Genomic DNA, 57,671 nt, shown 5'->3' on the forward strand with positions numbered 1-57,671 from the left:
TTAATTGACAGTTCGCCTGCGGCGGACCAACACACAGGCACACGGGCTGGTGACCAGACGGGCTGGTGCCCGGACCGGCCGACAATCGCACCGGCTGGCGACTGCACCGGCTGGCGACCGGACGGGCTGGCGACCGGACGGGCTGGCAATCGGACGGGCTGGAGAGTGGACGGGCTGGCGACCGGACGGGCTGGAGAGTGGACGGGCTCGGATAGAGCGGCCTGGTGACGGCATTGGGGTTCGCCTTCGGCGGGCCGAGGCATCGGCATTTCGTGGGAGGCGCTGGTTGGGCACCAGCATTCTTGGGGGGCGGCTGGGCGGCGGTTGGACTGCTGGGTCATGCAGTGCTGGTGGGGTCTGGCTAGCTATTGGGCGCGTGTAATCCGATGACGGCCAGGCGGACTCGGTTTGTTGCTCCGGTTTTGGCCATCAGGTTCGTCACGTGGGTTTTCACCGTGGTGAGGCCGATGTGCAGGCGCTGGGCGATTTCCGCGTTGGACAAGCCGTCCGCGACCAGCGCGAGGACTTCGGACTCGCGGTCGGTCAGGCGCAATTCTGTTGTGGGCGTGCTGGGTTCGGGGGTATTGCTAGTGCGGGCGGCGACGGCTGAACCTACTACGCGGTGCAGGACGTCGCCGGAGAAGGAGCGTTCGCCGGTGGCGGCGCGGCGGATGGCGTCGATGAGCTGGGCGGGGGCGGTGTCTTTGACGAGGAAGCCGAAGGCGCCGGCGGCGAGGGCGGGGTAGAGGTGATCGTCGTCGTCGAATGTGGTCAGGGCGAGAACCTTGGTGGACGGGTGGGTGGCGAGAATGGCTGCGGTGGCACGGATTCCGTCCATGCCGGGCATGCGCAGGTCCATGAGCACCACGTCGGGGCGGAGGTCGGTGGCGAGGCGGACGGCGTCGCTGCCGGTCGCGGCCTCGGCCACCACCTCGAGGTCGGCGGCCGTCTGGCAGAGCATGCGCAGGCCCGCGCGCACCAGTTGCTGGTCGTCCACGATCAGGATTCGTACTGTCACAGCGACTCCCGTGGTTCGACGGGCAAATGTGCGGCCAGCCGCCAGCCGACGTCCTGGGAGGCGGCGGTCAGCGTCCCGCCGAGCAGCGCGACTCGCTCCCTGAGGCCGATCAGCCCGAGCCCGGTCGATCCGGCGCGCTTGGATCCGCGTGAGTTGGTGCGGGGGTTGCCGCCGCGATCGCGGAGCTCGAAGCTCACGCCGTCGGTTCCGGCCGTGATTCCCAGCCGCGCGTTGGCGTCCACTCCGGCGTGCTTGGCGATATTCGCGAGTCCTTCCTGGGTGAGTCGGAGCAGCGTGAGGGCGGTCATGGCGTCGACGGCGGTGATCTCGCCATCGATATTGGTTTCGACGCGCAAGCCGAGGACGCGGGCGCGTTCCACGGCCGCGTGCAGGGCCTCTGGCAGATCGGTTGGGGCAATGAAGGATTCGCCGGTGGCTTGGGGATCGCGCAGGATGGTCACCAGCTTGCGGAGATCGGCGAGGGTCTGGACACCGCTGGTGTGCACGTCGTCGAGCACCTCGCGGACTTCCAGTGGCGCATCGGGCAGGGCGAGCTGGGCGACGCCGACGCGCAGCACGGTGGAGGACACGTGGTGGGCGATCAGGTCGTGCAGTTCCCGGGCGATGGCGGTGCGCTCCCAGGCCCGCGCGGCGGCCACCTCCGCGTGGCGGCGCTGGGTGATCTCGGCGGCCTCCCGGCGTGCCGTGTGCACGGCCTCTCGCGCGGTGCGCAGCAGCCAGCCCAGCACGAGCGGTACGCCCGCCATCACAATCGCTCGATAGCCGGTCGCGGCCGCGCTCCCGGTCGAGTGGAACAGGTACGCGCCGCCGAGCGCCGCCGCGCCGACCAGCGGTTGCGCGCCACCGCGGCGGGCCGCGAGCTCGGTGAGCGCGATACCTGCGGCGACCTTCGGGACCAGCGGACCGGCATCGCCGAATTCGAAACCGATCAGCAGCAGGGCGGTCGTGACCAGCGCGGTGACCAGCGGCCAGCGGACTCCGCCTGCGGTCGCCGCGATCGAGGCGAGTGCGATCGCCCAGTCGGCACCGCTGGGTGAGTCCACGAGCAGCAGTTGGCAACCGACCGCGAGCACGGTCAGCACGATCATGCGCACCGGGAGCGACCGCGCGTCGAGCAGCCAATCGACACCTCGGGTCATACCGGTCGAATCCACGTCGTCATCATGCCTTTTCTGCGCGGTGCGCATCTCCTACCCAGGGAGGAGGCGGCTCATCCCACTGGTCGGAATCCGGGCCGCCGGGTGGATCTGCCGGATGCTGCCGCGCTCGACAGTGGAAGCCATGAGCGACGACAAGATCACCACTGCGGCGGACTCCGATGAGCAGGCGGCGAAACCCAGCCGCCGGAAACTGCTGGGCGCCATGGCCGCGTCCGGCGTGGTCGCGGGTGCGGCCGGGCTCGCCGCCGGGGTCGCCCTGGGCGCCGACTCCAATCCGCCGGCCCTGAAGCCGAATGGCCTGCGGCGCTTCGAGAACAAGGTCGTTCTCATTACCGGAGCCACCTCCGGCATCGGCGCGGCAGCAGCCGGACTCTTCGCCGCCGAAGGCGCGAAGGTGGCGTTCTGCGGCCGTCGCGTCGACCGTGGGCAGGCCGTGGAACGCGCGATTCGCGAGGCGGGCGGCGAGGCCACCTACCTGCGCGCGGATGTGCTGGTGGAAGCGGAAGTCCGGGACTTCGTCGATACGGCCGTCACCAAGTACGGCGGCCTGCACGTGGCATTCAACAACGCGGGCATCACCATTCAGAAAAAGCTGCACGAGTACAGCGCCGACGACTTCGACCGGGTCGTCCACACCAATCTGCGCGGCACCTTCCTCGCCATGAAATACCAGGTCCCCCACATGATTCGAGGCGGCGGCGGCACCATTGTCGTCACCTCCTCCAGCAATGCCCTCGCCACCGACGGCGGCCGCGCCGCCTACACCGCCGCCAAACGCGGCCTGGTCGGCCTGGTCCAGTCGGCCGCCCTCGACTACGCCGGCGACAATATCCGCGTGAACGCCCTGGTGCCGGGCACCACCGACACCGAACTGGTCCGCCGCGCAGCGGGAATGGAAGCCGTCCCCGACGACGCCTACCAGGTCTTCATGCGCCAATGGGCCCGCCTGAACATCCCCGGCCTCGCCCGCCTCGCGACCCCCGCCGAAATCGCCGCCTTCGCCCTCACCCTCGCCTCCTCCGAGCACTCCTACCTCACCGGCGCGCAACTGGTCATCGACGGCGGCAAGACCGCCCACGCCTGAGCTACGACCGGTGTCGGACCGGGCGCACACGGTTTCGGACGCGTCGGATCGTCGCCCGGTCTACGCTGCTGCCGACAGAGCTCCATGCCCCGCACGCGAGGAAAATCGTCATGTTCGACGACATAGTTCCCTTCCGGGTCGAGATCTCGCCTGCGCAATGGCGGGAGCTGCGGCAGCGGTTGAGTGAGACACGGTGGCCCGCACAGATTCCGGGGGTGGGGTGGGATCGCGGGGTGCCGGTGGACTATCTGCGGGAGCTGGCGGGGCACTGGGCGAGGCGATTCGATTGGCACGCTTGGGAAAAGCGGCTCAATGCGTATCCGCAGTACACGACCGTCATCGATGGGGCGCGAATCCATTTCCTGCACATCAGGTCCCATCGATCCGATGCGACGCCGCTGATCATGCTGCACGGGTGGCCGAGTTCGGTGCTGGAGTATCTCGATGTCATCGAACCGCTCACCGATCCCGAGGACGGCGGGCCGGCGTTCCATCTGATCATTCCGTCGCATCCGAACTTCGGGTTCTCGGGTCCGGCTCCGGATACCGGTTGGGACAGTTACCGGATCGCGGGGGCGTACGCCGAACTCATGCGCCGCCTGGGGTATCCGCGCTACGGCGTGCAGGGCGGGGACTTCGGCTCCTTCATCGGGCCGAATATCGGCCGCCTCGACGCCGATCGGGTGATCGGCGTGCACGTCAATGCCGCCGGGTTCGGGTTCATTCCGTTCGGCGGGATGACCGATGAGGTCGCCGCCACCTTGAGCGATCGCGAGCGGGCGAAGCTCACGCTGGTCGGCAGACTGCTCTCCGACGGCGGGCATTTCCAGATCCAGGGCACCCGCCCGCACACCCTCGGCTTCGCCCTGGCCGATTCCCCGGCGGGACAGCTGGCCTGGATCGTGGAGAAGTTCCACTCCTGGACCGGAACCGAAGGCGCGCTGGAGGATCGCGTCGATCGCGACCATCTGCTCGCCACCGTCTCGGTGTACTGGTTCACCAATACCGGCAGCTCCTCGGCCCAGCTGTACTACGAGACGCTGCACGCCCAGCGCCAGCCCACCCGCTCCACCGTCCCGACCGCGGTGGCCAATTTCGCGACCGATCCGGCCATCCGCCGCTTCGCCGAACAGCTCAATACCATTGCCCGCTGGACCGAATTCGACACCGGCGGCCACTTCGCCGCCATGCAGACCCCGGATCTGCTGGTCGCCGACATTCGCGCCTTCTTCACCGAACTGACCGGCGCACAATGAAACCATGGCGCTCGAATCGTTCATGACCCCGATCGGCACGCCCGCCCCCGACTTCACCCTGCCCGCCGTGGACGGCGAGAAGGTCTGGCTCGGCGGTTTCGACACCGACCCGGCCCTGCTGGTCATCTTCCTGTCCAATCACTGCCCCTACGTCCGCCGCATCGAGATCGCGCTCGGCGAACTCACGGCCGAGCTGCGCACGCGCGGCCTGGCCACGGTCGCCATCTGCAGCAACGACACCGAGCGCTATCCCGACGACAATGCCGAGCGGCTGCGCGAGCAGGTGCTGCGCGCGGGCTTCGTCTTCCCCTACCTGATCGACGAGTCCCAGGAGGTCGCCCGCAAGTTCCGCGCGGCCTGCACCCCCGACCTGTTCCTCTACGACGCCGACCGCCGCCTGGCCTACCGCGGCCAATTCGATCCGGCCCGGCCCGGCAATCTGGTGCCCTCCGACGGCTCCACCCTGCGCACCGCCGTCGACCTCGTGCTCGCGGGCAAACCCGTCCCCGAACCGCACATCCCCAGCATCGGCTGCGGCATCAAGTGGAAGCCCGGCAACGAGCCGAAGTGACGAAGAACCGAAGGTAACGAGCCGTCGTCGTTCCGGTGACGACCGGCGCGCAGGCAATTTGCCCATCGGCAACTAAACTGGACTCGGATATCCGGGAATCCGTGTGATCACTGCCAGGCCGTCGAGGCGGTGACGCGTGTCCCGACAGCGAGCGAGGAGGTGGGGCCCATGTCGAGTACCGAGCAGCGACGGCTCGAGGTCCTGCGTGCGATCGTGGCGGACTACATCTCGACCAAGGAGCCGATCGGGTCCAAGACCCTGGTGGAACGGCACAATCTGGGCGTCTCCAGCGCCACGGTCCGCAACGATATGGCCGTGCTGGAGGCCGAGGGCTACATCACCCAGCCGCACACCAGCTCCGGGCGCATCCCCACCGACAAGGGCTACCGGCAGTTCGTCGATCACATCTCCGAGGTCAAGCCGCTGTCGAATGCCGAGCGGCGGGCCATTATGGAATTCCTGGAAAGCGGCGTCGACCTCGACGACGTACTGCGCCGCGGGGTGCGGCTGCTGGCGCAGCTGACCCGCCAGGTCGCCATGGTGCAGTACCCGACCGTGTCGGCCTCCACCGTCCGGCACATCGAGGTGGTGGCGCTCAATCCGGCGCGGCTGCTGCTCGTGGTGATCACCGACACCGGCCGCGTGGATCAGCGCCTGGTCGATCTGGGCAATGTGGTCGGAGAGGACGATCTGGCCGCACTGCGCGGCATGCTCGGCAAGGCCATGGAGGGCAAACGTCTCGCCATCGCCTCCGCATCGGTCGCCGAACTTCCCGAGCACGCGCCCGCCCGGTTGCGCGATGTGCTCGTGCGGGTGTCGACGGTGCTGGTGGAGACCCTCGTGGAACATCCCGAAGAGCGGCTTGTGCTGGGCGGCACCGCCAATCTCACCCGCAATGCCTCCGATTTCGCGGGCAATGGCTTCCCCGGTTCGCTGCGTTCGGTGCTGGAGGCGCTCGAGGAGCAGGTCATCGTGCTGAAGCTGCTGGCAGCCGCCCAGCATCCGGGTACGGTTACCGTGCAGATCGGCGAGGAAACCAAAGTCGAGCAGATGCGTGGCACGGCCGTGGTGTCCACCGGATACGGGATGCCCGGTACCGTTCTAGGCGGTATGGGGGTTTTGGGCCCGACCCGCATGGACTATCCGGGGACCATCGCATCGGTCGCGGCTGTCGCACGGTATATCGGTGAGGTGCTCTCCGAAAGGTGAGCACGCTGAGAGAGACGAAACAGGACTAGAGAGCTCAAGTGGCACGGGACTATTACGCACTGCTCGGCGTCGCACGGAATGCGACCGACCAGGAGATCAAGCGCGCCTACCGCAAGCTGGCGCGTGAACTGCATCCCGACGTCAACCCGGATCCGGAGGCGCAGGAACGGTTCCGGGAGGTGTCGACCGCCTACGAGGTGCTGACCGACGCCGAGAAGCGCCGCATCGTCGATCTGGGCGGGGATCCGCTCGAGAACGGCGGCGGCATGGGCGGCGGGTTCTCCGGCGCCGGCTTCGGCGGCCTCGGCGACGTCTTCGAGGCGTTCTTCGGCGGCATGAGCGGCTCGGGTCCGCGCAAGCCGCGCGGGCGCGTGCAGCCCGGCGCGGATTCGCTGCTGCGCACCCGGCTGTCGCTGCAGGAGTGCGCGGTCGGCGTCACCAAGCATCTGACCGTCGACACCGCCATCCTGTGCGATCTGTGCCAGGGCGCGGGCACCAATGGCAACTCCAAGCCGGTGCGCTGCGAAACCTGCGGCGGCGCGGGCGAAGTGCAGAGCGTGCAGCGGTCCTTCCTGGGCCAGGTCATGACCTCGCGGCCGTGCCCCACCTGCCGCGGCGCGGGCGAGACCATTCCCGATCCCTGCCGCAAGTGCGGCGGCGACGGCCGGGTGCGCTCGCGCCGCGAGATCGCCGCGCCGATCCCGGCCGGTGTGGCCGCCGGTATGCGCGTGCGCCTGGCCGCGCAGGGCGAGGTCGGCCCCGGCGGCGGTCCCGCCGGCGACCTCTACGTGGAGATCGTGGAGCAGCCGCACGACACCTTCGTGCGCGACGGCGACGACCTGCACTGCACCATCCGCGTGCCCATGGTGGACGCCGCCCTCGGCGCCACCGTCGTCATCGACACCATCCTCGACGGCCCGGTGGAACTGACCATCCCCGCCGGCACCCAGCCCGGCGAGGCGTCGGTGCTGCGCGGCCACGGCATGCCCAAACTGCGCGCCCAGACCCGCGGCGACCTCATCGCCCACCTGGACATCGTGGTGCCGACCAAGATGGACTCCAAGCAGACCGAACTGCTGCGCAAGTACAAGGGCCTGCGCGCCAACGAGCGCACCGAGGTGCTCTCCACGCAGTCCGAGCACAACAGCGGCCTGTTCGCCCGCCTGCGCGCCTCCTTCAGCGGACGCTGACCCGGTGGCCGCCACCGTCTTCTACCTAGACGACATCCCCGCGCCGGGTGCGACGGCGGTCCTGGACGGCCCCGAAGGCCGCCACGCCGCCACCGTCCGCCGCACCCGGGTCGGAGAGCCCATCACTCTCTCCGACGGGCACGGTGTGGTCGCCGAATCGGAAGTGGTTGCGGCCCAAAAGGACCGTCTCGAACTGAAGGTCCTGAACCGCCGCCTCGCCGACCCGGTGACCCCGCAGGTCACGGTGGTGCAGGCGCTCCCGAAGAACGACCGCTCCGAACTCGCCGTCGAACTGATGACCGAAGCGGGCGCGGACGCCATCGTCCCCTGGCAGGCCGCCCGCTGCGTCGCCAACTGGGAAGCCAAGGCCCACAAGGCCGTCGAGAAATGGCGCGCCGCCGCCAAACAGGCCGCCCGCCAATCCCGCCGCCCCTATATCCCGGACGTGGCCGACCTGCACCGCACCTCGGACGTCGTGGACTTGGTCCGTACCGCCAAAGCGGCAGGCGCGGTGGTAGCGGCCCTGCACGAATCTGGCGAGGGCCGCTTCACCGAACTCCCGTTCACCGACGCCCCGGAAGTCATCCTGATCGTCGGCCCCGAAGGCGGCCTGGACGATTCGGAACTGTCCGCCCTCGCCGCAGCGGGCGCGGACATCGTCCTGCTCGGCCCGACGGTCCTGCGCACCTCGACCGCCGCCGCGGTCGCCCTGGGCGCGCTCGGCGCGCTGACCCCGCGCTGGTAGCGGGGTCGAGGACGACAGTTCGTCCGCCTCGCATCGGAACCGGCGCGGGCGATGCGAACATGCCCGTCCGCTCCGCCTGCGCCACAATGAGGGCACGGCCGCAACGTGATCGGCTGCGGCGCAGGCGCTAGCTGCGCGCGACCTGCGCTCTGACAGCATCGGCCCGGCGGGCGTTGAGCTTGCCCCGCTGTTCTGCGTCAGCGGAGAAACGCTGCCGCGTCGACAGTCGAGCGGCTGCGCGCCGTGATGTGCAGCCAGGTCGCCAGTGCGGCGGCGAGGAAGACGAGGGTCGAGACGTACATCGCTACGCCGGGCCAGCCGTGGTGTCCGTAGGCGAGGCCGGCGCCTCCGCCGATTACCGAATTGCCTGCGTAGTAGGCGAAGACGTAGAGGGAGGAGGCGGCCGCGCGGTTGCCCTGTGCGGCTGCGCCGACCCAGCCGCTGGCCACGGCGTGCGCGGCGAAGAAGCCTGCGGTGCAGAGCAATACGCCGAGCAAGATGGCGGGGAGGCGGTCGGGGAGGGTCAGGGCCAGTCCGGCGGCCATGGTGGCGATGGCCGCGCCCACCACCCGGGAGCGGCCGAGGCGGTCGGCCAGGCGTCCGGCAACGGTGGCCGCGATCGTGCCCGCGAGGTACATGATGAAGACCGAACCCGCGGCGGCTTCGGACAATTCGAATGGTGTCCGGGTCAGGCGGTAGCCGAGGAAGTTGTAGACCGCGGTGAATCCGCCCGCGAGCACGAAGGCCAGCGCGAACAGCGGGAGCAGCGTGCGGTGGCGCAGGTGGCCTGCCAGATCCGTGGCGAGCCCGCGGATTCCGAGCGGCCGGGGGCTGAAACCACGCGATTCCGGTAGTGCCCTCAGGAACCAGAGCGTGCACACCGCCGCTGCGGCTGCTACGGCTGCGGCGGCCCACCGCCAGGAGGCCGCTTCCAGTGTCACCGCCGGAATCAGCCGTCCTGCAAGGCCGCCCACGCTCGTTCCGGCCACGTACACGCCCATGGCAGCGCCCAGACCGGAGGCGCCGATCTCCTCGGCCAGGTAGGTCATGGCCACCGCGGGTACCCCGGCCACGGCGACGCCCTGTATCGCTCGTCCCACGAGCAGGCTTTCCAGTGTCGGCGCGAAAGGCAGCAGCAGGCCGATGGCGGCGGTGGTCACGGCGGAGACCTGCATGACGCGGGTGCGGCCGAAGCGGTCTGAGAGCGTGCTCACCGGGATGATCGCGACCGCGAGCAGGCCGGTGGTGAGGGAGACCGCGAGGGCCGCGTGGGCGGGGGTGGCGCCGAAGGCTGCGGACAGGCTGGGGAGCAGGGCCTGGGCGCTGTACATGGAGGCGAAGGTGGTCAGGCCCGCGGCGAACAGTGCGAGGGTGATCCGGCGATCGTGCTGGACGGCGGCGACGGGCGCATCGGCGGCTGCGGTGGTCATTTTCTGAGCATGGGTAACCAGCTCTTCGAAAGGAAATGCATAATAATCACCGAGTTCATGCGCTGACGGCATAAGCGGTGGTCTTCGCAAAACCCGCTGTCACGGACGTGACGTGCTGCACGGGAGGTCGATATGCCCGGTGACGAGCTGTACTGGTTCACCACCCTCGCCGAACTTGAGCGCGTCGGCGCGGCGGCCGAGCGCCTGCACCTGGCGCAGCCCACCGTGTCGCGCATGCTCGCCCGCCTGGAGCGCCGCCTCGGCGTCCAGCTCTTCGACCGTCATGGAAAACGCCTGACCCTCAACGACTTCGGCCGCGTCTACTACGAGCACGCCCGCCGCGCCCAGGCGGAGATGGATGCCGCGGCAATGGAACTCGCCGATCTCGCGAATCCGGCCAAGGGTGTGGTCCGGCTGGCCTTCCAGCATTCACTCGGCGCACGCGTGGTGCCCGAACTCATCGCGGGCTTCCGCCGCACCTCCGGCCGCGTGACCTTCACTCTCGCCCAGGACGCGGCCGACAGCGTCACCGAACTCGTGCTCGCGGGCACCGCCGACCTGGGCCTGGTGTCCCCGAAACCCATTGCGCCGCGGGTGGGCTGGCGTCCGCTGCTGCGCCAGCGCCTGGGGCTCGCCGTCCCGGCCGACCATCGCCTGGCCACCCGCCGCCACGTCCACCTCTCCGATGCCGCCGAATCGGACTTCATTGCCATGCATCCGGGTTTCGGTATGCGACATGTCCTCGACGACCTCTGTGCCGCAGCGGATTTCCGTCCGCACATCAGCTTCGAATGCAGCAATCTCACCACCATCGCCGGGCTGATCGCGGTCGGCCTGGGCGTCTCGATCCTGCCGCTCGACGATGCTCCGATGAACACCCCGCATCCCGGCCTCGTCCTGCTCCCGCTGGCGGATTCGATCGCCGTGCGCGAGGTCGGCATGGTCTGGTCGCCGTCCGCCGCGCCGTCGGATGCGGTCCGCCGCTTCCGCGACTTCACCTTCGACTGGGCCGCCCAGCGAGACCGATGAGCGGCGGCCGTTCCGGTCACCGGCACGGCTCGAGCCCATGACGGTTGGACGTCTTCGCAGCTGGTAGCCCTATATTCACTGGGCGGTGTCGGTGGTCGGCGCTAAACTTTCATCAACGAAGCAAAGGCTCGAGACCGGAAAGCAGGCTATAGCCACTTTTGAGAACACCAGGCGAAATCGGCGACCAGAACACCCCCATTGCCGGCATCGGGGCCGGCGGCAACGGGTCCGGACCGGCGGGGCGGACCGTTCGTTCCAGCATCGAATTGGCACCGGAGTCGGTGTTCGGATTCCTGGGTTCGGCTGACGAGAACCTGCGTGAACTCGAGCGGCTTCTCGATGCCGACATCCATGTGCGCGGCAATTCCGTCACCCTCACCGGCAAGCCGGCCGATGTGGCGCTGGCCGAGCGGGTGGTGGCGCAGCTGGTGGCATTGACCGCCCGCAATCGCGTCGTCTCCCCGGAGGCCGTCCGGCACACCTACTCCATGCTCACCGAGGGCTCCTCCGACTCCCCGGCCGAGGTGCTGAGCCTGGACATCCTGTCCCGGCGCGGCAAGACCATCCGGCCGAAGACGCTGAACCAGAAGCGCTATGTCGACGCCATCGACGCGCACACCATCGTGTTCGGCGTCGGCCCGGCCGGTACCGGCAAGACGTATCTGGCCATGGCCAAGGCCGTGCAGGCGCTGCAGACCAAGGCGGTCAACCGCATCATCCTGACCCGGCCGGCGGTCGAGGCGGGGGAGCGGCTGGGCTTCCTGCCGGGCACCCTCAACGAGAAGATCGACCCGTATCTGCGCCCGCTCTACGATGCCCTGCACGACATGATGGATCCCGAGGCCATTCCCAAGCTCATGGCCGCGGGCGTCATCGAGGTCGCGCCGCTGGCGTACATGCGCGGTCGCACGCTGAATGATTCGTTCATCATTCTCGACGAGGCGCAGAACACCACCGCCGAGCAGATGAAGATGTTCCTCACTCGCCTGGGCTTCGGGTCCAAGATCGTGGTGACCGGCGATGTGACCCAGGTCGACCTGCCGAACGGGTCGCGCTCGGGCCTGCGGGCGGCGACGGAGATCCTCACCGATATCGACGACATCCACATTTCCGAGCTCACCAGCGCGGATGTGGTGCGGCACCGGCTGGTCGGAGCCATTGTCGATGCCTATGACCGGTACGAGTCGGAGTCCCGGCCGCCCGCGGCCGTGCACTATCCGGGAAATCGGGCGCAGCGACGTGCCGCGAGCCGCGCGGAGCGACGCTGAACTCGGCCGATACGCTTAGCGCGTGAGTATCGAGATCGCCAATGAATCGGGTATCGAGGTATCCGAAGAAGAGCTGGTCAGCGTCGCGCGGTTCGTGATCGGTCAGATGGATGTGCATCCGGCGGCCGAGCTGTCGATGGTGCTGGTCGATCTCGACACCATGGCGGATCTGCACATGCGCTGGATGGACCTGCCGGGTCCGACCGATGTCATGTCCTTCCCGATGGACGAGCTGGAGCCGGGCGGGCGGCCCGATGCCGCCGAGCCCGGCCCCTCCATGCTCGGCGATATCGTGCTCTGCCCGGAGTTCGCGGCCCAGCAGGCCGAGAAGGCCGGCCACTCCATGGACCACGAGCTCGCCCTGCTGACCGTGCACGGCGTCCTGCACCTCCTCGGCTACGACCATGCCGAGCCGGAGGAGGAGAAGGAGATGTTCGCGCTGCAGGCCTCGCTGCTGGAGGGCTGGTACGAGAGCCTGCGCGAGGCGCAGGTGCGGGCGGAGCTGGCCGAGCGGGATCGGCGGCTGCTGGGCAAGACCGGATTCACCGATGCCGGTGATCCGCTGGACCCGGCGTGAATTCATTCGTTCTGCTGGTGCTGGCCATTGTGCTGGTGCCCGCGGGTGGCATTTTCGCGGCGCTGGATTCGGCGCTGAACACCATTTCCGCCGCCCGCGTGGACGATATGGTGCGGGCCGAGCGCACCGGCGCGGCGCGCTTGCAGCGCATCATCGCCGATCGGCCGCGCTATGTGAATCTCATGGTGCTGCTGCGCATTCTGTGCGAGATCAGCGCCACGGTGCTGCTGGCGGCGGTGCTGCTGGACTGGATGGGCGAGGTCAAGGCGCTGCTGGTGACCGCGACGGTCATGGTGCTGGTCGACTATCTGGTGATCGGCGTCGGGCCGCGCACCCTGGGCCGCCAGCACGCGTATTCGCTGGCGCTGGGCGCCTCGCTGCCCTTGCAGGCCATCGGGACCATGCTGGGCCCGGTGAGCCGGCTGCTCATCCTGATCGGTAACGCCATCACCCCCGGTAAGGGATTCCGCAACGGCCCCTTCGCTTCCGAGATCGAGCTGCGCGAGGTCGTGGACCTGGCCGGTGAGCGCGGCGTGGTGGACGACGAGGAACGCCGGATGATCCAGTCGGTGTTCGAGCTCGGCGAGACCGCCGCCCGCGCGGTCATGGTGCCGCGCACCGAGATGGTGTGGATCGAGGCCGACAAGACCGCCTCGCAGGCCATGAATCTGGCTGTGCGGTCCGGGCATTCGCGGATTCCGGTGATCGGCGAGAACGCCGACGACATTCTCGGTGTCGTGTATCTGAAAGACCTTGTGCCGTACGCGGATCGGAGCAAGAAGGTGCGGGTGCGCGAGGTCATGCGCCCGGCCGTGTTCATTCCGGACTCCAAACCCCTGGACGCCCTGCTCGACGAGATGCAGCGCCGCCGCAACCATATGGCGCTGCTGGTGGACGAATACGGCGGTATCGCCGGCCTGGTCACCATCGAGGATGTGCTGGAGGAGATCGTCGGCGAGATCATCGACGAGTACGACACCGACGAGATCAACCCGGTCGAGGACATCGGCCACGGCAAATACCGTGTCTCCGCGCGGCTTCCGGTGGAGGATCTGGGCGAGCTGTTCGATATGGAGATCGACGACGAGGATGTCGACACCGTCGGCGGCCTGCTCGCGCATGCCCTGGGCCGCGTACCGCTGCCGGGTTCCAAGGCCGTGATCCACGGCCTGCAATTGCGCGGCGAGGGCGGCGCCGACGCGCGCGGCCGGGTGCGGGTGCACACGGTCGTGGTGCGCCGCGCCGCGGACAAAGCCAGAACCGAACCGGCCGAACACAAGCCGGGTGCGGGCGCACACGAGGATGGAGAAGGCGATGATTGAACTGGATGCCGAGGACAACAAGCTGCTGATCCTCGCTCGTGGCGCGATGGGGCGTACCGGCGGCAGCGGCGGCGCGGCGGTGCGCGATCTCGACGGGCGCACCTACGCGGCCGGTGAGGTGGGCCTGGCGGCGCTGCGGCTGACCGCCCTGCAGGCCGCGGTGGCGGCCGCCGTCTCCAGCGGCGCCGAGGGCTTCGAGTGCGCGGTCGTGGTCGCGGGCAAGTTCTCCGATCCGGGTGTGGCCGCGGTGCGCGAGGTATCGCCTTCGGCGCGAATCATTTTCACCGACGCCAAGGGCGCGGTGTTCGAAATGCTGGAGGGCCCCGTCGAGGGCGATCCGGCGACCCGGCCCGGCATTCCCGAGGGCTTCGATCTGGAAACCGAGTCGGAGGTATTCGAGTGAGCAATTCCAAGGACGAATTCCGTTCGGGCTTCGTGTGTTTCGTGGGCCGGCCGAACACCGGCAAGTCCACGCTGACCAATGCGCTGGTGGGGCAGAAGATCGCCATCACCTCCTCGCGCCCGCAGACCACCCGGCACACCATCCGCGGCATCGTGCATCGCGAGCACGCCCAGCTCATCCTGGTCGACACCCCCGGTCTGCACCGGCCGCGCACCCTGCTCGGGCAGCGGCTCAACGACCTGGTGCGCGATACCTATTCCGAGGTCGACGTCATCGCCATCTGCATTCCGGCGGACGAGAAGATCGGGCCCGGCGATCGCTGGATCGTGGAGCAGGTCAAGATGATGGCGCCCAAGACCACCCTGCTCGGCGTGGTCACCAAGATCGACAAGGTGAGCCGCGACCAGGTCGCCCACCAGCTCATGGCCGTCTCCCAGCTGCTCGGTCCCGAGGCCGATGTGGTGCCGGTGTCGGCGGTCAAGGGCGAGCAGGTCGAGGTGCTCATCGATGTCATCGCCTCGAAGATGCCCGAGGGCCCGGCGTTCTACCCGGACGGCGAGCTCACCGACGAGCCCGAGGAAACCCTCATGGCCGAGCTCATTCGCGAGGCCGCCCTGGAGGGTGTGCGCGATGAGCTGCCGCATTCGCTCGCGGTGGTCATCGAGGAGGTGCTCGAGCGCGAGGAGAACGAGGACGAGTCCGAGGGCAAGCGCTCCGCCCCCGGCATGCTCGACGTCCACGCCCTGCTCTACGTCGAACGCCCCAGTCAGAAGGCCATCATCATCGGCAAGGGCGGGGCCCGGCTCAAAGAGGTCGGCACCAATGCCCGCAAGCAGATCGAGCACATCCTCGGCGTCCGCATCTACCTGCATCTGCACGTGAAGGTCGCCAAGGACTGGCAGCGCGATCCGAAGCAGCTCGGCAAGCTCGGCTTCTAAGCGTGTGGACAGAAGTCCCACTCGTCATCCCGGCGTGCTTTTGGCCGGGATCCACCACGCCGTGCGAGATTCCGGCCAAAGCACGCCGGAATGACGGGGAGAACTTCGAGCAGGCGCTTGGCCGACCGGGAGCGCTGTTCCAGCGGTCGTGCGCGCCTCCTGCGCGGTGACCGTGTGCTTCGGCAGGGGCGTCACCGCAAGGGATTGCGGCCACGGGATCCGGTGCGGGTCAGTGGATACGGGTCACGCGGCGGGCCGGCTCCACCAGTCCGTGGGGCGCTGTTCGTACCACTTCAGCTCGGATTCCAGTTGGGCGGCAACGGAAACCAGCAGCGGCTCGGAGTCGGCGGGACCCATGAGCTGTGCGCCGACCGGCAGGCCGCTCGCGGTGAAGCCCGCGGGGACGTTCACCGCGGGCCAGCCCAGCACATTCCACGGCCAGGTGTAAGGGCACGCGGCGGTGATGAGCGCGTCCGTGGCCCAGTTGCCGATGCCGTCGATCTCGTGCACGCCCGGGGGAGGGGTGGCCGTGGTCGGGGTCAGGGCGATGTCGTAATCGTTGAAGAAGCGGCCGATTCGCATGCGCAGCAAGGGTTCCGCCCGGCGCGCGGCGAACAGCAGCGGTTCCAGGATGCGGCCGGTGAGCGCATTGGACTTGGTGCGCGGGTCCACGACCGCGCCGGGCAGGCGGTTCAGGGCCTCCCGGATGCCGACCATGGAGCGCGGCAGGAAGGTCGCGCCCATGAGGACGCCGTAGTCCAGGTCCGCGATGGTCACCTCGTGGCCCAGGCGGCGCAGTGTGTTCGCCGTCGCGTGCACGCGCGCTTCCACCTCGCGATCGAGCGCGGTCTTGGTGGCGGTGAACGGGATTCGCAGCGAGAGCGCGATACGTAGCCGACCCGGATCGCGCCCGACGGCGTCGGAGACGCGCAGCGCGCGCGGCGTGTGCTTGTCACCGGGATGCGGTCCGGCGGCGGCGTCGAGCAGCAGCGCGGCGTCGGCGACCGTCCGGGCGAGCGGCCCGTTCACGGTGAGCCCGTGGAACGCTTCGGGCAGCGGCCAGGTGGAGATGCGCCCGCGCTGCGGCTTGATGCCCACCAGGTTGTTCCACGCCGACGGGATGCGCACCGACCCGGCGCCGTCGGAACCCAGTGCGGCGGGGACCAATCCGGCCGCCACCGCCGCCGCGGATCCGCCGGAGGAGCCGCCCGGGGTATGTCCAGCGCTCCATGGATTCCGGGTGTGCCCGAACGCGTCACCGCTGGTGAACGGCAGCTGCCCGAGCTCGCAGGTATTGGTCTTGCCGACGATCACGGCTCCGGCCGCCCGCAGCCGCCGAACCGATTCGGCGTCTTCGGTTTTCACGGGGAACTCGCCGCCGCATCCGAAGGCCGTCGGCGTCCCGGCGAGATCGGTGTCGTCCTTGATGGCGATCGGCACGCCGAGCAGCGGAGCCCGTTCCCCCGCGGCGAGTCTCCGATCCGCCTCGGCCGCCTCGGCCAGCGCCGCGTCCCGCCGCACGATCCGGAAGGCATTGAGCGTGCCCTGACTGGCCTCGATCCGGTCGAGGGCCGCGCCGGTCGCCTCCACCGCCGTGACCTCGCCCTTGACCAGCGCCGCCGCCAGCTCCGCCAGTCCGAATTCGCCAACCGGCGCCATCGTCATGTGAACCCCGTCTCCCTGCCGTACCGGGGAAACGTAGCGCGATTCTGGTCACACGTCCAATGCCTGTCACCCGACTGGTACAGGAGTGCGAGCCCGCCGAGACGCGCGTCAGGCGAGGTCTTTGGCGAGGATGTACTCGACGGCGCCCGGCGGAAAATCGGGCACCTCGCCGACGATCCGGAAGCCGTGGCCGAGATAGAACTTCGGCGACTGGAAATCCCAGGTCTCGGTCCGAGCGCGCGTGCAGCCCCGCTCCTCGGCGATCTCCTCCGCGGCGGCGAGCAGCCGGCCGCCCAGCCCGGCCCCGCGATGGTCCTCGTGCACCCAGAACATATCGATGACCAGCCAGTCCGCCCAGGTTCTCCCGGTGAGCCCGCCGATCATCCGCCCCTCTTGGACCAGATAGACCTGTACCGGCTCATCCCCTTGCTCGGGCAGCTGATTCAGCCGTTGCAACACCGGCGAATGCCGGCTGTTGTACTCGTCGAGCCGCTCCTCCAGCAATGCCAGCCGCTCCTCGCTGACCTCTGCTTCCAGCACTACCGCGGACACCGTTTCCGAATTGGTCACCGCCCCATCATGATCGCCCCTGCCGCTCGGCAGCCAGCCATTTACCGGGCCTGCGCCCGCAGCGCTGAGCGGTATAACGGCCCACGGCCGCGGCGGAATTCGCGCCCACGGGAGGTCAGTGTGGGGTAAGGCATTACCGAAGCCGTGCGTGGCGCCGTCCGGTACACGCCCCGCGACACTGTGCGCCCCGGTCGGTGGTCCGTGCGAGACTGTTGCGGTGCGGTTGTATCGGGATCATGCGGTGGTGTTGCGCCAGCACAAGCTGGGCGAGGCCGACCGTATCGTCACCCTCCTGACCCGCCAGCACGGCCTGGTCCGCGCGGTCGCCAAGGGGGTCCGGCGGACTCGCTCCAAATTCGGCGCGCGCCTGGAGCCCTTCGCCTATATCGACGTGCAACTCCACCCCGGCCGCAACCTCGACGTGGTCACCCAGGTCCACACCGTCGAATCCTTCGCCGCCGACATCGTCGCCGACTACGGCCGCTACACCACCGCCTGCGCCGTCCTCGAAACCGCCGAACGCCTGGCCGGTGAAGAGCGCGCTCCCGCGCCCCGCCTGCACACCCTCACCGCCGGAGCCTTGCGCGCCATCGCCCTCGGCCAGCGCCCCCACGAGTTGATCCTCGACGCATTCCTCCTACGCGCCATGGGTTTCGCCGGCTGGGCCCCCGCCCTCGACGACTGCGCCCGCTGCGCCACCCCCGGCCCCCACCGCGCCTTCCACGTAGCCGCGGGTGGCGCGGTCTGCGTCCACTGCCGCCCGCCGGGCGCCGCCACCCCCATGATCGGCGTCCTCGACCACATGAGCGCCCTGCACCGCGGCGACTGGTCCGGCGTCACCTCGATCCCCGACCACATGCGCCGCCAAGCCAGCGGCCTCATCGCCGCCCACTTGCAATGGCACCTGGAACGCCAACTCCGCACCCTGCCCCTCATCGAGCGCACCCGCCCGCACGAGGCGGCCGAACAGGTCGAACCCGCCGCCGCAATCGGCTGATCACCTGCGGGGTCCCCTCCGATGTGGGGAGTTCGTGGAGTTCGCGTGTGAATCCCGTGGTCGAAGTCGGGCGTGTTCCGGCGTCGGGCAGGATGGTGGGCGTGATCGGTAACCGTAAGCCCTCCACAGCACTGCGCACTGTGCGTCCGCCGTCGCCGCATCCGTCGGGGGCCACGCCGCCCGCTATTCCGGCCGAGTTCGTGCCCAAGCACGTGGCGCTGGTGATGGACGGGAACGGGCGGTGGGCGCAGGATCGGGGGCTGCCGCGGACCGCCGGGCACGAGCGGGGGGAAGCGGTGTTGATGGACACCGTGGAGGGGTGCATCGAGATCGGGGTGAAGTGGCTTTCGGCGTACGCGTTCTCCACCGAGAACTGGAAGCGGAGCCCGGACGAGGTGCGGTTCCTCATGGGGTTCAATCGCGATGTGATCCGGCGGCGGCGCGACGAGATGCACGAGATGGGGGTGCGCGTGCGGTGGGCGGGGCGGCGACCGCGGTTGTGGCGCAGCGTGATCAAGGAATTGGAGATCGCGGAGGAGCTCACGCAGGACAATACGGTGATGACGCTCACCATGTGCGTGAACTACGGCGGGCGGGCCGAGATCGCCGATGCCGCACGGGAAATCGCGCGGCGGGTGGCGGCGGGGGAGCTGGATCCGGAGAAGGTGAACGAGGCCACCGTCGCGCGCTATCTGGATGAACCGGATATGCCGGATGTGGATCTGTTCCTGCGGCCCTCGGGTGAGCTGCGGTCCTCGAACTTCCTGATCTGGCAGTCGGCGTACGCCGAATTCGTGTTCCAGCACACGCTTTTCCCGGATTTCGATCGGCGCAACCTGTGGGAGGCGTGCCTGGAGTACGCCAAGCGCGATCGCCGGTTCGGCGGCGTGAAGTGAGCGACGAGCTGACCACTGCCGAGGAGCTGCAGGCGCGGGCGGGGGCCTGCCTGCTGCGGTACGACGTCGATGTGCGCGTCGAGGACGGCGGTCTCGGATTCGAATTCGACGGCGCGCTGTGCTCGCTGCGCGCGGTCAATCTCGCGCCCGGCCTCGACGTGCTCACGCTGACCTGCGTGCTGGCCTGGGATCGCCCGCTGAAACCGCAGTTGCACAAGCGCGTTGCCGAACGCAATGCCGCGCTGCAGTTCGGTTCCATCACCGTCGTGGGCCACGACAAGCAGGCCGATGTGATCCTGCGCTACACCTTCCCGGCGGCCGGCCTGGACGACGAAGCGCTGGCGACGATGCTGCTGCTCGTGCTGTCCGGGGCCGGGCGGGCGCGGCAGGGCTTGCTGTCCTGAGGGGCCGCCGCCTCGCGGCCGGTGCACACCAGCGGGTGTGAACCTCGAAACTCGTTCAGCCGTGGGTGATTTGGCTAGCGGTGGCGCGGTAGTCCGGGAACAGCTGGGTGACGCCGCGGGCCAGGGTTTCCGGATCGGTATCGCCCAGAATGAGGTATTGCAGGATGAATCCGGGCAGCACGCCGAGCAGCGCCTTGGCCACGGCGTCGGTGTCGGCGTCCGGTGGGAGCCAGCCGACCTCGACCATGCGCTCGGCATAGTCGCGCCACAGCCGGCGGATGCCGCCGATATTGGTGCGGACGTAATCGCCGATATTGGGATCGGTGAGGGCCAGGGCCCACGCCTGGGGGATGAGCCGCACCGGACCGCCGGGGGCGCTCAGGGCGACGATGGTCTCGGCAATGGTGCGAATGAGTTCCGGGGGAGTGGGGAGCGGATCGCTGTGCACGGCTTCGCTGAGGGACGCCCGTAGGTCGACCGTGGCCTCGGTGGTGAGGGCCGAGATGATGTCGTCCTTGGACTTGAAGTAGCGGTACACCGCACCCGCGGACAGGCCGGACTCGGCGAAGACGTCCTGCATGGTGGTGGTGTGAAGGCCCTTGCGGGCGAAGCACGTTTGCGCGGCGTCGAGGATCTGCTGCCTGCGGCGTTCCAGGTGTTCTTCGCTTACTCGGGGCATGCGTCCAAAGTAAAACGAATATCCGTTCTTGACAAGCTGACAGCTGGATGTCAGGGTTGTCCCAACAAAAAGAACGAACCTTCGCTTTTTTGGAAGTGACCTGATGAACACCACAAAACGCGCCGTCGCCCTCGGGCTCGCCGCCACGCTGATCCAGGCCGTCATGCTCATCGCCTTCGCGTGGCCCGCCGCCAATATCGCCCCCCGCGACCTCCCCGTAGCCGTCGCCGGCCCGCAAGCCGCCGCGGTCGCCGACAAGCTCGCCGCCCACGATCCCGACGCCTTCGACATCCGCACCTTCGCCGACGAGCCCGCCGCCCGCGCCGCCATCGAGGACCGCGAGGTCTACGGCGCCATCATCACCGGCGCCCAGCCCCGCACCCTGATCGCCTCCGCCGCGAGCCCCGCAGTGGCCCAGCAACTTTCGGCCATGACTCAGCAGCTCTCCGGCACCGCCGCCGCCCCCGCCGAAGACGTGGTCGCCGCCGATCCGGACGACCCCCGCGGCAGCGGCTTCGGCGCCATGGTCCTCCCGCTCGTCATGTCCGGCATAGCCGCCGGCGTCCTGCTCACCCTCCTGATCCCGTCCATCCCGGCGCGCGCCCTCGGCCTGACCACCTTCGCCCTCGCCGGCGGCCTGCTCAGCATGGCAATCGTCCAGGGCTGGCTCTCCCTGATCCCCGGCAATTACCTCACCATGGCCGCCATCGCCGCCCTGGTCTCCTTCGCCGTAGCCGGAACCGTGGTTGGCCTGGCCGCCGCCCTCGGCCGCCCCGGCATCGGCCTCGCCGCCCTCACCATGCTCCTCATCGGAAACCCCTTCTCCGCAGCCACTTCCGCCCCCGAAATGCTCCCCCAGCCCTGGGGCGCCCTCGGCCAACTGCTCCCGCCCGGCGCCGCCGCCTCCCTCCTCCGCTCGGTAGCCTTCTTCGACGGCGCCGCCGCAGCCACCCCCCTGACAGTCCTCCTGACCTGGTCCGCCGCCGCCCTGGCCCTACTCGCCTTCGCCGCCCTCCGCACCCGCGAATCAACCCCGGCCCCCGAACTCGCTCCAGCCGCCTGACCCAAAACCCAACGCGCCCCGTGCAGAAACTGCACGGGGCGCGGGTTGCGTTGGGGGAGTTGGAGGTACGCCCCCGCCTCTTGATTTGGGGGTTCGGGGGCTTGCCCCCCGATTTCTCTTTGGAGGTGTGGGGGCGAAGCCCCCACGACCTAGCGTCAGCGTCTTTCAGCGCTTTCCATTGGAGCAGGGCCGGCAGGTGCCGAAGATTTCCATGGTGTGGCTGATGTCGGTGAAGCCGTGTTCGGCGGCGATGGAGTCGGCCCAGGCTTCAACGGTGGGCCCTTCCACCTCGACGGTGCTGCCGCAGTTGCGGCAGACCAGGTGATGGTGGTGGCCGGTGGAGCACTGGCGGTAGACGGATTCCCCGGAGTCGGTGCGGAGCACGTCGACCATGCCGGCTTCGGCGAGGGATTGCAGGGTGCGATACACGGTGGTCAGGCCGATGCCCTCACCGCGTTTGCGGAGTTCGTCGTGCAGTTCCTGCGCGGAGCGGAATTCGTCGATATCCGCCAGCAGGGCGGAGATGGCGCTGCGCTGGCGGGTGCTGCGGACGCCCACGGTCTTCTCGCTGCTTCCCACGGGTCACCCTTCCTCGGCGTGGGCGACGGCGTCGATCACGATGTGCGCCAGGTGTTCGTCCACGAGTTCATAGATCACTTCACGGCCGGTGCGTTCGCCGCGCACCACGCCCGCCGACTTGAGGATGCGCAGGTGCTGGCTGATCAGCGGCTGCGTCACCCCGAGCGTGTCGACCAGTTCGTGCACGCAGCGCGGTGATTCGCGTAGCTGCAGCACGATGGCGATGCGCACGGGTGCGGCGAGAGCGCGCAGCAATTCTCCCGCGGAATCGAGAATCGTGCGCGACGGCACCGCGGGCGGCATGGGCGACCGGTACGGGTACGGGTCGTGGGGGATCGCGGCCGGGGCCTCGGTCGCGACGCGGGAGCGCCGCAGAGGTGCACCGCTGTCCGTGGTCATCGGAACCAACTCCTTATTGGAAATCGATGCCAAGTATCCGTATGCACAGGTGTGCATGTCAAATAGGCGCGCGGGAATGGTCCGAAGCGCCTCCGATTCAACAGTCGGTTCCGGTCGCGATCGGCAAGGTCGGATCGAAGTACGACTCCGGCGATCGGGTGTCCGGAGTGCCGCCATATGTGCTGGGCGGGTTGCTGTAGTTGGGCGCCAGGAAACCCTCACCGCCCAGTTCGCAGTTCACCGAGTAGGCGAACCCCTTGGCGGCGCCGATCCACATTCCCTGCGAGTCGTCGGTCCACTTCTGGTCGTCGACCAGGATGTAATCGATCTGATCCCGGACTACCGAGATGATCTCGAAGTAGTCCGTCAGCTGCGGCGGGGAATCGGTATGGAAGGCATAGGCGATGAGGTAATCGGTGTGTACCACCAGGTCACCCTCCTCGTTGAGCGCGACCGTCATCGACCCGTTGACCCGTGGTTTCACCGGCAGCAACTCGTAATCGGGATGAATGCGCTCCAACAGCCACCAGGTCTTCTCCTCGTCGCCGGGTACGAGCAGCGGCCGGATATCCCGTTCGGCATGGATCGGTGCGAGCAGTCTCAGCGCCGGCTCGGCGTCGTGATAGCGGATCGTGTACGCATTGAGCCGCGACAGGGTGATCAGCAGTTTCGCGCGTTCCATGGCGTACGCGACCTGCTCCGCCGAATACCGCCCGACCGGTGCCGCCGCGGGCAGTACGATGCCCGCCTCGCCTTCGAACCACGACGCCGCGGGCGTGCCGTCGTACGGGTGATTCAGATCCACGCGGCTGGTATCGACGGTCGTCGTAGGCGCCGAGGTCGGCCGTGTCGTGGCCACCGCGCTCGCGGGATCATCGCCACCGAGCCGCGGCAGCAGGACCACTGCGACCGCCACCAGCGCCGCCACACTGCCGATCACCGCAAGGCCGATCAGGCGCTTCTTCCGCCGCTGCTCGCGCAGCGCGCGCGTTTCGGCCGCCCGTGCCCAGGCGTCGTCGAACGGTTGGAAGGGAAAATTCTGCATGGCCGACCCCCGTCGGAACTTCGTCCCTCGCCGCCGCTACCGCGCGACGCCCTCCCCGGCGGTCCGCGCTCGGCGGCCTATGCCTTTTCACTATCCCCCACGGGACCGAATGTGTCCCTCGATTCGGACCTTTCAGACGCGGCCGGGTGTGATCCACCGCCCGTCTAGGCCGAGTGGGTGTAAAACCCGTAGCACCGTGCAGATAGTCTTGAAGCAATCCCTTGCAATCTTCCGGACCGGATGGAGATATCTCGAGTGGCACCCAAGTCGAAGGTGGACACCGTCGCCAACCTCGCCAAGCGTCGGGGTCTGGTGTACCCGAGCGGCGAGATCTACGGCGGCACACGGTCGGCGTGGGACTACGGGCCGCTGGGTGTCGAGCTCAAGGAGAACATCAAGCGCCAGTGGTGGCGTTCCATGGTGACCAGCCGCGATGACGTGGTCGGCCTGGATTCCTCGATCATCCTGCCGCGCCAGGTGTGGGTGGCCTCGGGCCATGTCGCGGTGTTCAACGATCCGCTGGTGGAATGCCTCAACTGCCACAAGCGGCACCGGCAGGACCACTTGCAGGAGGCCTACGCCGAGAAGCACAAGCTCGACGACCCGGATGCGGTGTCCATGGAGCTCATCGTGTGCCCGGACTGCGGCACCGTGGGCAAGTGGACCGAGCCCAAGGACTTCAACATGATGCTGAAGACCTACCTGGGCCCGGTGGAGTCCGAAGAGGGCATGCACTACCTGCGCCCGGAGACCGCGCAGGGCATCTTCGTCAACTACAAGAACATCGAGACCACCGCGCGCAAGAAGCCGCCGTTCGGCATCGCCCAGATCGGCAAGAGCTTCCGCAACGAGATCACGCCGGGCAACTTCATCTTCCGCACCCGCGAGTTCGAGCAGATGGAGATGGAGTTCTTCGTCAAGCCCGGTGAAGACGAGCAGTGGCATCAGTACTGGATCGACACTCGCATGGCCTGGTACACCGACCTGGGCATCGATCCGGAGAACCTGCGCCTGTACGAGCACCCGAAGGAGAAGCTCTCGCACTACTCCACCCGCACGGTGGACATCGAGTACCGCTTCCGCTTCCAGGGCAGCGAGTGGGGTGAGCTGGAGGGCGTCGCCAACCGCACCGACTTCGACCTGAAGACTCATTCCGAGCATTCGGGGCAGGACCTGAGCTTCTTCGACCAGAACACGGGCGAGCGCTACACCCCGTTCGTGATCGAGCCCGCGGCCGGTCTGACCCGCTCGCTGATGGCGTTCCTGGTGGACGCCTACAACGAGGACGAGGCGCCGAACGCCAAGGGCGTCATGGAGAAGCGCACGGTGCTGCGCCTGGATCGCCGCCTGGCTCCGGTGAAGGCCGCCGTGCTGCCGCTGTCGCGCAATGCCGATCTGTCGCCCAAGGCCAAGGATCTGGCCGCTCAGCTGCGCAAGAACTGGAATGTCGAATTCGATGATTCCGGGGCGATCGGCCGACGCTACCGTCGTCAGGACGAGATCGGCACCCCGTTCTGCATCACCGTGGACTTCGACACCCTCGAGGATCACGCGGTCACGGTGCGCGAGCGGGACTCCATGGCGCAGGAGCGGATCGCTCTAGATCAAGTAGAGGGCTACCTGGCCGCCCGTCTCATCGGCGCCTGAGAACGGGTCGGCAACGACCTGAGAGTTGCATTCAGAAAAGACCGGTCAATGCCTGACCGGTCTTTTCTTTATTCATCTGCCCCCGAAATTTGGGGCGCTAAAGCGTAATTCAGGTATCGCACTACTCGTGTTAACGACCCATGACCGGCGCACTATGGAATAGGTGTATGGGCAACGGCGCTCTTCGCTGTAGCTCGATTCTGCCGAGGTGAGTCATGAGCGAGCGTGTTACTGGCCCCCGCTCGGGGCTGCAATGGGTCTCATTGGGGGACACCGGATCATCTTGTCCAGCCGCCCGGTCCACGGTAGCGGCTTTTCGATCTTGGGCTGAATCCTTTCTGACCCGTCCCAGTGACGAACTGGGTCGAGACGGGCCCGTGTGCCCGTATGTCCGGCCGTCCATGCGGCGCGATCTGCTGTGGCTGGCGCAGGTCCCGGCCGCGGAGCCGCGGCCCATGTGGGTACGGGCGATCATCAAGGACGCACTGGAGGTTTATCCCGAACTGCCTACGGGGAACGGCAGTTCCACCTCCGTGTTGCGCGCATTGATCACGGTGTTCCCGAACCTTACCGACTATTCACTCATCGATGAGATCCACGAAGAATTCAAGAGCAAATTCGTGGAACAGGGAACGATGCTCGGGCAATTTTACCCGGGTTGCGATCAGCCGGGCTTGTGGAACAAGGATTTTCGGCCATTGGACGCGCCGCTGCCCATGTTGGTGGTGCGTTCGATGATGACAACCGATTTCCCGTTCCTGCTCGGTAAGCCGGAATGGATGAACGCGTACGTGCGCAAGTTCGCACCCATGGTGCCCGCGCATGTGCGAGCGGTCATGGTGGGGCGCTTGACCTCTCGCCCCGACACCTGGGTGCCGGCGTACGAGGAACAGCCCGAAGACGACTGCTCGCCCGCGACCCGGTGAGGTGTCATGACCCGCGAACTGGCGGCGGAGCAGACCGCCACGGTATTCCCGTTGTCCCCGGCGCAGCTGGGGATGTGGTACGCGCAGCAGCTGGATCCGAGCGTGCCGCTCTCGGAGGCCCAGTACATCGACATGCGCGGGCCCCTGGACCTGCCCGCCCTGCGCCGCGCGGCCGTGATTGCCGGACGTGAATTCGGTTCGGGCGTGCTGCGGCTGGTGGATATCGACGACCGGCCGTACCAAATGGTCGATCCGAATATCGAACCGGCGGTGGGATTCCTCGACTTGCGCGACCGGCCCGAACCGGTGGCGGCGGCCCTGGAATGGATGCGCGCCGATGTCGCCGCGCCCATCGACCTGCTCGGTGCGCGCACCGGACTGACCACGGTGCTGCGGGTGGGCGAGGACCGTCATCTCTGGTACACCCGCGGCCATCACATCCTGATCGACGGCTTCGGCTCGGTCACCATGCTCTACCGCGTGGCGGAGCTCTACAACGCCGCCGTCCGCGGCGAGCAGGCCCCGCCCGGCACGGCCGCCTCCCTGCTGGAGGTCCACGAAGCCGAAATGGCCTACCGCGAATCGTCGCGATTCACCACCGACCAGCGCTACTGGAACGAGATCACCGCCGGCATGCCGGACCGCTGCAGCCTGGTCTCCGCCACCGCACCCGCCTGCGCCCTGGCCCGCGAGGCCCGCGCCCAGCTCCCCGAGCAGACCGCCGCACACCTGGAGAGTGCGGCGCGCCGCTTCGAAACCAGCTCGGCCACCCTCGTCATGGCCGCCGTGGCCCTCTACTACGCCCGCATGACCGCGACCGAGGACGTGGTCCTGAGCCTCCCGGTCTCCGGCCGCACCACGGCCATGCTGCGCCGCTCCGGCGGCATGATCGCCAATGTGGTGCCGCTGCGCGTGCGGGTGCCGCGCGACGGAACCGTCGGCGAGGTCCTCGACGCCATCCGCGTCGCCGCCTCGGGAGCCTTGCGGCACCAGCGATTCCGCCACGAGGACATGCGCGCGGGTGTGCCCGGTCAAACGGAAACCGCTGCGGTGGAAACGCTTCCGGCGGATGCCGCCGGGCCAGGCGAGACCGGCTCAACAGCGCACCCGGCAGATTCAGTGGCGGGACCGGCCGGTGCCGCCGCGCGCCCGGGCGGGGTGGCCCAGACTGGCGAAGCAGCACAGTCTGGCGGGGCGGCACGGTCTGGCGGGGCGGCACGGTCTGGCGGGGCGGCACGGTCTGGCGGGGCGGCTCAGTCTGGCGGGGCGGCTCAGTCTGGCGGGGTGGCCCGGTCCGGCGAAGCAGGACAGTCCGGTGGGGCGGCTCAGTCTGGCGGGGCGGCTCAGTCTGGCGAGGCAGCAAAGTCTGGCAGAGCGGCCCAGTCCGAGGAGGCGGAACTGCCGGGCGAGGCGGCATTGCAGGGCGCGGCAGCATTGCAGGGCGCGGCAGCGGCGCGGCCGGAGGCCGAGACCGCGGGCGGGCCCGAGTTCGGGCGGGGACTGGTCGGGCCGGTCATCAACGTCATGTTGTTCCCGGCGGGCATCGACTTCGCGGGGCTGGAGTCGAGCCTGCACGTGGTGACATCCGGGCCGATCGAGGACCTGTTCGTCAACTTCTATCAGCACGGGTCGGATGCGCCGATCCATGTCGATTTCGCGGCGAATCCTCGCCTGTACGACGAGGATTCGCTTGGCAGGCATCACCGGCGCTTTCTGGCGCTGCTGGATTCGCTGCTCTCGGCCGAGGCGGATACGCCGCTCGGCGGGCTGGAATACTGCACCCCGGATGAGAAACGGCTTCTCGCGGGTACGCATGGTGCGCCTGCGCCGCAGTCGCGGCTGCTGCCCGAGATCCTGGCGGCCGGGTTGAAGCAAGCAGGCCGGGATGGCGTGGCCGTGGTGTGCGGTGACCGGCAGTTGACCTACGGTCGACTCGACGCACTCTCGAATCGGCTGGCACGCAGGCTGTTGCGCGCTGTCGAGCTGCCCTCGGAGGGGGCGGTGGAGCCGGAATCCGCTGGGCCGGAGGGGCTTCATCTCGGAGGCGAGGAGATGGGGTCGAACGGCGCGACCGGTCGGCCGGGGGCAGCCGGCCTGTCTGGGGTGAATCGCGTGCGGAGCGTCGCACTCGGCCCGGAATCCACTGTCTTGCTGGCACTTCCTCGTTCGATTGAGGCGATGGTGGCGCTGTGGGCGGTGGCGAAGACGGGTGCCGCCTTCGTGCCGATCGGGGACGGCATGCCCGGGGAGCGCGTTGCGCGGATCGCTGCCGAATGCGGTGCGCGAATAGGATTGACGTTCGAGAAGTCTGTCGCGGACCTGCCCGAATCGGTGCGGTGGCTCGCACTCGACGATCTGCTGGATTCGGGTGCATCCGATCCGCTTGATGCGCCGCTCGTCGCGGGAGAGCTGAATGGCCCGGCGCGGGTGGAGAATCCGGCCTACATCGTGTTCACGTCGGGTTCCACCGGCACGCCCAAGGGTGTCGTGGTGACGCATGCCGGGCTGGCCGGGTTGGCGGCTGCGATCGTGGATGCGTATCGGGTCACGCCCGGTTCGCGAGTCCTGCAATGCCTGAACCCGAGTTTCGATGCCTCGGTGCTGGAGTGGCTGATGGCGTTCGCCTCGGGCACGACACTGGTTGTGGCGGACTCGGATCCGGTGCTCGGGCCCGACTTGGCGCAACTGGTGCGGGAATATGGGATCACGCAGGTGTGCTCGACGCCCGCCGTGCTGTCCACGCTGGAACCGGATGCGCTGGACGGGGTGCGGGCGGTGTCCTCGGGTGGTGAGCCGACGCCGCCGGATATCGTGGCGCGCTTCGGGGTTGGGCGGGATCTGCTGAATTCGTACGGGCCCAGTGAGACCACGGTGGCCGTGACGTACACCAAGGGCTTGGCGCCGGGGGAGAACGCGGGCATCGGCGATCCGATTCCGGGTGCGGGGATGCTGGTGCTGGACCGCTGGCTGCGGCCGGTGCCGACCGGTGTCGCCGGGGAGTTGTATGTGACCGGGCCGGGTGTGGCGCGTGGGTACGCGGGGCGGCCGGGGCTGACCGCCGAGCGGTTCCTGCCTGCGCCTTGGGGTCCGGCGGGCGCCAGGATGTATCGCACCGGAGATCTGGTGCGCTGGACCGAATCCGGTGTGCTCGAGTATGTCGGGCGCGGGGACTTCCAGGTCAAGCTGCGCGGTATGCGCGTCGAACTCGGTGAGATCGACGCGGCGCTGAACACCCATCCGGCTGTGGAGATCGCGGTGACGGTGGCGCGGCCCGCCCCGAGCGGCGGCACCATGCTGGCCGCGTATGTCGTCCCCCATGCGGGCGTCACCGTCAGCGAGCCCGACCTGCTCGATCATGCGACCCGCCGCCTCCCGCCGTACATGGTGCCCGCCACCGTGACGGTTCTCGGCGCGCTCCCGCTCACCGCCAACGGCAAGGTGGACCGGCGCGCGCTGCCGGAACCCGTGGTGCGCCAACCGGTTCGCGCACGTGCGGCCGAATCCGAGACCGAGCGCACCCTCTGCGCCCTCTTCGCCGAAGTGCTCGGCACCCCGGACATCGGCCCGGACACATCGTTCTTCGCCCTCGGCGGCGATTCGATCATGGCCATCACCCTCGTCACGCGCGCCCGCGCAGCCGGTCTGGTCTTCTCCGCCCGCGAGGTCTTCGAACACCGCACTCCCGCCGCCCTGGCCGCGGTCGCCGATCAACTGGAGGACCGCACCGAGCGACTCCCGGAACTCCCCGGCGGCGGCATCGGCCGCCTGCCCCTCACCCCCATCGCCGCCTGGCTGCTGGCCCGCCCCGGCTGGGAACATTTCGCCCAATCCATGGTGGTGCGACTCCCGTCCGGCATCGAACCGGACGCCTTGCGTCACACGGTTCAAGCCCTCGTCGACCGTCACGACATGCTTCGCGCCCGCATCGTGGAAACCACCGCCGGGCTCGAATTCGAGGTTCCGCCACCGCATATGGCCGACGCCGCCGACCTGATCACCAGGCGCGGCTGGACCGCTGCCGAGACCGACCACGTAGAGCGCGAACTCGCCGCCGCAGTTCTCCGCCTGGATCCGCGCGCGGGCCGCATGCTCGCCCTGACCTGGCTCGACGCCGGCCCCGAAGCTTCCGGCCGACTCCTGATCGCGGTGCACCACCTCGCCTGCGACGCCGTCTCCTGGCGAATCCTCCTGCCCGACCTCATGTCCGCCTGGGCGCAGACCTCGGCCGGGACGACGCCCGACCTGGACGCGACCGGAACCTCCATGCGCACTTGGGCGCACGCACTCCACCGCCTCGCAACAGCATCCGAGGCACCCGGAGCCGCGGTGGCCCCTGAGGGATCCGAGGCTCTCGCGGCACCGGAAAGACTCGAAGCTCCTGCGGCAGCGAAAGCTGCTACGGCTCCCGGCGCTCCCAAGGAATCCGGATCCCCGGAAGCGTCCGAGACGCCCGAGGCGTCCAGAGTTGCTGCAACGCGCGGGGTTGCGGAGGGTTCCGGAGTTCTCGAAGCGCCCGAGGCTGTCGAGACATCCGGTGCTTCCGAGGAACTGGAGGCACCCGAAGCTCCTGATGCTGCCGGAGCTCCGGCGGCGGGCGCAGGAGATGTCCTACAGCGGCCTGTGCGGGCTGTGGACGAGTTGGGCGGGACTGAGGCTATACCGGACGCCGTCCCGGTGGCTGTGGGCGCAGCGGACCGTGTGGGCGTTCCGGACTGGCCGCTGGACGAATTCGGGTATTGGCGCGAGGTTCTGGCTCCGGATGCGGTGCTGGGGCGGCGGCGGTTGGATCCGGCGGTGGATACGCACCGCGCGGCCGGGCGCATCGAGGTCGAGGTGCCTGCTGCGGAAACTGCCGCCTTGGTTGGGTGGATTGCCGCCGCGTACCGGTGTGGCGTGGAGGATGCGCTGCTCGCGGCACTCGCTTTGGCATTGGCGCGGTGGCGCGCGGGGCGTGGGCAATTCGCGGCTGCGGCAAGCGAGACCCTGGTGGCGGTCGAGCGGCATGGGCGGGATGAGGCCGCCATCCCGGGCGCGGATCTGTCACGGACGGTGGGCTGGTTCACCGCGCAGGTGCCCGTCCGGCTTGGGCCGGTTGTGGCGGGCGAGGTGATCCCGGCGGGTCCGGACACCGGCCGGACCGCGGACTTCATGTCGGTGGCCGGTGTCGCGGAATCGGATTCGGCGCGATCGCGGTTCGGGTCTGCCGAAGGCGCGTTGAAGCTGGTCAAGGAGCAGTTGCGGGCCGTGCCGCGGGGTGGGTTCGGGTTCGGGCTGTTGCGGTATCTGAATCCGCGGACGGCGGGGGAGCTGGCTGAGTTGGGTGAGCCGCAGGTGGGGTTCAACTATCTCGGGCAGTTGCCGGATGTGGCGGCCGAGGCGGATTGGGTTCCGGTGTCGATGGCCGATCGGCTGGGCGGGCACGCGGACCCGGAGATGCCGCTGGCGGCGGTGGTCTCGGTGGATGCCGTGACGTTGGAATCCGAGCGGGAGCAGCGGATTCGAGCCGTATGGCAGTTCGCGGCGGACGCCGTGGACCGTGCCGAGGTGGAAGAGCTGGCACGGGAATGGGTTTCGGCGGTCGGGGAGATCGCCGAGCTGGCGGCGACGGAGGAGGCCGGCGGGTTCACGCCGAGCGATCTGCCGCTGCTGGATACGACACAGGCCGAGATCGAGTCGTGGGAACGCGATTACGCGCGCCTGGACGATGTGTGGCCGTTGACGCCGTTGCAGCGCGGGCTGATGTTCCAGGCCCAGCTGGCGGCGGGCGATTCCGACGGGTACTCGGTGCAGGCCGTGATCGATGTGGCGGCCGACCTCGATATCGAACGACTGCGAGCCGCCGCCGAGGCGCTGGTGCGCCGCCATGACGTGCTGCGCGCAGGGTTCGTCCAATCCGGTGATCGCGCAGTGCAGGTGATCGCCGCGCAGGTGCCGGTGCCGTGCGAGTACCGCGAGGCGTTCGGCGCGTCCGCGGCCGAACTCGATGAGATCGCCGCGGCGGAGCTGCGCAAGCCCTTCGCGGTCGACCAACCACCGCTCATCAGGTTCCTGTGCATCGCGCTGGGGGAGCGCAGGTTCCGGCTGGTCATCACCAACCATCACCTGATCCTCGACGGCTGGTCCATGCCGCTGCTGTTCGCCGAACTCATCGGCCTGTACGAAACCGGCGGAGCAGCAGAGGGATTCGGATCAACGGTCCCATTCCGGCGCTACCTGGAATGGCTGTCCTCCCGTGACACCGACAAGGCGCGCCAAGTCTGGTCGCGCGCCCTGACCGATCTGGAAGGCCCGACCCTGGTCGCTCCGACCGCGCCGCGCGCCGGTGCCGCGACCGCCCCTGTCGCACACGAGGTCCCACTGCCCGAAGGCTTGTCCGAACGACTGCGCTCGACGGCCGCCGACTGCCAGGTCACAGTCAACACGATCGTGCAGGCAGCCTGGGCCCTCCTCCTCGGCGAACTCACCGGCTCCGCCGATATCGTCTTCGGTGCAACGGTTTCCGGCCGTCCGCCGGAACTCCCCGGCGCCGAACGCATGATCGGCATGCTGGTGAACACCGTCCCCGTGCGCATCACGCTGAACCCGGCCGAGCCGATCGCCGCCCTCCTGTCCCGCATCCAACGCGAACAGGCCGCCCTGGCCGAACACCAATTCCTCGGCCTGGACGAAATCCACGCCGGCACCGCCCTCGGCCCCCTCTTCGACACCGCCACCGTCTTCGAGTCCTACCCGGTCGACGCCGCCTCCCTCACGGCGGCTACCCGCCAGGCCCAACTCTCGGTAACCGGCATCCAAGCCCACGACGGCACCCACTACCCCCTCTCCCTGGCCGCCTACTCCACCGACGGCCTCCGCCTGGAACTCACCCGTTCCCCCCGCTATTTCGATTCCACCCGAGCCGATTCCATCGCCGCCGGCCTGGCCCACCTCCTCCAGGCCCTCACCGCGGACCCGCACCGCCGCACCGGCCAACTCCGCAGCACCGACCCGGTCGACACCCCGTCGATCACCCACGGTGCACGCGGCCACCACATCCGGCTGCTCCCCGACCTGCTGGCCGCCGGCGAACTGCCCGACACGCCTGCCGTCCTGACGACGCGCCCGGACCTGGATCCGGGACTTCGGAGTCTCCTCGCGGCCTCCGCCGCTCTGGCCGACGACCGTGGCTCACAGGCCAGCGGTGACCTGCCGGGCATGGGTGAGCTGGCGGGCGTGGGTGAGCTGCCGGACGGGGGTGGCCTCGCCGACAGTGGCCCTGGGAGAGGAAGTCATCTCCCGCTCACGACCGGTGCTGCAAGCCATGGTCAGGAGAGTGAGTGCATCCCGGTCGAGGATCAGGCACCTGACGGTGATCCGGGTCTCTGCGCAGGGTCCGGCACTGCCGCCGAACGCACGGCACATCCTGACCTCGATCCGGTAAGCGCGGGTCTCGCGCAGGACGCAGCCCAGTTCACTCCTGGCGAGCCGCCCGTCGGTGATGTTCTTTCACCGACGGCCGCGCTGACCTACCGGCAGCTGGATGTTCTTTCGAACCGGCTGGCGCGCTTGCTGATCGGTGCGGGCGCCGGGCCCGAGCGCGCGGTGCTGGTGGGTTTGCCGCGCTCGGCGGCGGCCATGGTGGCCATCTGGGCCATCGCGAAGACCGGTGCGGCCTTCGTGCCGGTGGACATCGCTCAGCCCGCTGCTCGTACGGCCGCGATCGCCGCGGAATGCGGTGCGGTTCTGGGTATTACGACATCGGGTATCGGGACCGCCGCGGAGTCAGGTGAATCGGGCGAGTCGACGGCGCCGGTGGGAACCCGGCGTTCGGCCCGGGCCGCGTCGGAGGGCATGCGGTGGATCGTGCTCGACGATCCGGCGGTCATCGGCGAACTCGGCTCTGTACCGGGCGATCCCGTCACCGATGCCGAGCGGCCGGGCCGCCTGCGCCCGGAGCACGCGGCGTACGTGGTCTTCACCTCGGGCTCGACCGGAACCCCGAAGGGTGTCGTCGTCACCCACGCGGGTCTGGCGAATTTGGTGGCCGCGACGGCCGATTCCTGCCGGATCGACCGTCAGGCGCGGGTGCTGCACTGCCTCAACCCGGCCTTCGACGCCGCGATCTCGGTGTGGCTGACCACTTTCGCGGTCCGCGCGACGCTGGTCGTGTCCCCGCCGGAAGCCAATGCGGGTGCGGAACTCGCGGCGGCGATCGCGGAAGGCGCTGCGACACATCTCATCTGCACGCCCTCCATGCTGGGCACACTCGATGTCGCCGACCTCGAGGGCATTCGCTCCATCGCGACCGGCGGCGAAACCTGCCCGCCCGCCCTCGTCGCCCGCCTGGGCGAGGGACGCCATTGGGTGAACACTTATGGTCCGGCGGAGGCCACGGTCGCCGCGACCTACAGCGACCCGATGACCCCGGAGACCGCGTCCATCATCGGCCACCCGCTGCCGGGCACGACATTGCTCGTCCTGGACAACTGGCTGCGCCCGGTCCCGCTGGGCGTGGTCGGCGAGTTGTACGTGCGTGGCCCGGGCGTGGCTCGCGGCTACTCCGCGCGTCCCGATCTCACCGCCGCTCGATTCGTCCCGGATCCGTACTCCGCCGGTCAGCGAATGTACCGAACGGGCGATTTGATGCGCTGCACGCCAACGGGTTTCGAGTACGTCGGGCGCACCGACTTCCAGGTGAAGATCCGCGGCATCCGCGTCGAGCCCGGCGAGGTGGACGCGGTTCTGCTGACGCACCCGCAGGTGGAGTCGGCCGTCACCATCGCGCACCGAACCACCCTCGGCGTCATGGCGCTGTGCTCGTACGTCACGCTGTCCGGCGACAGTGCCGGACCGGATTCGTTCCCGGCGGCCGAGGCGGCGTCGCCGGTGCGGCCGCAGCGGTCGGCGGCCGCGAGCCGACTGCAAACGTGGATCGCGGGGCGGCTGCCGCGATATCTGGTGCCGTCGAGCATTCAGGTGCTGGATGAGCTGCCTCGGACAGGCAGCGGGAAGGTCGATCTGCGGGCCTTGCCGGAACCTGTTCTGGCGCAGGCGGAATACGTCGCGCCCGCCGGGGCCGAGGTGCTGATCGCGGAGACCTTCGCCGAGGTGCTGGGGCAGGAGCGGGTCGGCGCGCGGGACGACTTCTTCGCGCTGGGCGGGGATTCGCTGATCGCCACGCGGGTTTCGGCTCGGTTGAGTGCGGCATTGCAGGTCGCTGTTCCGGTGCGGCTGCTTTTCGAGGCCCCGGTGGTCGCGGAGTTGGCGCGGCGGCTGGCCGGTGCGGAAGCCGGAGCGGTGGAGCCGGTGCTGAGGCGCGGGGTGCGGCCGGATCCGGTGCCGTTGTCCCCGGCTCAGCAGCGGATGTGGTTCGTCAATCGATACGACCCGGAGTCGCCCGCGTACAACGTGCCCGTGGCGCTGCGGCTTTCGGGGCGGCTGGATCAGGCTGCGCTGCGCAATGCCTTGCGTGATGTGATCGAGCGGCACGAGACGCTGCGGACGGTGTACCCCGATGTCGACGGCGTGGGCGGACAGCGGGTGCTGACCGTGGACCAGGTTCCGCTGGATCTCGAACCGGTGCCGGTCACGCTGGAGGAGCTGCCCGGTGCGGTAGTTCGCACGGTGACAGCGGGATTCGATGTCACCGCCGCGGTTCCCTTGCGGCTGCGGCTGTTCCGAGTCGCACCGGATGAGCATGTGATCGTGCTGGTCGCGCATCATATCGCCACGGACGGGTTTTCCATGGCGCCGTTGACGCGGGATGTTGCCGCGGCGTATGCGATTCGCGCCGAGGGGCTGACCCCGGCATGGGAGCCCTTGCCGGTGCAGTACGCCGACTATGCGGTGTGGCAGCACGCCAGGCTCGGCGCCGAAGCCGATCCGGAATCGCTGCTGGCACGGCAGATCGGGTACTGGTCGCGGACCTTGTCCGGGATTCCGGACCACCTGGAGTTGCCGACGGATCGGCCGCGGCCCGCGCGAGCCTCGCATCGGGCGGGGGAGCGGACCACCCGGATGGATGGCGCGCTCACGAACGCGATCGAGCGGATTGCCCGGTCCCATCGTGCGACGCCGTTCATGGTCGTGCACGCGGCGCTGGCGGTGGTGCTGGCGCGGCTGAGCGGGACCTCGGACGTTGTCATCGGCACTCCGGTGGCCGGGCGCGGACGGCGCGAACTCGACGATCTGGTCGGAATGTTCGTGAATACGCTGGTGCTGCGCACCGGAATTCGCGCCGGCGAGAGCTTCGGCGAATTGCTGGATCGGGTGCGCGACGGTGATCTCGCCGCGTTCGAGCAGGCCGATGTGCCGTTCGAACGGCTGGTGGAGGTGCTCGCCCCGGTGCGGTCGGAGGCGCGGCATCCGCTCGTGCAGGTCATGCTGGTGTTCCAGAACCTGGTGATTCCCGAGCTGGAATTGCCGGAGCTGACCGTCGCTCCGCTGGAACTGCCGCAGACCAACAGCCGGTTCGATCTGAGCCTCACCGTGATCGGCACGGCGGACGGTCTCGAGGTGCGCTGCGTCTACGCCACCGACCTGTTCGACGAGGATACGGTCGGAGCGCTCGCCGATCGGCTGCTGCAGCTGCTCACGGCAGTCACCGATGAGCAGGAGTCGCCGGTCGGCGATATCGATCTGCTCACCGCCGCCGAACGAGACGAACTACAGGTCGCGGTGCCGCCCGCAGCGGCGCCGCGCACGCTGGCCGAGCTCATGGCGGATGCCGTCGCGTCCAACCCGGACGGTGTCGCGGTTGTCTGCGGTGACCGGCAGCTGACCTACCGGGAGCTCGATGCGCGCGCCGAACTGCTGGCCGCACAACTCGCTCGCGCCGGTGCGGGGCCGGAAACGCTGGTGGCCGTGGGCATCCCACGCTCGATCGAATCCATTCTCGCGGTGTGGGCGGTCGCCCGCACCGGAGCGGCCTTCGTGCCGGTGGATCCGGCCTACCCGCCCGACCGCATCGCCCGCATTATCGACGTCTCCGGCGTCCGTCTCGGCCTGACGGTCGCCGCCCAGCGCGACCGGCTGCCGGGCACCGTGGAGTGGTGGTGCCTGGACGAGCAGGTCATGGACGGGCCCGCCGCACGGTCCAGTGCGGACTTCGAGAAGTATTCGCGGACAACACGTCCGGAGAATCCGGCCTACGTCATCTTCACCTCCGGTTCCACCGGCGCGCCCAAGGGCGTCGTGGTCACTCACGCGGGGGTGGCGAATCTGGCTGTGGCGCAGCGCGAACGCGACGGCATCAACCGGGATTCGCGCGTACTGCACGTCGCCTCACCGAGCTTCGACGCCTCGGTGCTCGAGCTGCTGATGGCGGTGAGCGCGGGCGCGACGCTCGTGGTCGCGCCGCCCACCGTGTTCGCCGGCCCCGACCTGGGCGAACTCCTGGCCCGCGAGCACGTTTCGCACATCGGCATCACGCCGTCGGCCCTGTCGACGGTGGATCCGGCCGGGCTGGACGCGCTGCGCATGATCATTACCGGCGGCGAGCCCTGCCCACCGGAGCTGGTCGCGGCCTGGGCCGCACCGGGACGCCTGCACTTCAACGATTACGGCCCGACCGAGGCCACCGTATGGGCCACCGGCAGTGCGCCGCTGCGCCCGGGCGATCCGATCACCATCGGCGAGCCCGCGCCCGGCCTGCGAGCGCTGGTGCTGGACGACCGCTTGCGCCCGGTCCCCGACGGCGTGGTCGGCGAGCTGTACCTGGCGGGAATCGCCTTGGCGCGCGGCTACTACGGACGCGTCGATCTCACCTCGGCACGATTCGTCGCCGATCCGTTCGCGGCCGGTGAGCGCATGTACCGCACCGGTGATCTGGTGCGGCGGCGGGCCGGGAACCTGGAATACCTGGGCCGCACCGACACTCAGGTGAAGTTGCGCGGGTTGCGCATCGAACTGGGCGATGTCGAAGCGGCGCTCACCGCCGAACCCGGCGTCGCGCATGCGGTCGCGCTCGTGCGCGAGGACGACCGCGGCGGCATGCTGGTCGGCTACGTGGTGCCCGAGCCGAGCGGGCGAAACACCGTGGCGCCCGAATCGAGCGAGGCGATCGACCCGAATCGGCTGAAGAAGGCCGTGGCACAACGACTCCCGTCGTATATGGTGCCTGCCGCCATCGTCGTGCTGGACGACCTGCCCCGCACCGCGAACGGAAAACTGGACCGCGACGCCCTGCCCGCCCCGCACCTCGCGAGCGGTGACCGGCAGCCTCCCGCGGGCCCGGAGGAAGAGGCGGTGGCGGCCGTCTTCGCCGAGGTGCTCGGCATCGAACAGGTCTGGCGCGACGACGATTTCTTCGCGCTCGGCGGCAATTCGCTCATCGCCACCCGCGTGGTCGCCCGGCTCGGCGCGACCTTGGAGACCGCCGTACCGGTGCGCGCCCTCTTCGACGCGCCGACCGTGGCGGAACTGGCCGCCCTGCTCACTTCCGGGGCCGCCACCGGTCGCCCCCGGCTCGGCCCACGCCCGCGCCCGGATCGAATCCCCTTGTCGGCGGCGCAGCAACGCATGTGGTTCCTGAACCGCTACGACCCCGGTTCGCCGATCTACAACATCCCGGGCGCGTTCGAAATCGAAGGGCCGCTGGACGTCACGGCCCTGTGCGCGGCCGTCGACGATGTGGTGGAGCGGCACGAGACCCTGCGGACCATCTATCCGATCGGCCCGGAAGGCCTGCCGTACCAGGAGATCCTTCCCGCTGTACCGGGTCTCACGCCGATCACCGAAATCGAAGTCGGCACAGCGGAGATCGGTGAAGTACTGACCACACAACTCGCACGCGGATTCGACATCACCCGGGAAGTTCCCCTGCGCGTCTGCATCCTGCACACGGCTCCGGAGCGCACGGTTCTCGCGCTCGCGGTGCATCACATTGCCGCCGACGGTTGGTCCATGGCCCCGCTGGCGCGAGATGTGCTGTGGGCCTACGCGGCCCGCACGGCCGGAGCGCAGCCGCAGTGGCAGCCGCTGCCACTGCAATACGCCGATTACGCACTGTGGCAGCGGGAATTGCTCGGCGCCGACGACGACCCCGCCGGCCTCGCGCACGAACAGCTGGAGTTCTGGCGCGACCGCCTCGCCGGTCTGCCCGAAGTCCACGCCCTGCCCACCGACCGGGAACGTCCGGCCCTGCCTTCCGGTATCGGCGATCGTATCGAATTCGCCATTCCGGCAACGGTTCACGACCGGCTGCAAGTCCTGGCGCGGTCACACGGTGCCAGCCCGTTCATGGTGATGCACGCGGCACTCGCGATCCTGCTGGCGCGACTCTCCGGTCGGCCCGATATCGCCATCGGCTCGGTGGTGGCCGGTCGCGGCGACGGCGAACTCGACGATCTCGTCGGCATGTTCGTGAATACGGTGGTGCTGCGCTCCCGCATCGACGCCACCGCCGATTTCCGCGCCACCCTCGCCGCCACCAAACAGGATGACCTGGCCGTCTACGGCAATATGGACCTCCCATTCGAACGCCTGGTGGAGGCGTTGGCGCCGGTGCGCTCCACCGCGCACCACCCGCTGTTCCAGGTGCTGCTCGCCTTCCAGAACCTGCAAACCGCGCGAACCGAACTGCCCGGCTTGGCAATTCGCCCGCTGGATGCACCCGCGCCCGGCTCCAAGTTCGATCTCGAATGGATGCTGGCCGAACAGTTCGGTGAGACCGGCGCACCGGCGGGCATCACGGCATCGCTCACCTTCGCCACCGACCTGTTCGACCGATCGACCGCCCAGTCCATGACCGACGGATTCGTCGCTCTCCTCACCGCATTGGCTGCGACCCCGGAGGCCCCGGTCGGCGATCTCGAGACTCCCGGCCACCGGCTGCCGCCGCTCACCGTGAAGATTCACGATGAGCACGGCCCCGTAATGAAGACCCATCCGCGAGCCCCGGAACCCGCACGCGTCTACCGCGCCCCGCGCAACGAGGTCGAACACACCCTGGCCGCCGCCTTCGAAACCATCCTGGAAGCCCCCCGAATCGGCATCGACGACAACTTCTTCGAGATCGGCGGCAACTCCATGGCGGCCGTCCAACTGGTGACCCTGGTGCGCGAGCAGACCGGCATCCCCATGCCCCTGCAATGGATGTTCCTCGATCCCACCCCGGCCGCCCTGGCCATCCGGCTCGCTCAGGCCGCCGAACAACCCGATGTGGAACCGTCCATGCGCGTCCTGCTGCCCATGCGCCCGACCGGCAGCGGCCCGGCCGTGTTCTGCGTGCACCCGGCGGTCGGATTGGCCTGGTGCTACGGCGGATTGGTGCAGTACATCGACCGCTCGCACGCCGTCTACGGCCTCCAGTCCCCGGGTGTCACCGATGGCGGCAGCGCCGACCGCACCGTGCGCGATCTGGCCGTCCGCTATGTGGAGGAGATCCGCCGCGTCCAGCCGCACGGTCCGTATCACCTGCTCGGCTACTCCGCGGGCGGCCCGCTCGCGCACGCCATGGCGGTCGAATTGCGCCGCCGCGGTGAGCAGGTGCCCTCGCTGATCATGATGGATGCGCGCGCCGATGTCGCCATCCCCGACGAGTCCGCCATCCCGCCGCTGTCCATGCTGCTCGCCGAGTTCGGCGGTATCGACATCCCGCCGGAATTCGAGGACATCACTCCCGCCCGCGCCGCCGACCTCCTGGCGGCCTCCGGAATCTCCTTCTCCGCCACCGAAATCGACCACCTCTACAGCGATCTGCGACACCTGCTGCGCCAGATCGCCGAGCACCGCCCCGAGGTCTTCGACGGCGACCTGCTGTTCGTCACCGCCTCCGGCAATACCGACCCCACGCCCAATGTCAGCACCTGGCGGCCCTACATCGCAGGCGCGATCGACGACCACCCGGTCGAATTCGGTCACAACCAACTGGTCACCCCGGAGGCGCTGGCGCTCATCGGACCCCTGGTCGACGAGTATCTGCGCCGCTGACCACCCCCGGCCACCGCCGTGACAGGCGTACCGTGGTGGCCGGTCCGGCAGAACTCACACCCAGGCCGAAATGAGGCCGGGAGTCCTGCGCGAAACCCGCTGGGACATACCCGGCCTGGGGAAGAATGGGCCGTGATGGCCGGGAAGTTACGGAAGGTCGAGCTGTGTCGGTGAACGGTAAGGGTCGGCTGCTGGGTGCGGCAGCGGTGGGTCTGGGGGCGCTCGGCGCCGGCGAGCTGGTCGCCGCCGCCCGGGGCGGTTCGATGATCGACGGGGTCGGCCGGGTTCTGGCCGATACCGCGCCGGTGCAGGTGGTCGAGGCGACCGTTGCCAGGGCGGGCGAACACGACAAGGAGACCGCTCGCGCCGGAGTGGCCCTCGGCGCCGTCGCCACCTCCGCGGCGCTGGCCGCCCTCCCGAATCGATGGCGCACCCCGGCCGCCGCGCTCTTCGGCGCCGGCGCGGCCGCCACGGCGCTGCGCGGACCGAACCCGTCCATGGCGGGCGCGCTCGGCGGTCTCGCGGCCGCCGGTGTCCTGCGCTCCGGCCTGCTCCGGCCGCCGAGCCGATTGCGCGGTGGGCTGCTGTGGGCGGCAACCGGACTCGGCCTGCTGGCCACGGCCGAAACGATGATTCGCCGCGCCGATGAACGCCATCGTGAACTGGTCGGACGCCTCGGCCCGCGGGGTGCGCACACCCCCATTCCCGAGGACGGTTTCGGCACCGAGCCCGGCCTGTCGCCGCTCATCACCCAGACCGGCAAGTTCTATGTGGCCGACGTGAACTCACGCCCGCCTCGCATCGACCCCACCCAGTGGCGGCTGTCCATCACCGGCAAGGTCGCCCATCCGCTGCGCCTGTCCCTGCGCGATCTGGCCGAGCAAGCGGTCGAATTCGACGCCGTCATGGTCTGCGTGCACAACATCCCCGGCTCCGGCCGTGCCGGCAATGCCCGCTGGCTCGGCGTCCCCCTCACCGCCCTGTTCGACCACGCCGTCCCCGAATCCGGTGCCACCCGCCTGGTGACCCGCGCCATCGACGGCTACACCATCTCCATTCCCCTCGAGCCCCTGCGCACCGGCGAATGGCCCGGCTACCTCGTCATCGGCATGAACGGCGAACCCCTCCCGCCCGAACACGGCTTCCCCGCCCGCGTCTTCGTTCCCGGCCTCTACGGCCAGTACACCGGCGCCAAATGGCTGACCGAACTGGAACTCTCCGACGACACCCACATCGACTACTGGTGGAAGCGCGGCTGGACCAGGGAACCCCTCTTCGTCACCCCGCAGGCCCGCATCGACGTGGCCTCGTGCGGCACCCCCGGCTCCGGCAAGCACACCATCGCCGGCGTCGCCTGGGCCCCACCCCGGGGCGTCTCCGCCGTAGAGATCCGCATTGACGAAACAGACTGGCTCCCAGTAGAACTCGGCGCCGAACTGTCCCCCGCCTCGTGGCGCCGCTGGCGCACCATCATCGACCTCCCGCCGGGCGACCACACCATCCAGGCCCGCGCGACCAGCCGCTCCGGCGAAGTCCAGGACCCCACCACCCGCCCACCCTTCCCACACGGCCCCAGCGGCCTGCACACCATCACCATCACCGCCTGATCCGCCGCGCCGGTCATGATGCGGCATTCACCGCGAACGCGCATGCCCCGGTGGATGCCTGGAGGTTGATTCGATTGGCCCTGTCGTCGGACGGTTCGCTCGATCTGCGGGCCGGGTCGGCTGCCGAGTGCCTTATCGGAGGCAATGTGGGACATCGAATCCGGTGACGTGGGGCCGTGGGGCCGATCGAGCACTCCGCGCGACCGACCGCCGGAACTATGGATTGCTCGGTTCGCAGGCCGATCCATGGCTCGGACGGGTGGTGCTGATGACGTTTGTCATGGATGAAGCGTGACGAACAGTGGGGGCATCGCCGCCGGTCGTGGCGGAAGGTGGAGGGATGAGCACTGCCCTGTCTCCCGCATCGGAGGGATCGGTCGAGGAGATGGTCGTGACCTGGAATTCCGCAGATCGCCGGCCGGGCTGCGGGCAGTGGTGAAGCGGCCTGAGATGGGGCGGGAGGTCGCCGTTGCCGGAGGGTTGCGGGGGATCGGGTTCGGGTTCGGTCGGGTAGCGTCCGGCGGTGTGCGGGACAGCGAGGTGCGGGCGAGCATTGCGCGGCGGCGGCGATACGGGTGGATCTTCGCCGCCGTGTGGTCGGTCTATTTGATCGATCCGCTACGGGAGGCGTGGGCGCTGGAGGGGGCGGGGGCGCGGTGGTACACGGTGGCGGTCGTGGTGGCGTTCGGGGTTTGCTACGTGGGGGCGTTCTGGCTCGCGTTGCGGGTTCCGGCGCCGCGGCTCGACCGGGAAACCGGGGCGGGACCGGATGAGCTGTCGAGTTCGATTGTGCTGCAGGGGGTTTGGCCCAATCCGGATATCCGGCTGGTGGTGATGCCATTGGCGGTGCTCGCCGCGCTCATGGCTGCGGCGGCCGTCACGCTGCGGTTCGACGCGCTGGGGCTGGCGGTCTATCCGGCGTCGTTCATCGCGTTCGTGCTGCCGGTGCGGCGGGCGGTGCCGGTGCTGATCGGGTTGATCCTGGCGACCACGGTGGTGCCGCAACTGGCGGCGGGGGAGGAGCCGGCGTGGGCGTCGATGCAGTCGATCGGGCTGGCGGCGGTCGCGGTGGGCGGGATTCGGCAGTTGATCCGGCGCAATCAGCAGTTGGATCAGGCGCGGCGGCGGTTGACGGAGCTGGCGATCGCGGAGGAGCGATTGCGGGTGGGGCGGGATGTGCACGACATTCTCGGGCATTCGCTGACCGTCATCACGGTGAAGACAGAACTGGCGCAACGGCTCCTGGAGTTGGATCCCGAGCGCGCCAGGACCGAGATGGCGGATGTGGAGCGGCTGGCGCGGGAATCGCTGGCGGGGGTGCGCTCGACGGTGGGCGGGCTGCGGGAGATGTCGCTGGCCGGGGAGTTGGCCAATGCGCGAACGGCCTTGCGCGCGGCGGAGATCGACGCCGAATTGCCGGACTCCGACGACTTGCCGATCCGGCACAGCGTGGTTTTCGGCTGGGTCCTGCGCGAGGCGGTCACGAATATCGTGCGGCACAGTGGAGCCCGGCACGCCACGGTGCGGGTGACGCCGGCCAGCATCGAGGTGAGCGATGATGGCGCGGGCACGGCGGACGGGATTCGATTCGGCTCCGGATTGTCCGGACTGCGGGAACGGGTGCGGGCCACCGGCGGCACGCTGACGGTGTCGAACCGACCGGGCGGTGGATTGCAGGTGCTGGCCAGCTTTCCGGCGGCCTCGACACGGGAGTTGGAATGATCAAACTGCTGCTCGCCGACGATCAGGCGCTGGTGCGCGGCGCGCTCGCGGCCCTGCTCGGGCTCGAACCCGACCTGCAGGTCGTTGCCGAAGTCGGCCGCGGCGACGAAGTGCTCGCCGCCGTCGAACGCACCCACCCCGACGTCGCCCTCCTCGACGTGGAAATGCCCGGCCTGGACGGCATTTCGGCCGCCGCCCAACTGCACGCCGCCCACCCCGGCGTGCGCATCCTCATGGTCACCACCTTCGGCCGCCCCGGCTACCTGCGCCGCGCCATCGACGCCGGCGCCGACGGCTTCGTCGTCAAGGACACCCCCGCCCGCGAACTCGCCGACGCCGTCCGCCGCGTCCACCTGGGCCTGCGCGTAGTCGACCCGGCCCTGGCCACCGAAACCCTCACCGCCGGCACATCCCCGCTCACCGCCCGCGAACGCGAAGTCCTCGCCGCCGCAGCCGACGGCGCAACAGCAGTCGCCATCGCGAAAACCCTCCACCTCTCCGAGGGCACAGTCCGCAACCACCTCTCCGCCGCAATCGGCAAAACGGGCACCAAAACCCGCGCCGAAGCAGTCCGCACCGCCGAACGCCTCGGCTGGCTCTGACCCAAGAGTGAAAATGCATCGACCGGGAACTGGTGGCGGGGGCTTCTCGCGAAATGCCGCCACCAGTTCCCGGTGATCATGATTGCTAGAAGCGGCCGCCGCGGCTGATGCGGCGGGAGCCGGAGGAGCCGCCGAAAGAGCCGGGGCCGTAGCTGCCGCCTCGGCTGCCTCCGCCGCCGAATCCGCCTCCGCCGCTGCGGTAGCCGGTGCCCATGCCGCGCAGCATGCCGTCGAGTAGGACGCCGCTGAGGATTGCTCCGGCTTGGGAATTGGAGGTGGTTTGTTGTTGGGCCTGCCAATCGCGGACGGCGGCTTGGGCGGTGTGCAGGGCGCGGGCGCCGAGTTCGGTTGCGCGCTGGGCGAATTGCAGGGCTTGGGCGGGGTCGGAGGTGGCGAGTTGCTGGGCCTGGTCCAGGTTGCGCTGGGCTTCGGCGAGGCGGGTGCGGGGTTCGGCGTCGACGCCGCCGCGGCGGGTGCTGATGAAGTCGGAGGCGGCATTGATTTGTGAGCGGGCGGCGGTGAGGGCCTGGTCGAGGCGGCGGGCGAGTTCTTCGGCGGCGAGTTTGCGGTCGGTGGCGGTGGCGATCGCCTTGTCGAGCAGGGTGTCGGCGGCTACCGCCTGTCGGAAGGAGCCGAGCGGGTTGGTGGAGCCCTGGGCGTTCGCGTCGTCGAGGGCGGATTGCGCACCGGTGGCGGCGGCGGTCAGGTCGGGGCCGCCGTGCTGGGTGAGGGTGGCGGCGGTGGCGAGATCGCGGCGCAGTTCTTCCATGATGCCGGGCAATCCGGCGCGGGCCTGCTCGATATCGGTGGCCGCGGTGTCCACGGCATACAGCAGCGTGCGGGCGGCGTCGAGGGCGGACTCCGCGCCGCGTATGGCGGCCACCGCACCGCCCTGCCGGCCGACGGGTTTCGCCACCGCGTCGCGGCCCTGCTCGATACTGCTCTCCGCGAACGCGATTCGCTCCTTCGCCATGGTCACGTTGTCGCGGATGGGAGCGAGCACCGAAGGCGGGTGTCCGGCGAGCAACTGGGTCAGCGTGGCGTCGGAGTTCGGTACGCGCGTGGTGAGATCCACGACATCGCGAGTCAGCGCGTCCAGCCGATCCCCGGCATTGATGAGCAGATTGCGCATGGAGTCGAATTCGCTGACCTTGGCGTCGAGTTCGCGGTCGGCGCGGCCGCAGCCACTGATCAGGTCCACCAGCATGGTGCGCTGTTGATCCGGTGTCTCCGGGATGTCGTCGTCGAGTTGCTGGCGGATCGAGAACGCCTTGGCGAGCGCGTCTTTCGCGGCTTGCAGCGCCGCGGTGAACGGCGCGGTCGCGGTGCCGCCGAATTCGTCTGTGGCCAGGCGCAATTCCTCGGAACTGGTCCGAATGGCATTGTCGAGATCCACCAGGATCTCTTTCGACCTCGCATCGAGCGCGGTCAGCGGCAGCGCGGTCAACGCCTCGGCATCGGTCGGATCCACATTCCGCGCGGCCTCCACCTCGGCGCGCAGCCGCCGGTTGCGCCGCGTCCGCGACCAGAACCACAGCGCCGCCACCACCAGCGCGACGATCAGCAGCAGCACCAGAATCGTCCGGAAACTCACCCCGCCCTCGGACGAATTCATCGCCTCCGACAGCCCGTTCGCGGTCGCCAGCCCGGCTCCCGCCCAGTCACCGGCCCGCAGCTTGGGCTCCACCTTGTCGATGAGCAGCCGATCCAATTCCTTGTCGGTGACCGACTCCGGCACCGTCCCGGTGAACGCGTAGGCCCGATCCTCGACCGCGACCGACAGCAGCACATCCCGGTCCCCGAAATTGGAGGCGTTCGCGGTCCGGTCACCCCAGGTGTTCGCGTCCAGCCCGCCGAAGTCGCGCACGTACACGATCCACAGCCGCTCGTGATCCTTCGCATAGAGCGAGTCGATGGCGGTCTGCAACTGCGCGGTCTGCCCGGCGCTGAGCACCCCGGCGGTATCGGTCACATAGGTGGGCAGTCGCTGTGGCTCCTCCGCCGCGCCCGGCGCGGCGGCGAGGAACAGGGCCAGCAGGAGGCCGGTCGCGATCACGGACAGCTGCTTACGGAGCGGCATGGGTCGAATCTATCCGTCGCGATGGGGTGCGAGGAGTTTCTTCCCGCCACCCGTGTCGGCGCCGATGACTACGATCGGTGAGGTGATCACGATCGATTCCCCGTACACGGGTCATGTCTCGCCGGGCGCCAATCCGCAGCAGCGCTCGGTGCCCGGCGCGCGCATCGTGAAGATGTCGGTCGGCGGGATGGACAACAATGTCTATCTGGTGCAGTGCGCGGGTACGGGCGCGGCGCTGCTCATCGACGCGGCCAATGAGGCGGAGCGGATTCTCGAGCTGATCGGGCAGGAGGCCGCGGATCGGGTCGAGTTGCTGGTCACCACGCACCGGCATCCGGATCACTGGTGGGCGCTGCAGGATGTGGTGTCCGCGACCGGGATTCCCACGGCCGCGCACGCCCTCGACGCGGAGTCGCTACCCGTGCCGCCGGGGCGGATCCTGGCGGATGGGGACAAGATCAGCATTGGTGAGCTGCAATTCGAGGTCATCCACCTGAGCGGGCACACGCCCGGCTCGGTGGCCTTGGCGTTCACCGACGGCGAGGGTCGCACGCATCTGTTCACCGGTGACTCGCTGTTTCCGGGCGGCGTCGGGAAGACCGGTTCGCCGGAGGAATTCACCTCGCTGCTCGGTGATGTGGAGTCGAAACTGTTCGACCGGTATGGCGACGACACCGTCGTGTACCCGGGCCACGGTGACGACACCACCCTCGGAGCCGAACGCCCCGCACTGCCCGAGTGGCGGCGGCGCGGTTGGTAAAACTCCGGAACCGCGACCCCGAACCGGCATGGATGACTCGGGAAGTCGACGACGAACCCCGCGGCTGCGTCGCGGGTAGCTGGCGCTGGGCCAAGCGGCTGCTGGCCGGGGCGCTCATCATGGGCGTGCTGGTGGTGGGCGGGACGGCGGTGCGGGTGTGGCAGGTGGCCCGGATCACCGACTACTCGCCGGCGGACGCCATTGTGGTGCTCGGGGCCGCGCAGTACGACGGCACGCCGTCCACGGTGTTCGAGGCGCGATTGGACCAGGCGTACAAGCTGTTCCAGAAGGGCGTGGCGCCGCTCATCGTGACCGTCGGCGGAAAACAGATCGGCGACAATTACACCGAGGCCGCCTCCGGGAAGAACTACCTCAAATCCCGTGGCATCGACGGGGATCGGATCCTGGCGGTGGAAACCGGTTCGGACACTTTGCAGAGCGTGGAGGCGGTGTCGAAAGCGCTGCTGGCGCGCGGGAAGACCGCGGTGGTGCTGGTGAGCGACCCCTGGCATTCCCTGCGCACGCGCACCATGGCCCGCGACGCCGGCCTCTCGGCGTGGACCGCGCCGACCCGCACCGGGCCGGCGGTGTACACGCGGGAATCGCAGGCGCACGGCATCTTCCGTGAGACCTTCGCCCTGCTCTGGTACAAGCTCACCCATTATTCGGCCGACTTCAAGTACACCGCGGATCAGTGAGTCATGGACACGCGCATCGATTACGACCGGGTCTACACCGACCACGACCGGGAACGCCTGGTTCCCGAAACCGGCCGCACCGCCGGATTGAGCTGGTCGCCGACCCCCGCGCGGCGCAGTGAGTTCGCGCGCGATCGGGCGCGCGTGCTGCACTCGGCGGCGCTGCGCCGGTTGGCCGACAAAACCCAGGTCATGGGCCCGCGCGACGGTGACACCCCGCGCACCCGGCTCACCCATTCGCTGGAGGTCGCGCAGATCGGCCGCAGCATTGCCGACGGCCTCGGCTGTGATCCGGATCTGGTCGACCTGGCCGGTCTCGCGCACGATATCGGGCACCCGCCCTACGGCCACAATGGCGAGAAGGCGCTCGATCAATTCGCCGACGCCCACGGCGGTTTCGAGGGCAATGCCCAGAACCTGCGCATCCTTACCCGCCTGGAACCCAAGGTCTTCGACGACCAGGGCCACAGCTACGGCTTGAACCCCACGCGTGCGGCCCTCGACGCGGTCATCAAATACCCGTGGGGCAGAACGGGTCCCGGAACCAAGTTCGGCGCCTACGACGTCGATATGGATCGCCTGGCCTGGGTCCGCAAGGGCGCGCCCGAACGCCGCCAATGCCTGGAATCCCAAATCATGGACTGGGCCGACGATGTCGCCTATTCGGTCCACGATGTGGAGGACGGCATCATTGTCGGCCGCATCGATCTGCGCGCCCTGTCGGACCCCATCGAGCAGGCCGCGCTGGCCGAACTCGGTGCCCGCCAGCACCCTTCCCTCACCGCCGATGAGCTGATCGCCGCCGCCGGACGCCTCTCCGAACTTCCCGTGGTGGTCGCCGCCGCGAACTACGACGGTTCCCTGGTCGCCTCCGTGGCGCTGAAACGTCTCACCAGCGACTTGGTGGGCCGTTTCGCGACCGCGGCGGTCGAGGCCACCCGCGCCGCCTTCGGCTCCCGCCAGCTCTCCCGCTATGCCGCCGACCTGGAAGTCCCGCGCATAGTCGCCGCCGAGGTCGCCGTCCTCAAAACCGTAGCCCTGCGCTACGTCCTGTCCGACCCCATTCACCAAGTGCGCCAAGCCGGTCAGCGCGAACGCATCCACATGGTGGCCAACCGGCTCCTGGCCGTGGCTCCGAACGGCCTGGACCGCCTCCTCCTACCCTGGTGGGACGCGGCGAAAGACGACACCGCCCGAGTGCGGGTGATCGTCGACCAGATCGCCTCCTACACCGAGAGCCGGTTGGAGCGAGTCGCCGCGGTCATTCCCTGAACCTCCGGCCGAACTCTGCTTCGTCATTCCGGCGCGCTCTTGGCCGGAATCCATCCGGCCGGTGTGGATCCCGGCCAAGAACATGCCGGGATGACAAAGTGAAACTCTGGCCAGCCGAGTCGAATACGTGGTCACCGGCTGTCGACGTGTGGACGGCGCGGTTCCTCAGTTCGCCGAGTGCATCTCCAGATAGTGGGCGATGCTGGTTTCGGGTGAGCCGTCGGCGACGATGCGGCCCTCGTCGAACACGAGGACGCGGTCGAAGTGGGTGAGCAGGTCGAGATCGTGGGAGATGACCACGACTTGCTGGGGGAGTTCGTGCAGCAAGGTGGTGATGCGGCGCTTGTTGCGGAGATCGAGCAGAGTGGTCGGTTCGTCGAAGATCACGTACTTCGGGCGGACGGCCAGTACTGCGGCAATGGCGAGCATCTGCTTCTGCCCGCCGCTGAGCAGGTGCGCGGGGTGGTCGCGGTAGTCGCTCAGCCCGTATTCGGCGAGCACCTCGGTGACCCGATCGGCGATCTCCGCCTTGCCGAGTCCGTGATGCTTGAGCCCGAAGGCCAGATCCTCGGCCACGGTCGGCATGACGATCTGCACATCCGGATCCTGGAAGACGAAACCGACCTGCCGGCGAACCGCCTTGCCCTGCTTGCGGGTATCGAGCCCGTCCACCCGCACCTGGCCTTCGGTCGGCACCTGCAGACCATTGAGCAGGCGCGCGAAGGTGGATTTCCCGGAGCCGTTCGAGCCGATGACGGCGATCCGGTCCTCGCGCAGCGTCAGATCGATCCCGCGCAGCACCTCGCGCTCGCCGAAGCGATGCGAGACGCCGCTGAGCTCGATCATGCGCGTGCCGGGATCAGCGGATAGGCCCGGCGGACCGCGATGGCGGCCAGCGAGCCGATCACCGTCTTGACCACATCGCCCGGGATGAACGCCACCGAGGTCGTGATGGCCTTGCTCAGCGGGATGTCCGCCGCGACCGCCATCCACGGAATTCCGATGGCGTACAGCACGATCGCGCCGCCCAGGAAGTTGATGGCCAGCGCGACGGCCAGGTTGTACTGCTTCCACAGCCGCTCGGTCAGCAGCCCGATCACGAACGCGCCGATCGGATAGGCCAACACGAACCCGCCGGTCGGTCCGAAGATCACCGACAGCCCGCCGCGCCCGCCGGGCAGCACCGGCAAGCCCACCAGGACGAGCACCACGAACAGCAGAATCGCCAGCCCGCCGCGCTTCGCGCCCAGAATCGATCCCGCGAGAATCACGCCCAGGGTCTGCGAAGTGAACGGCGCGAACGCTCCCGGCAGCTGAATCAGCGGAAAGAACCCGAGCACGACCATAATCGCCGCAAACAGCGCAATCTGCGCCAAATCCCTACTTCGCACCGACGCATCCTAAGGGCACCCTGATTCGCCTCGACCAGCGCGTCTGTCCGGACGATGGTCAGTCGAGGCCGCGGGCATCGAGGGCCTCGCCCACGTTGTCCGCCATGCGGAGGGTGCGGATCAGCAGCGGGACCAGGAACACCGTGCTGCGTTCGATGCCGCGCGCACGCTGGGCCGACCGGACCAGTTCGGCCTGTTCGCGAATGACGGGAATGAAGCGAATGGTCATGGCGACCAGTAGCCCGACGCGCTCGGGCCGGACGCCGAGCGGTCGCAGCGGTCCGAGCACCCGCTCGATGGTGTCGATCATGGCCGAGGTGCGAGTGGTCAAGGTCACCAGATTGGCCAGCAGTACCAGCGTGAGCAGGCGTTCGCCGACCACGACCGCCGCCTGCCAGCCGGTGAAGATCAGCTGCGCCAGCATGATCAACGCCAGGAACGGTGCCAGCCCGAGGGTTTGGCGGGCGGTCATGCGCCACGGAATCCGGGCGAGCGCGTACAGCCCGAGCACCACGGCGAGCGCGACCGCCAGCCACGGGATCGAGGAGACGAAGAACAGTGCCGTGCCCGCCGCCGCGAGCACCAGCAGCTTCGTCCCGGCGGGGACGTCGTGCACCGGTGTCCGGGCGGGGTGATAGAGGCTGAGCACCGGTAGATCCTGGCATGGCGGCGAGCGGCCATTCGGTCCGGTGTCCAGCCGTGCGTCCCGGTCGAGCGAGTCGCCGGGACGCAGCTAGACTCGCTGCGTGGCCGGCCGACTTCCTGACCGCGATATCGCGGCGATTCGTGAACGTGTTCGGATCGAGGACGTCGTTGGTGAGTACGTCGCATTGAAGAGCGCGGGCCCGCAGTCCATGAAGGGACTGTGCCCGTTCCACGACGAGAAGACCCCGTCGTTCCATGTGCGCCCGCATCTCGGCGTCTACCACTGCTTCGGTTGCGGTGAGGGCGGCGATGTCTTCGCCTTCCTGCAGAAGATCGAGCACGTCGGTTTCATCGAGGCCGTCGAGCAGATGGCCGACCGGATCGGCTACAAGATCAGCTATGAGGGCGGCGGCACCTCGGTGCAGCGCGATCGCGGGACCCGGGCCCGCCTGGTCGCCGCCAATGCCGCCGCGCACGAGTTCTACATGGCGCAGTTGGGCGAGCACGAGGCCGAGGCAGCGCGGAAGTACCTGACCGACCGCAACTTCGATGCCAATGCCGCGCGCCAGTTCGGCTGCGGGTACGCGCCCTCCGGGTGGGACACCCTCACGAAGCATTTGCTGCGCAAGGGATTCGAGTTCAAGGAGCTGGAGGCCGCCGGCCTGTCCCGGCAGGGCCAGCGCGGCCCCATGGACCGTTTCCACCGCCGCCTGCTGTGGCCCATCCGCAATCTCGGCGGCGATATCGTCGGCTTCGGCGCGCGCCGCCTGTACGACGACGACACCATGACGGCGAAGTACATCAACACCCCGGAAACGGTGCTGTACAAGAAGTCTCAGGTGCTCTACGGCCTGGATCACGCCAAGCGCGAGATCGCCAAGGGCCATCAGGCCATCGTGGTCGAGGGCTACACCGATGTCATGGCCATGCACCTGGCGGGCGTGAAAACCGCTGTGGCGTCCTGCGGTACGGCCTTCGGTGACGAACATCTCGCGATCCTGCGCCGTCTGCTCATGGACGACAACTTCTGGCGCGGCGAGATCATCTACACCTTCGACGGCGACGCCGCCGGCCAGGCCGCGGCCCTGAAAGCCTTCTCCGGCGACCAGAAACTGGCCGGCCAGACCTATATCGCCATCGCCCCCGACGGCCTGGATCCGTGCGAGCTGCGCCAGCGCAATGGCGACGGCGCCGTCCGCGACCTGGTGGCGCGCCGAGTCGCCCTGTACGAGTTCGTGATCCGCGGCATCGTCGAGAAGTACCAGGATCCGGTCACCAAGGACATGAGCCCCGAGCAGCAGGTGCAAGCCCTGCGCGAGGCCGTCCCCGTGGTGGCGCAGATCAAGGACAACGCCCTGCGAAAGGCCTACGCCACCAAGCTGTCCGGCTGGGTCGGCTGGGACGACATCCAGCTCGTGGTCCGCCGCGTCGGCGACGAGGCCCGCAAACTTGCCCGCGGCGGCGGCAAATCCGTCCCCGATCGCGAAGTGCGCCAACCCATCGCCGAGCAGCCCGCCCCCCGCCCCACCCCGAACGACCCCGGCATGCTCCCGCAGCGCCAGGCCCTCGCCGCGGCCCTGCAATATCCGGCCTTCGCCGGCCCCATCTTCGATTCCCTGGAGCCCGAAGCCTTTACGCATCCCGCGTACGTGGCCGTCCGCGCCGCCATCGCCGAAGCCGGCGGCGCCTCCGCCGGCCTGGGCGGCGCCGAATGGGTCAATGCCGTCGCCGACAACACCGACGACCTCACCCTGCGCGCCCTCGTCTCCGAACTGGCCGCCGAACCCCTGCCGGTGAAAACCGCCGACGCCATCCCCCGCTTCATCACCGGCGTCCTGGCGCGCACCCAAGAGGCCTGGGTAGGCCGCCAGATCGCCGAACTGAAGTCCAAACTCCAGCGCATCTCCTCCACCGAACAGCCCGAGGCCTACATGGCCTTGTTCGGCGACCTGGTCGCCCTGGAGCAATACCGCAAGAGCCTGCTCGTGCAAGCCATGGGCAACTCCGACGACTTCAGCGTCCGCAGCTAGCGCGTCGTTGCCCCTGTCAGTGCGTGTTCCACAATCAGGGGCCGCGCGTATCCAGCGACCCGGGGGTGCGCGTTCAGTGAACAGGGGTCGCGCGCGAAGCGCCGCGCCCCCTCCCTCAACTACCGCCGCAATTGATCGTGCGGCACCAGCACGGTGGTCCGCTCATCCAGCGGCACCATCGGCTCCAGCTTCGGCTGCGTGCTCAACTTGTCCGCGAGCTTCTGCCGCGACACCTGCACCAGCTTCCGGGTGACCGGACTCTCACTGATAGCTCGCGTGGTCTTACTAATCTGCTCATACCGAGCCCGCCCGGCCTTCGCGCCCAGCACATACCCGGCCGCGATACCGATGACCAACCGCAGCATCTCCGAGAACTCCTCCCAGTAGCCCATCCGCCGCCTACATCCTGCCCGACACCCCACCCCCCTGTCGATCCGCCCCACCGACCACATCCCCCCAGCTAGAGCCACGATTTGGGAAGTGAACAACCCATACGCTAAAGTTTCTTCCCGTCAGCCCGAGCGGCCGACAGGGAAACAATCCCCTATAGCTCAATTGGCAGAGCAGCCGACTGTTAATCGGCAGGTTTCTGGTTCGAGTCCAGATGGGGGAGCATAGAAAAACGCCTATGACCAGCGGTCATAGGCGTTTTCCATAATCAAGTACAACTTGAGGTGCCGACAGGGGTGCCGACAAAGCTCCGACGAAAGATTTTGCAGCATCTGATTTTTCGTCTGTCGCCCCTCTGATCTGCTGTTTTCAGGACGTTTTTCGCGCCTGACCTGCAAAGATCCCGATGAAGTGAATTGGGACACAAACCGACTGGTACGCATGGCTTTTCGAGCCCGGCGACCTCAGTGCTGCGCTGGTTCGTGGTCCTCGAGATCTGGCTTCAGCGGTGCTTCGTCCCGCCACGGCAGGTACGCCCCGGCGGCCCCGGCGATGGCGAAGAGGATGGCCGCGTACGAGACCGACTCCCACGGCAGGTGTTGGGCGAAGGTGGTCAGCCAGCCCTCCGTGGTCACGTTGTCGCCAGCGCGGCGCGCGGCACCGACGGCCCATAGGAGCGAGGCTGCCGCCAGTATGAGAAGGGTCGACCGGGCGGCTCTCGGCAATTCCGGGTCTGCCGCTGCGGCAAGGCTGGCGACGAACAGCAGTAGGCCCGATGTTCCGGCGATGCACGCGGTCACAATCAGCATGAACTGGGCCTGCGACGCTCCGTGGTAGTGAATGACCAGGCAGCCGTAGGTGGCGATGAACCCGCCTGCCATCGCCGCGGCTGCGTGGGTCAGCCAGAGCAGTCTGGTGAAGGACCACGCACGGGCGGCTAGGTAGATGAGAGCGGCGGACACGATCACGGCGCACGCGTAGGAGAACATGTCGAGGTAGGTCGGGCCGATGGACTGGCTCTCCCATTCGAAGCCGTTGGCCAGGGTTGTGGCCACCAGGGCGCTGAGAGCGAAAAGCGCAACGGTCATCGCGCGGGTTCCGGTGTCGCGCCATCGTCGTACGCGTAACACCGCCACTGCCAGGCAGAGCAGGGCGGTGGCGGTGTGGAAGATGTTGGCGGTCGTGATCATGACAGCAACCTCCTGGCGGGATTGCCGCGCCGTCCCCCTTTCGGGGGCGAAGGCGCTGCCTCGATGGTGTTGTCGAGCAGGCGACGCGAAAGTTCTTCTACCAGTTGCGCATTCGTCGCCGAGCGCAACGCGTCATTGACAGTGGGTCGATCTCCGACAATAGGCAGTCGGAACGCCTCGGCCGGCGCGAGTCCGGCGTGGATCAGCCCTTCTGCGGGGTTGATACCGAACGCCAGGCAGAAGTCGATCACCGTTTGGGCGACAGCCGGTTTGCTGCTGTCGAACAGGTGCCGGTCGATTCTGCTGGGGTTCACGTTCATGTGCTGTGAGATTGCGAGAGCGCTCATGCCTCCTGAGATTTGCTTCAGCCATTCCTGAAATCCGCCAGCCATGGCGAGATCGTACCCGCAGGTAGGCCATGGGTCGTAGGACGTTTAACAGGACTTATTCAGGTTGTTGTTTCCGTCACCGCTCCGCAGATCTGCGGTAGATGATTTGCATATGTGAGGTAACGAATGGTTTGCTTGCTCCGTAGGAGCAGGTGGTTATAACCAGTGCGGACTGTAGCTTCGCGCACACGGCCTGGCCACTGGCGTGTTCGAACGTATATTCGAACATGATCGTGATTGCCTGCTCCGCACCAGAAAGGACGTCCCATGACTGATGCCGCTGACGCGGGCGAGCCCTCCAGAACCAAGAAGCTGCCGCAGTACTCCGCAGGCAGCTATATGCGCGAGCTTCGAGAGCGCCGCAATCTCCCGCGCGCGCAGGTGGCCCTCTGGGTCCGGCAACAGCCGAACTCGCTGGGGGCGATCGAGAACGGGTGGAGCAGGGCAACCCAGCAAACGATCGACCTGTTCGTTCAGGCGATGTCGCTGCCCGCGGCCGAAGAGCGATACTTGCGCAAGCTCGCCGCGACCGACATCCCCAAGAAGTCCAAGGCCAGAGCCACGGCCAAGGCCGCGTCGCACGACTACACCAACGTCATCAGCGCGGATATGCAGGCCGCACTCGACGGGCTGGCGCCGCACGCCGCAGCATGGGTGGATCCCATGTGGCGCGTGCTGGCTTCCAATGCCGCCTACCGGCGTGCTTATCCAGGGCTTGAAGACGCTGGCAATGTCCTGACCTGGTTCTTCTATCATCCTGACTCGCGAACGACGATGCTGGATTGGGAGGGGGAGGCCGCGCTCACTGTGGCCTGGTTCCGCACGCTCATCAGCGAGCACGGCAACCCGGAATGGGCGCGCGACCTGCTCAACGACCTCAGTGATTCCGAGGACTTCGCGCGCATGTGGAAGAGCGGGAGTGTCACATTCAACAGAAAGTCCCCATACATGCACCTGTGGGACTCGCGCTTCGGCCAGCCCTACTCGCTGCTCGTGCAGATCACCCGAGGCCCGGGTGATCTGCCGCCGATGCAGCACTTCCTCGGCATCCGGATGCCTTACGTGGGCGGCGACGAGCTACTCAAGCGCGTCGGCCGCTTCTGAGGTTCAGGCTGCGGCGCGACGACGCGCCGTAGCCGTGCCGAACAGGAACAGGAACTCCGATAGTGCGGCGTTGGTGGGCTTGGGGTGAGTCCAGTTCGCCGCGTGGCCGGCATCTGCGACTGTCGTCACCAGGCCACGCGCGCCGACCAGCCGCGACGCCATGTCGGCGGACTTCTGGGCGGTGCTGGTCGGATCGTGGTCGCCACGCAGAACCAAAGCGGGGCAGGTGATTTCGTCGAGGCGGTCGAGGATCGAGTCGCGGTTGATGAGGTTGTCACCGGCCTCGCGGATCCGCAGGCGGTCCGAGTTCAGCCATTTGTTGATCCAAGGGATCTGGTCAGCCTCGGTGCCGCCGATGAGGCGCGGTGCCAGCTGGAGCGCCATCGGCATGAGCGGAACCTCCGGATCGCACCATCCGCTGAACAGGGAGGCGTAGTCGCCCTTCTCCTCCGGCGTGGAGGCGTCGGCGGCGGTATCGAGCAGGATGAGCGACTGGACGCGCTCAGGGGCGGCCAGGGCTACCCGCAGGGCGACGTACCCGCCCTGGGACATGCCGGCGATCACGGCAGTGTCAACGCCAGCGTGGTCCATGACTGCGAGGCAGTCGCTGGCCAAGTCCCAATAGGTGAACGCCTGCCCGGCTGGCGCTTCGGTCTGGCCATGGCCGCGTGCGTCCCACCGGATGATCCGGTAATGCCCCTCGTTGACCAACGGCAGCTGGGGGTCGAACTGGCTGCCATCCATGAAGAACCCGTGTGCGAACACCACGGGGGTGCCGTCGCCACCGGTG

Annotated in this window: 44 protein-coding genes and 1 tRNA gene (1 of these 45 running past the window's edge); 28 read left to right on the forward strand and 17 right to left on the reverse strand. The window is 68.5% G+C overall.

Going from position 1 to position 57,671, the window contains the following annotated elements; translation table 11 throughout:
* Positions 1-361: 361 nt before the first annotated feature.
* Both ACFVIV_RS12865 and ACFVIV_RS12870 read right to left on the reverse strand, forming a co-directional pair.
* A complete protein-coding gene (locus ACFVIV_RS12865; protein ID WP_379196348.1) occupies positions 362-961 on the reverse strand; it encodes a response regulator in 600 nt (199 codons plus the stop codon).
* A 53-nt stretch (positions 962-1,014) separates the two neighbouring features.
* Positions 1,015-2,193, reverse strand: coding sequence for a sensor histidine kinase (locus ACFVIV_RS12870; RefSeq protein WP_379195651.1), 1,179 nt, complete (start codon positions 2,191-2,193; stop codon positions 1,015-1,017).
* A gap of 127 nt (positions 2,194-2,320) precedes the next feature.
* On the opposite strand from ACFVIV_RS12870, the gene ACFVIV_RS12875 reads away from it, so the two are divergent.
* From ACFVIV_RS12875 to ACFVIV_RS12900, 6 genes are all read left to right on the forward strand, one after another.
* Positions 2,321-3,283 carry an SDR family NAD(P)-dependent oxidoreductase gene (locus tag ACFVIV_RS12875; RefSeq protein WP_379195653.1) on the forward strand — a complete coding sequence of 321 codons (963 nt, stop codon included), beginning with the start codon at positions 2,321-2,323 and terminating at the stop codon, positions 3,281-3,283.
* A gap of 110 nt (positions 3,284-3,393) precedes the next feature.
* Positions 3,394-4,539 (forward strand): epoxide hydrolase family protein, encoded by a 1,146-nt coding sequence (locus ACFVIV_RS12880; protein ID WP_379195655.1) that lies wholly within the window; start codon positions 3,394-3,396, stop codon positions 4,537-4,539.
* A gap of 4 nt (positions 4,540-4,543) precedes the next feature.
* Complete coding sequence (locus ACFVIV_RS12885; RefSeq protein WP_379195657.1) at positions 4,544-5,110, forward strand: thioredoxin family protein; 567 nt, start codon at positions 4,544-4,546, stop codon at positions 5,108-5,110.
* A 168-nt stretch (positions 5,111-5,278) separates the two neighbouring features.
* Positions 5,279-6,319: a heat-inducible transcriptional repressor HrcA gene (hrcA, locus tag ACFVIV_RS12890; protein WP_379195659.1), complete on the forward strand. Its 1,041-nt coding sequence runs from the start codon at positions 5,279-5,281 to the stop codon at positions 6,317-6,319.
* A 38-nt stretch (positions 6,320-6,357) separates the two neighbouring features.
* A complete protein-coding gene (gene dnaJ / locus ACFVIV_RS12895) occupies positions 6,358-7,509 on the forward strand; it encodes a molecular chaperone DnaJ (protein ID WP_379195661.1) in 1,152 nt (383 codons plus the stop codon).
* Positions 7,510-7,513: 4 nt separating this feature from the next.
* On the forward strand, positions 7,514-8,254 hold the full coding sequence (locus ACFVIV_RS12900; protein WP_379195663.1) for a 16S rRNA (uracil(1498)-N(3))-methyltransferase: 741 nt from the start codon (positions 7,514-7,516) through the stop codon (positions 8,252-8,254).
* Between the two features lie 197 nt (positions 8,255-8,451).
* Here the strand turns inward: ACFVIV_RS12900 and ACFVIV_RS12905 are convergent, their stop codons facing one another.
* A complete protein-coding gene (locus tag ACFVIV_RS12905) occupies positions 8,452-9,684 on the reverse strand; it encodes an MFS transporter (RefSeq protein WP_379195665.1) in 1,233 nt (410 codons plus the stop codon).
* 132 nt (positions 9,685-9,816) lie between these two features.
* On the opposite strand from ACFVIV_RS12905, the gene ACFVIV_RS12910 reads away from it, so the two are divergent.
* The 6 genes from ACFVIV_RS12910 to era all read left to right on the forward strand — a co-directional run bounded on the left by ACFVIV_RS12910 (position 9,817) and on the right by era (position 15,221).
* The gene (locus tag ACFVIV_RS12910) at positions 9,817-10,713 is read left to right on the forward strand and encodes a LysR family transcriptional regulator (protein WP_379195667.1); all 897 of its coding nucleotides are present in this window, start codon (positions 9,817-9,819) and stop codon (positions 10,711-10,713) included.
* A gap of 197 nt (positions 10,714-10,910) precedes the next feature.
* Positions 10,911-11,981, forward strand: coding sequence for a PhoH family protein (locus ACFVIV_RS12915; protein ID WP_379196350.1), 1,071 nt, complete (start codon positions 10,911-10,913; stop codon positions 11,979-11,981).
* Between the two features lie 22 nt (positions 11,982-12,003).
* On the forward strand, positions 12,004-12,558 hold the full coding sequence (gene ybeY / locus ACFVIV_RS12920) for an rRNA maturation RNase YbeY (RefSeq protein ID WP_379195669.1): 555 nt from the start codon (positions 12,004-12,006) through the stop codon (positions 12,556-12,558).
* Positions 12,555-13,880: a hemolysin family protein gene (locus tag ACFVIV_RS12925; protein ID WP_379195671.1), complete on the forward strand. Its 1,326-nt coding sequence runs from the start codon at positions 12,555-12,557 to the stop codon at positions 13,878-13,880. The genes ybeY and ACFVIV_RS12925 overlap by 4 nt, the downstream gene beginning before the upstream one ends.
* The gene (locus ACFVIV_RS12930; RefSeq protein ID WP_379195673.1) at positions 13,873-14,283 is read left to right on the forward strand and encodes a cytidine deaminase; all 411 of its coding nucleotides are present in this window, start codon (positions 13,873-13,875) and stop codon (positions 14,281-14,283) included. Before ACFVIV_RS12925 ends, ACFVIV_RS12930 begins: the two co-directional genes overlap by 8 nt.
* Positions 14,280-15,221 carry a GTPase Era gene (gene era, locus ACFVIV_RS12935; protein ID WP_379195675.1) on the forward strand — a complete coding sequence of 314 codons (942 nt, stop codon included), beginning with the start codon at positions 14,280-14,282 and terminating at the stop codon, positions 15,219-15,221. The genes ACFVIV_RS12930 and era overlap by 4 nt, the downstream gene beginning before the upstream one ends.
* Before the next feature lie 243 nt (positions 15,222-15,464).
* Here era and ACFVIV_RS12940 read toward each other — a convergent pair whose 3' ends face one another.
* Together ACFVIV_RS12940 and ACFVIV_RS12945 are read right to left on the reverse strand one after the other, a co-directional pair.
* Positions 15,465-16,880, reverse strand: a complete 1,416-nt coding sequence (locus ACFVIV_RS12940) for an amidase (RefSeq protein WP_379196352.1) — start codon at positions 16,878-16,880, stop codon at positions 15,465-15,467.
* Between the two features lie 114 nt (positions 16,881-16,994).
* Entirely contained in the window at positions 16,995-17,456 is a 462-nt protein-coding gene (locus ACFVIV_RS12945) for a GNAT family N-acetyltransferase (protein ID WP_379195677.1), read from the reverse strand.
* A gap of 217 nt (positions 17,457-17,673) precedes the next feature.
* On the opposite strand from ACFVIV_RS12945, the gene recO reads away from it, so the two are divergent.
* From recO to ACFVIV_RS12960, 3 genes are all read left to right on the forward strand, one after another.
* On the forward strand, positions 17,674-18,453 hold the full coding sequence (gene recO, locus ACFVIV_RS12950; protein ID WP_379195679.1) for a DNA repair protein RecO: 780 nt from the start codon (positions 17,674-17,676) through the stop codon (positions 18,451-18,453).
* 92 nt (positions 18,454-18,545) lie between these two features.
* The gene (locus tag ACFVIV_RS12955; RefSeq protein WP_379196354.1) at positions 18,546-19,349 is read left to right on the forward strand and encodes an isoprenyl transferase; all 804 of its coding nucleotides are present in this window, start codon (positions 18,546-18,548) and stop codon (positions 19,347-19,349) included.
* The gene (locus ACFVIV_RS12960) at positions 19,346-19,753 is read left to right on the forward strand and encodes a CesT family type III secretion system chaperone (protein ID WP_379195681.1); all 408 of its coding nucleotides are present in this window, start codon (positions 19,346-19,348) and stop codon (positions 19,751-19,753) included. Before ACFVIV_RS12955 ends, ACFVIV_RS12960 begins: the two co-directional genes overlap by 4 nt.
* A gap of 55 nt (positions 19,754-19,808) precedes the next feature.
* Here ACFVIV_RS12960 and ACFVIV_RS12965 read toward each other — a convergent pair whose 3' ends face one another.
* Positions 19,809-20,432: a TetR/AcrR family transcriptional regulator gene (locus ACFVIV_RS12965; RefSeq protein WP_379195683.1), complete on the reverse strand. Its 624-nt coding sequence runs from the start codon at positions 20,430-20,432 to the stop codon at positions 19,809-19,811.
* Between the two features lie 103 nt (positions 20,433-20,535).
* Here ACFVIV_RS12965 and ACFVIV_RS12970 point away from each other — a divergent pair, with 103 nt between their 5' ends.
* Complete coding sequence (locus tag ACFVIV_RS12970) at positions 20,536-21,495, forward strand: hypothetical protein (protein WP_379195685.1); 960 nt, start codon at positions 20,536-20,538, stop codon at positions 21,493-21,495.
* 165 nt (positions 21,496-21,660) lie between these two features.
* Here ACFVIV_RS12970 and ACFVIV_RS12975 read toward each other — a convergent pair whose 3' ends face one another.
* The 3 genes from ACFVIV_RS12975 to ACFVIV_RS12985 all read right to left on the reverse strand — a co-directional run bounded on the left by ACFVIV_RS12975 (position 21,661) and on the right by ACFVIV_RS12985 (position 23,518).
* The gene (locus tag ACFVIV_RS12975) at positions 21,661-22,074 is read right to left on the reverse strand and encodes a Fur family transcriptional regulator (RefSeq protein ID WP_379195687.1); all 414 of its coding nucleotides are present in this window, start codon (positions 22,072-22,074) and stop codon (positions 21,661-21,663) included.
* 3 nt (positions 22,075-22,077) lie between these two features.
* Complete coding sequence (locus ACFVIV_RS12980) at positions 22,078-22,377, reverse strand: metalloregulator ArsR/SmtB family transcription factor (protein ID WP_067541339.1); 300 nt, start codon at positions 22,375-22,377, stop codon at positions 22,078-22,080.
* A gap of 193 nt (positions 22,378-22,570) precedes the next feature.
* A complete protein-coding gene (locus ACFVIV_RS12985) occupies positions 22,571-23,518 on the reverse strand; it encodes a hypothetical protein (RefSeq protein WP_379195689.1) in 948 nt (315 codons plus the stop codon).
* A 255-nt stretch (positions 23,519-23,773) separates the two neighbouring features.
* Here ACFVIV_RS12985 and ACFVIV_RS12990 point away from each other — a divergent pair, with 255 nt between their 5' ends.
* From ACFVIV_RS12990 to ACFVIV_RS13015, 6 genes are all read left to right on the forward strand, one after another.
* Positions 23,774-25,165, forward strand: coding sequence for a glycine--tRNA ligase (locus ACFVIV_RS12990; RefSeq protein ID WP_379195691.1), 1,392 nt, complete (start codon positions 23,774-23,776; stop codon positions 25,163-25,165).
* A 215-nt stretch (positions 25,166-25,380) separates the two neighbouring features.
* The gene (locus tag ACFVIV_RS12995) at positions 25,381-26,091 is read left to right on the forward strand and encodes a DUF6875 domain-containing protein (protein WP_379195693.1); all 711 of its coding nucleotides are present in this window, start codon (positions 25,381-25,383) and stop codon (positions 26,089-26,091) included.
* 6 nt (positions 26,092-26,097) lie between these two features.
* Entirely contained in the window at positions 26,098-41,001 is a 14,904-nt protein-coding gene (locus ACFVIV_RS13000; protein WP_379195695.1) for an amino acid adenylation domain-containing protein, read from the forward strand.
* A 170-nt stretch (positions 41,002-41,171) separates the two neighbouring features.
* Positions 41,172-42,608, forward strand: a complete 1,437-nt coding sequence (locus ACFVIV_RS13005) for a molybdopterin-dependent oxidoreductase (protein WP_379195697.1) — start codon at positions 41,172-41,174, stop codon at positions 42,606-42,608.
* 525 nt (positions 42,609-43,133) lie between these two features.
* Positions 43,134-44,330: a sensor histidine kinase gene (locus tag ACFVIV_RS13010; RefSeq protein ID WP_379195699.1), complete on the forward strand. Its 1,197-nt coding sequence runs from the start codon at positions 43,134-43,136 to the stop codon at positions 44,328-44,330.
* Complete coding sequence (locus tag ACFVIV_RS13015; protein ID WP_379195701.1) at positions 44,327-44,932, forward strand: response regulator; 606 nt, start codon at positions 44,327-44,329, stop codon at positions 44,930-44,932. Before ACFVIV_RS13010 ends, ACFVIV_RS13015 begins: the two co-directional genes overlap by 4 nt.
* A gap of 85 nt (positions 44,933-45,017) precedes the next feature.
* On the opposite strand, the gene ACFVIV_RS13020 is transcribed toward ACFVIV_RS13015, so the two are convergent.
* The gene (locus ACFVIV_RS13020) at positions 45,018-47,012 is read right to left on the reverse strand and encodes a TPM domain-containing protein (RefSeq protein ID WP_379195703.1); all 1,995 of its coding nucleotides are present in this window, start codon (positions 47,010-47,012) and stop codon (positions 45,018-45,020) included.
* A gap of 64 nt (positions 47,013-47,076) precedes the next feature.
* Here ACFVIV_RS13020 and ACFVIV_RS13025 point away from each other — a divergent pair, with 64 nt between their 5' ends.
* From ACFVIV_RS13025 to ACFVIV_RS13035, 3 genes are read left to right on the forward strand one after another with little or no spacing between them, the layout of a single operon-like run.
* The gene (locus ACFVIV_RS13025; RefSeq protein WP_379195705.1) at positions 47,077-47,772 is read left to right on the forward strand and encodes an MBL fold metallo-hydrolase; all 696 of its coding nucleotides are present in this window, start codon (positions 47,077-47,079) and stop codon (positions 47,770-47,772) included.
* Between the two features lie 32 nt (positions 47,773-47,804).
* A complete protein-coding gene (locus tag ACFVIV_RS13030; protein WP_379195707.1) occupies positions 47,805-48,470 on the forward strand; it encodes a YdcF family protein in 666 nt (221 codons plus the stop codon).
* Positions 48,471-48,473: 3 nt separating this feature from the next.
* On the forward strand, positions 48,474-49,742 hold the full coding sequence (locus ACFVIV_RS13035; RefSeq protein ID WP_379195709.1) for a deoxyguanosinetriphosphate triphosphohydrolase: 1,269 nt from the start codon (positions 48,474-48,476) through the stop codon (positions 49,740-49,742).
* A 165-nt stretch (positions 49,743-49,907) separates the two neighbouring features.
* Here ACFVIV_RS13035 and ACFVIV_RS13040 read toward each other — a convergent pair whose 3' ends face one another.
* Genes ACFVIV_RS13040 through ACFVIV_RS13050 form a run of 3 tightly spaced genes read right to left on the reverse strand, consistent with a single transcriptional unit; the run spans position 49,908 to position 51,782 of the window.
* Positions 49,908-50,588, reverse strand: a complete 681-nt coding sequence (locus tag ACFVIV_RS13040) for an energy-coupling factor ABC transporter ATP-binding protein (protein WP_379195710.1) — start codon at positions 50,586-50,588, stop codon at positions 49,908-49,910.
* Positions 50,585-51,133 carry a biotin transporter BioY gene (locus ACFVIV_RS13045; RefSeq protein WP_379195712.1) on the reverse strand — a complete coding sequence of 183 codons (549 nt, stop codon included), beginning with the start codon at positions 51,131-51,133 and terminating at the stop codon, positions 50,585-50,587. The genes ACFVIV_RS13040 and ACFVIV_RS13045 overlap by 4 nt, the downstream gene beginning before the upstream one ends.
* Before the next feature lie 58 nt (positions 51,134-51,191).
* The gene (locus ACFVIV_RS13050; RefSeq protein ID WP_379195714.1) at positions 51,192-51,782 is read right to left on the reverse strand and encodes an energy-coupling factor transporter transmembrane component T family protein; all 591 of its coding nucleotides are present in this window, start codon (positions 51,780-51,782) and stop codon (positions 51,192-51,194) included.
* 97 nt (positions 51,783-51,879) lie between these two features.
* On the opposite strand from ACFVIV_RS13050, the gene dnaG reads away from it, so the two are divergent.
* On the forward strand, positions 51,880-53,808 hold the full coding sequence (dnaG, locus tag ACFVIV_RS13055) for a DNA primase (RefSeq protein ID WP_379195716.1): 1,929 nt from the start codon (positions 51,880-51,882) through the stop codon (positions 53,806-53,808).
* Positions 53,809-53,927: 119 nt separating this feature from the next.
* On the opposite strand, the gene ACFVIV_RS13060 is transcribed toward dnaG, so the two are convergent.
* On the reverse strand, positions 53,928-54,173 hold the full coding sequence (locus ACFVIV_RS13060) for a hypothetical protein (protein WP_379196356.1): 246 nt from the start codon (positions 54,171-54,173) through the stop codon (positions 53,928-53,930).
* Between the two features lie 175 nt (positions 54,174-54,348).
* Here ACFVIV_RS13060 and ACFVIV_RS13065 point away from each other — a divergent pair.
* Positions 54,349-54,421: transfer RNA gene (locus ACFVIV_RS13065), tRNA-Asn, on the forward strand.
* A 241-nt stretch (positions 54,422-54,662) separates the two neighbouring features.
* Here the strand turns inward: ACFVIV_RS13065 and ACFVIV_RS13070 are convergent.
* Together ACFVIV_RS13070 and ACFVIV_RS13075 are read right to left on the reverse strand one after the other, a co-directional pair.
* Positions 54,663-55,388, reverse strand: coding sequence for a hypothetical protein (locus ACFVIV_RS13070; protein ID WP_379195718.1), 726 nt, complete (start codon positions 55,386-55,388; stop codon positions 54,663-54,665).
* On the reverse strand, positions 55,385-55,780 hold the full coding sequence (locus tag ACFVIV_RS13075; RefSeq protein ID WP_379195720.1) for a hypothetical protein: 396 nt from the start codon (positions 55,778-55,780) through the stop codon (positions 55,385-55,387). The genes ACFVIV_RS13070 and ACFVIV_RS13075 overlap by 4 nt, the downstream gene beginning before the upstream one ends.
* A 264-nt stretch (positions 55,781-56,044) precedes the next feature.
* On the opposite strand from ACFVIV_RS13075, the gene ACFVIV_RS13080 reads away from it, so the two are divergent.
* Positions 56,045-56,881 carry a hypothetical protein gene (locus ACFVIV_RS13080; protein ID WP_379195722.1) on the forward strand — a complete coding sequence of 279 codons (837 nt, stop codon included), beginning with the start codon at positions 56,045-56,047 and terminating at the stop codon, positions 56,879-56,881.
* A 3-nt stretch (positions 56,882-56,884) separates the two neighbouring features.
* Here the strand turns inward: ACFVIV_RS13080 and ACFVIV_RS13085 are convergent, their stop codons facing one another.
* Positions 56,885-57,671 carry the 3' portion of an alpha/beta fold hydrolase gene (locus tag ACFVIV_RS13085; RefSeq protein ID WP_379195724.1) on the reverse strand. 41 nt of this gene lie beyond the right edge of the window, so the window shows 787 of its 828 coding nt (coding positions 42-828); the start codon falls outside the window, past its right edge; it ends in the stop codon at positions 56,885-56,887.

The organism is Nocardia sp. NPDC127526 (assembly GCF_042672265.1).
Lineage (GTDB): Bacteria > Actinomycetota > Actinomycetes > Mycobacteriales > Mycobacteriaceae > Nocardia.

What these genes read in the sequence shown, in the direction of transcription:
- ACFVIV_RS12955 (WP_379196354.1), top strand. Translation starts at nt 18,546, where the DNA reads ATGGTGGGCGTGATCGGTAACCGTAAGCCCTCCACAGCACTGCGCACT.
- ACFVIV_RS13080 (WP_379195722.1), top strand. Translation starts at nt 56,045, where the DNA reads ATGACTGATGCCGCTGACGCGGGCGAGCCCTCCAGAACCAAGAAGCTG.
- ACFVIV_RS13060 (WP_379196356.1), bottom strand. Translation starts at nt 54,173, where the DNA reads ATGCTGCGGTTGGTCATCGGTATCGCGGCCGGGTATGTGCTGGGCGCG.
- ACFVIV_RS12985 (WP_379195689.1), bottom strand. Translation starts at nt 23,518, where the DNA reads ATGCAGAATTTTCCCTTCCAACCGTTCGACGACGCCTGGGCACGGGCG.
- ACFVIV_RS12865 (WP_379196348.1), bottom strand. Translation starts at nt 961, where the DNA reads ATGCTCTGCCAGACGGCCGCCGACCTCGAGGTGGTGGCCGAGGCCGCG.
- ACFVIV_RS12970 (WP_379195685.1), top strand. Translation starts at nt 20,536, where the DNA reads ATGAACACCACAAAACGCGCCGTCGCCCTCGGGCTCGCCGCCACGCTG.
- ACFVIV_RS12930 (WP_379195673.1), top strand. Translation starts at nt 13,873, where the DNA reads ATGATTGAACTGGATGCCGAGGACAACAAGCTGCTGATCCTCGCTCGT.
- ACFVIV_RS12905 (WP_379195665.1), bottom strand. Translation starts at nt 9,684, where the DNA reads ATGACCACCGCAGCCGCCGATGCGCCCGTCGCCGCCGTCCAGCACGAT.
- ACFVIV_RS12995 (WP_379195693.1), top strand. Translation starts at nt 25,381, where the DNA reads ATGAGCGAGCGTGTTACTGGCCCCCGCTCGGGGCTGCAATGGGTCTCA.
- ACFVIV_RS12980 (WP_067541339.1), bottom strand. Translation starts at nt 22,377, where the DNA reads ATGCCGCCCGCGGTGCCGTCGCGCACGATTCTCGATTCCGCGGGAGAA.
- ACFVIV_RS12910 (WP_379195667.1), top strand. Translation starts at nt 9,817, where the DNA reads ATGCCCGGTGACGAGCTGTACTGGTTCACCACCCTCGCCGAACTTGAG.
- ACFVIV_RS13030 (WP_379195707.1), top strand. Translation starts at nt 47,805, where the DNA reads ATGACTCGGGAAGTCGACGACGAACCCCGCGGCTGCGTCGCGGGTAGC.
- ACFVIV_RS13035 (WP_379195709.1), top strand. Translation starts at nt 48,474, where the DNA reads ATGGACACGCGCATCGATTACGACCGGGTCTACACCGACCACGACCGG.
- ACFVIV_RS13070 (WP_379195718.1), bottom strand. Translation starts at nt 55,388, where the DNA reads ATGATCACGACCGCCAACATCTTCCACACCGCCACCGCCCTGCTCTGC.
- ACFVIV_RS13040 (WP_379195710.1), bottom strand. Translation starts at nt 50,588, where the DNA reads ATGATCGAGCTCAGCGGCGTCTCGCATCGCTTCGGCGAGCGCGAGGTG.
- ACFVIV_RS13020 (WP_379195703.1), bottom strand. Translation starts at nt 47,012, where the DNA reads ATGCCGCTCCGTAAGCAGCTGTCCGTGATCGCGACCGGCCTCCTGCTG.
- ACFVIV_RS12965 (WP_379195683.1), bottom strand. Translation starts at nt 20,432, where the DNA reads ATGCCCCGAGTAAGCGAAGAACACCTGGAACGCCGCAGGCAGCAGATC.
- ACFVIV_RS13075 (WP_379195720.1), bottom strand. Translation starts at nt 55,780, where the DNA reads ATGGCTGGCGGATTTCAGGAATGGCTGAAGCAAATCTCAGGAGGCATG.
- ACFVIV_RS12885 (WP_379195657.1), top strand. Translation starts at nt 4,544, where the DNA reads ATGGCGCTCGAATCGTTCATGACCCCGATCGGCACGCCCGCCCCCGAC.
- ACFVIV_RS13000 (WP_379195695.1), top strand. Translation starts at nt 26,098, where the DNA reads ATGACCCGCGAACTGGCGGCGGAGCAGACCGCCACGGTATTCCCGTTG.
- ACFVIV_RS12875 (WP_379195653.1), top strand. Translation starts at nt 2,321, where the DNA reads ATGAGCGACGACAAGATCACCACTGCGGCGGACTCCGATGAGCAGGCG.
- ACFVIV_RS13015 (WP_379195701.1), top strand. Translation starts at nt 44,327, where the DNA reads ATGATCAAACTGCTGCTCGCCGACGATCAGGCGCTGGTGCGCGGCGCG.
- hrcA (WP_379195659.1), top strand. Translation starts at nt 5,279, where the DNA reads ATGTCGAGTACCGAGCAGCGACGGCTCGAGGTCCTGCGTGCGATCGTG.
- ACFVIV_RS12940 (WP_379196352.1), bottom strand. Translation starts at nt 16,880, where the DNA reads ATGGCGCCGGTTGGCGAATTCGGACTGGCGGAGCTGGCGGCGGCGCTG.
- ACFVIV_RS13025 (WP_379195705.1), top strand. Translation starts at nt 47,077, where the DNA reads ATGACTACGATCGGTGAGGTGATCACGATCGATTCCCCGTACACGGGT.
- ACFVIV_RS12880 (WP_379195655.1), top strand. Translation starts at nt 3,394, where the DNA reads ATGTTCGACGACATAGTTCCCTTCCGGGTCGAGATCTCGCCTGCGCAA.